The following is a 56614-nucleotide window of genomic DNA, read 5'->3' on the forward strand; positions in this document are numbered from 1 at the left end:
GTCTTGCTCGACGGTCGCCGGGCGACGTCCTGCCTGACCTTCGCCGTCGCCCAGGACGGCGCGGAGGTGGTCACTGCCGCCGGCCTTGCCCGGGACGGGCTCCATCCGGTGCAGCAGGCCTTCGTCGACAACGACGCCTTCCAGCGGCTTCTGCACACCCGGCCAGGTGTGCTCCGCGGTCGGGATGCTCGAAGAGCTCGAGCAGGGCAGCCCCAGCTATGTCACCGAGGACCTCACGAGCACCGCCTCCGCGGACGACGACGAGATCCGCGAGCGCATGAGCGGCAACCTCTGCCGCTGCGGGGCCTATGGCGGCATCCGCTCGGCCATCCGCGAGGTCTCGTCATGAAGCCTTTCGAGTACCGCCGCTCCGAGGACGTCGCGGGCGCGATCGCCCTCGCGACGTCCGGCCCGCAGGCGCGCTATCTCGCCGGCGGGACCAACCTCGTTGACCACATGCGTCTGGGCCTGGAGTCACCGCAGCTGCTCGTCGACGTCAGCCGGCTGCCGCTCGACGGCATCGAGGACCTCCCCGACGGTGGCCTGCGCATCGGCGCCACGGTGCGCAACAGCGACCTCGCGGCCGACCCCCGCGTCCGTGAGCGATACCCCGTCCTCTCTCGTGCCCTGCTCGCCGGGGCCTCGGGACAGCTGCGCAACCTCGCCACCACGGGCGGCAACCTGCTCCAGCGCACCCGCTGCCCGTACTTCCAGGACGTGACGACGCCGTGCAACAAGCGTGAGCCGGGCACCGGCTGCTCCGCGATCGGTGGCTACACCCGTGACCACGCCGTCGTCGGCGCCTCCAACGCCTGCGTCGCCGTCCACCCCTCCGACATGGCCGTCGCGATGCTCGCGCTCGACGCCATCGTTCGCGTCGAAGGACCGGACGGGCCGCGCGAGATCCCTCTCGACGACTTTCACCGCCTGCCCGGCGCGCACCCCGAGCGGGACACGGTCCTCGCCGCCGGTGAGCTCATCACCGGCGTCGACGTGCCGGCCACCCCCTTCGCCCGGCGCTCGGAGTACCGCAGGGTGCGCGACAGGGCCTCCTACGCCTTCGCCCTCGTCTCGGTCGCCGCGGCCGTCCACGTGGACGAAGGGAGGATCGCCGACCTGCGCATCGCCTGCGGCGGCATCGCCCACAAGCCGTGGCGGGCCCGCGCCGCTGAGGACGTGCTGCGCGGCCGGGCTCCGGACGCGGCGGCCTTTGCCCAGGCGGCCGAGGCGGAGCTCACCGACGCGACCCCGCTGCCCGACAACGGGTTCAAGATCCCGATGCTGCGCCGGACCATGGTCTCGGTCCTGCGCGACCTCACCGAGGAGGTCCGATGACCGACATGATCACGCCCCGCGCGATGGGCACCGACCGGGCCCGCCACGACGCCGTCGCCAAGGTCACCGGCACCGCGCCGTACGCCGCCGACCACGAGCAGGCCGAGCGGGTGCACCTCCACCCGGTGCAGGCCACCATCGCCCGCGGCCGCATCGCCAGCATCGACACCAGCGCCGCTGAGGCGCTGGACGGGGTGATCCTCACCCTGACGCACCTCGACGCCCCCCGGCTCGCGAGCTCCGACGACACCGAGATGCTCATCCTGCAGAGTGACGAGGTCGCCTTCCGCGGTCAGCTCATCGGTGCTGTCGTGGCGCGCACCAGCGAGACGGCCCGCGAGGCCGCCTCCCTCGTGAAGGTCACCTACGAGGAGCAGCCCGTCGACGCCACCCTGTCGGCCGAGCGCGACGACCTCTACGCACCCGACGAGGTCAACGCCGGCCACGAGACGGACACCGCGAGCGGTGACGTGGACGCTGCCTTCGAGGCGGCCGAGGTACGGCTCGAGCAGACGTACACGACGCCGATGGAGCACAACAACCCCATGGAGCCGCACACGACGGTGGCCCTGTGGCAGGAGGAGCACCTCACGCTGTGGGACTCCATCCAGGGCGCCCACACCGCGCGCTCCGCCCTCGCCCCCCTGCTCGGGCTCGAGCCGGAGCAGCTGCGGGTGCTCGCCCCCTTCGTCGGTGGTGGCTTCGGCTCCAAGGGCAAGCCGCACTCCCACGAGGTGCTCGCCGCGATGGCCGCCATGCGGCTGCCCGGCCTGTCGGTCTCCTTCTGCGTGACCCGCCAGCAGATGTTCACCCTCACGGGCTACCGGACCCCGACGATCTCCCGGGTGCGCCTCGGCAGCGACCGGCAGGGACGGCTGTCGGCGATCTCCCACGACGTCGTCGAGCAGAGCGCGACTGTACGAGTTCGCCGAGCAGACGGCCGCACCCACGCGCACGATGTACGCAGCGCCGCACCGCCGCACGACCCACCGGCTCGCGACGCTCGACGTGCCGGTCCCCTTCTGGATGCGCGCGCCCGGTGAGTGCCCGGGCATGCACGCTCTCGAGGTCGCGATGGATGAGCTGGCGATCGCCTGCGAGCTCGACCCCATCGAGCTGCGCGTGCGCAACGACACCGCGATCGACCCGGACACCGGCCTGCCCTTCACCCACCGCGACCTCGTTGGGTGCCTGCGCGAGGGAGCGCGGCGGTTCGGCTGGGCCGACCGCGACCCGCGACCGGGACGACGGGAGGGCGACTGGTTCGTCGGGACCGGCGTCGCCGCGTCGACCTACCCGGCACTGATGATGACGGGCAACGTGGCCCGCGTGACGTACGACGGCGATCGATACCGCGTGGAGATCGGGGCGACGGACATCGGCACCGGGACGTGGACCGCCCTCGCGCAGATCGCCGCCGACGCGCTCGAGTGCCCGGTCGAAGACGTCGATCTGCGGATCGGCGACAGCGACCTGCCGACGGGCAGCCTCGCGGGTGGCTCGACAGGTACCTCCTCCTGGGGCACGACCGTCGTCACCGCGGCGCGCGCCTTCCGCGAGGAGCACGGGCGCACGCCCGCCGCGGGGGCGACGACGCAGGCCGAGCAGCCGGAGAGCGATCTCACCGAGCGCTTCGCGCCGCACTCCTTCGGGGCGCAGTTCGCCGAGGTGCGGGTGCACGCCGAGACCGGCGAGGTGCGGGTGCCGCGCATGCTCGGCGTCTTTTCCGTCGGGCGGATCATCAACCCGCGCACCGCGCACTCCCAGCTGACCGGCGCGATGGTCATGGGCCTGTCGATGGCACTGCACGAGCACAGCGTGCTCGACGAACGCTGGGCTCACGTCGTCAATCACGACCTCGCCGGCTATCACGTCGCCGCGCACGCGGACGTCGCCGACATCGAGGCGGTGTGGCTCGACGAGACCGACGAGCACATCAACCCGATGGGCTCGCGCGGCGTCGGCGAGATCGGCATCGTGGGTGCCTCGGCAGCGGTGGCCAACGCGACCTATCACGCCACCGGTATCCGGGTGCGCGAACTTCCGCTGACGCCCGACCTCTTCCTCAGGGGCGACCCGCAGCGCGTGGCACGGTAGGCGGACCGACACTCAGGCGCTCTCCTCGACGCCCCGTCGCCGGGATCTCCTGTCGCGACGCGACTGCGGTGGGCACCGCATTGCCTGCGGCCATCGAGAGGGCCGCGACGGTGGACTCGCCCACGTCGACATCGGGCCGGGCCCGCCTGGTCGTGCGCGCGGCTGGGTCGGCGCTGGTCGGCGTCCGCCACCGGGGTAGCAGCCGGTCGCGCTGACTGCAGCACGACGACGGTGCTGCAGTCCGCTCCCTTCGCCTCAGGAGTCACCGTGGCCGCAGCTCATCGGGCCAGGCGCCCCATCGTCAGTCCCCCTGCTCGAGCCGCGTAACGTCAAAGTCGACGCCCGCCTCACCGGCCAGTACCGCGTCAACGGCGGCCAGTGGCAGGACATCGCCACCGTCGCCGACCTCCAGAACGAGCCCGTCGACACCCTCGAGGTCCTCGGCACCCGCACCCGCCTAACCTCCTGACCGGGCTGCCACCGAACCCGAAGTGAGCGGACACGGCGGAACAGCGACTGACCACGGCAACCGGATCTCGAGGCTTCGGCCGCGGACGGCCGCGCACCTCGATCAGCGTGTGGCGTCGGGAATTAGTTGCCGAGACAACCAGTTACACCGGTCATGCACGCCTTCGGATTCTTGAGCTTCGGGCACTACGGCCACGGCAGCGGGCCGGGTGACCCCGACGCCGGTCAGGCCCTGCGCGACGCCGTCGAGATCGGGGTCGGGGCTGACGAGATCGGCGTCAACGGCGCCTACTTCCGCGTCCACCACTTCGCCCGGCAGGCCGCCGCGCCCATGCCGGTCCTGTCGGCGATCGCCGCCCGCACCCGCCACATCGAGGTCGGCACCGGCGTCATCGACATGCGCTACGAGACCCCGCTTCAGCTGGCCGAGGAGGCCGCCGCCCTCGACCTGATCTCCGAAGGGAGGGTCGCGCTCGGCGTGAGCCGGGGGTCACCGGAGCCGGCCCTGCGCGGGTGGGAAGCCTTCGGCCACACCGGTGCCCGCGATCCGCGCGGCGCCGACATCGCCCGCGAGCACTTCGACACCTTCATGTCCGCGATCCGCGGGGACCAGGTCGTCGACGCCGACCCGACGCAGGGTCCCGCCGGCCGGCTGCGGGTCGAGCCGCACTCCCCCGGCCTCGACCGCCGCATCTGGTGGGGCGCCGGCAGCCGCGAGACGGCCGAGTGGACCGCCCGCCAGGGCGTCAACCTCATGAGCTCGACCCTGCTCACCGAGGCGACCGGCGCCTCCTTCGGCGAGCTGCAGCGCGAGCAGATCGAGCTCTACCGCGCCGCGTGGCGCGAGGCCGGCCACGACTGGGCGCCGCGGGTGTCGGTCTCGCGCAGCATCTTCCCCATCGTCAGCGACCTCGACCGGCACTTCTTCGGCCTGCAGGGCCAGGGCAGCAGCGACCAGGTCGGCGTCATCGACGGCTTCCGCTCGACCTTCGGCAAGACCTATGCCGCCGAGCCCGACGTCCTCGTCGAGCAGCTCAAGGCCGACCCGGCCATCGAGGCCGCCGACACGGTCATGCTCACCATCCCCAGCCAGCTCGGGGTCGACTACAACCTGCACATCCTCGACTCCTTCGCCCAGCACGTCGCCCCCGAGCTCGGGTGGCGCCGCAACAGCGACGGTCCCGTCGCAGCACTGCCGGCCTGACCCCCTTCGGGTCTCGAGGCTCCTCGCTGCGCTCGTCGCACCTCGACCACCGGATCCCAACAGATAGGAACACCATGAGCACCATCGTCATCTTCGGCGGCACCGGATACGCCGGCGGCAACATCGCCCGCGAAGCCGTCTCCCGCGGCCATCAGGTCATCTCCTACAGCCGCACCGCCCCGGCCGAGCAGGCCGACGGCGTCGAGTACCGCACCGGCTCGCTCACCGACGACGCCGTCCTCGCGCAGGCCGCGGCAGACGCCGACGACCTGGTCGTGGCCACGCACGGTGCCGACGTCGGCGGCTCCCCGCTCGTCGACCACGTCGGCCGCCTCACCTCGGCCGCGATCGAGCACGGCGCGCGCCTGTCCTTCGTCGGTGGCGCCGGTTCGCTCCACGTGGCGAAGGGGGGTCCCCGCCTCCTCGACACCCCCGACTTCCACGAGGACTGGAAGCCCGAGGCCCTCTCCCACGCCAAGGTCCTCGACGCCCTGCGCGAGGCGCCGCAGGAGCTGCGCTGGTTCTACGTCTCCCCCGCGGCCCTCTTCGGCTCCTTCGCCCCCGGCGAGACGACCGGTAGCTACCGGCTCGGTGGCGACGAGCTCGTGACCGACGCCGAGGGCAACTCGGAGATCTCCGGGACCGACTTCGCGCTGGCCTACGTCGACGAGATCGAGCAGGGCAAGCACCCGCGGCAGCGGTTCACCGTCGCCCACTGAGGCCGATGACCTTCGGCCCGGGCGGCGGACCGCCCGGGCCGAAGGTCAAGATCCGGTGACGACCTCGGCGACTCGCGGACAGACAGCGCAATGTGTGCTGCGCAGTGTCACGGTGGAGGGCATGAACCTCACGACTGGCCTCATGACAGGGGCGGCCATGATCTCGGTCGCCGGCCTCCCCTTCGTCATGGCCTGGGTCGAGCAGACCCTGATGACCAACACCCGCGTCAAGCCTCCGCGGAGCTGACCTACGCCACGAAGTCCGGCCACCCCGCGTCGAGGTAGTCGACGAAGCGGTCACTCACGCTCTCCGCGTGCAGGTGCTCCCGGGTCACGGGCAGCGCCTGCATGGCGAAGGCCCCGTCCGCCTCCACCCTCCGCGGGAAGTCGTGGTGGACGATCGCGGCGCGGCCGAGATCGACGAAGTCGGCTCCCTTCGCCAGGCACCACCGCGCCTGCTGAGCCGAGCGGATCTTGCCGGCGACACCCAGGCGGGTGTGGCCCCTATGGAGACCGGTGAAGGCGTCGATGAGCAGGTCGCCCTCCTCGTCGACGGTCATGAAGGCGTCCCACAGCGACATGTCGACGTAGTCGACGAGGCCGGAGTCGAGGACCCACTGGGCGACGGTGACGCCTTCATCGAGGACGATCCCGTTGCCCTGCGGCGTGAGGCGGATCCCCACCTGGAAGTCGGGGTCGGTCCGCTCCCGGATCCCACGCAGGACGTCGAAGAGCATCCGAGCACGGTCCTCGAGGGAGCCGCCGTAGCCGTCGGTGCGGTGGTTGTGCCGGCCGTCGAGGAACTGGCAGATGAGGTAGCCGTGGGCACCGTGCACCTCGACGCCGTCGAAGCCGGCGCGCTCCGCACGTTCGGCACCGACGACGAAGTCCTCGACCGCCTGCTGCACCTCGCCGGTGCTCAGGGCGCGGACCCCGCGCTCGGGGTCGGCCCACGGGGCGACGTTGTCGACACCGGTGACGGTCGGGTCGGAGCGGCGGCCGCCGTGGTGCAGCTGGACGGACGAGACGCTGCCGGCCGCGCGGATGCCGTCGGCCAGACGCGTCAGGCCCGCGAGGTGCCGGTCGTCGCTGATGCCGAGTTGCCCGCCCCACGCCTGCCCCGCCCGAGACACGTAGGTCGCGCAGGTCATCGTCAGGCCGAAGCCGCCTTCGGCACGGGCCACGAGCCATCGGTACTCGTCGTCGGAGAGGGTGCCGTCGGCGTGGCTCTGGGTGTTGGTGAGCGGGGCGAGGGCGAAGCGGTTGGCCCAGGCAGCGCCGTGCCCCAGCTCGAGGCGCTCGTGGAGAGTGGTCATGGCGCCATCCTCTCAACGCCCGGCCGGCCGCACGCTGGTCGAGGTGCGAAGCCAACGCTGGTCGAGGTGCGAAGGCCGCCAGGCCTGAGGTGCGAAGCCACCGCTGGTCGAGGTGCGAAGGCCGCCAGGCCTGAGGTGCGAAGCCAACGCTGGTCGAGGTGCGAAGGCCGCCAGGCCTGAGCCTCGAGACCCCAGATCCGACGCTACGCCGCTGCTCCGTACGACGGGTCAGATCCGGTGCCTGTGGATCGTCGAGATGCGATCAGCGGAGATCTCGCTACCGTGGATGCAGTTCGGGGGCGGGCTCTGCCCCACATGCGACGAAGGGGAGAACCCGTGCAGTCCACGCGAGGTGCAGCGATCCTTGCTGCCGTGGCGGTCCTGACCGGTGGCCTGGCGGCCTGCGGCGACGACAGCGAGCCGCAGGAGTCGACGACCACCGCCTCCCCGATCGACCGCAGCACCGACTCCCCCTCGTCGTCGGAGTCGAGCTCTTCGTCGGGGTCCGAGACCTCGTCCGCGTCGGGCGAAGGGAAGGTCGCCAAACTGCCCGAGGAGGCCCAGGCCAAGACGAAGGAAGGCGCGATTGCCTTCAACGAGTGGTACCTAACCCAGGTAGGCGAATCCCTGAAGACTGCGGACTCAACAACTGTTCGTGCCTACTCGAGCGACTGCGCCTTCTGCGACGAGATCGCCAAAACGGCGGACCAGTTCGCCAAGGACGGGATCACGGCAGACAAGAACCCCTATTCTCTCCAGGTCCAATCTGCCAAGGCTCGCACGGACTCTGGATACCGTGTCGAAGTATTGTTGAACATCTCGGAGTACCGAAAAGTTGCCTCGGATGGCAGGAGAGGCCCAGCAGTTAAGCCCTCCTCAATCACTCTCGTGACCAATACGAAACAGAGCGCCGAGGGCTGGCGGATCCATGAAGTGGTCCGAACCAAATGAGCAGCTTTAGGCGGACGTGCGCACTCACAGCAGCGGTTTTTGCCCTCGCAGCCTCACCAACGGCGGCCGCGACAGCCGAGCCGGTCACCCCAACTCCAACTCCCACTCCCACCCAGACGCAACTTCCAGAGATTTCGGGAGACGACGACACCCTCAGCGCGCTTGGAAACAGCGGCACGGATATGTCGGGTGGCCAGGGCCAGAAGCCTCCGCCTGGCGCCAACGGGCCGAGCGGGGCGTCTGGATCAGACGACGGCAAAGGCGCACCCAAGGTCAAGAACGCGCCCAAGGACGTCAAGGTCCAGGTCAACAGCGAACCATGCTCAAACTTCGGGGTCGAGCAGTGCTCCCAAGCCCGAGCCGCCTGCGACAGCGCCGCCGGTGGCAGCAACTACCAGCCACCCACCATCACCTGGGTCAAGGTCGATGACGGGCCCTGGACCTACAACGGCATGACGTGTGGTCCCCCGACCAGCATCAGCATCCCTGGTGTGGAGGGCGCCGTCCAGGTCCAGCCCCCGCCAGTGCCGACCATGGCCCAGATCCAGACCGCCTTCCGCGAGCTGCCCTTCAGCAAGCCCAGCGTCTCGGTCCAGCCCAAGGGCAACAAGACCCTCAAGGGCCTGAAGACCTTCTACGCCGCCACCTGGCCCGACGACTCCGGACTCCAGCCCGGCGAGACGAGCAAGCCGGTGAAGCTGCTGTCCTGGACCATCGACTTCCGGGTCGCCGCGCAGGACTACCGCTACGACTTCGGCGACGGCACCACCTCAGGGTGGACGACCAGCACCGGCGGCACCTACCCCGACGGGGACGTCACCCACACCTACAAGAACACCGGCGACAAGGACGTCAAGGTCGACGCCCGCCTCACCGGCCAGTACCGCGTCAACGGCGGCCAGTGGCAGGACATCGCCACCGTCGCCGACCTCCAGGACGAGCCCGTCGACACCCTCGAGGTCCTCGGCACCCGCACCCGCCTGACCTCCTACACCTACTGACCGGGCAGCGACGCCACGTTCCGCTCCGCATGATTCACAGCACGAGTCAGGGGCGTACCGGCCGATTCAGCCATGCCAACACGGTCACCAGGAGCGCGTGACCCACCAGCCGGAGCAACGGCGTAGCGTCCGATTCCCCCCCTTCATCCCCTCCCCGCTGCCCTCACCCAAGCGCGAGACTGGCCTCATGGCTCTCACCGACGCTGCCTACCAGTCCGACCCCGGCGGTCCCCTCGACGTCGACCACGAGCTCTACGACCGCATCGGGTCGATGACTCAGGGCCGGGAGCTCGTCGACTCCTTCACCATCCCGATCCGCAGCGGCCGGGCCTGGGAGGTCCCCGCCGGGCACGTCTGCCGCATCGTCACCATCGAGGGCCCGCAGGTCGCCGACCTCAACCTCTGGAACCTGCACGACCCCCGCGAGCGCCTCTGGGCCGCCCGCACCCGCCAGCTCCAGGCCGCCCACGTCTCGCTCCACGACCGGCTGTGGTCGACCCTGCCCTTCCTCCGCCCGCTCGTGACGATCACCGGCGACTCCCTCGCCGACTACGGCGTCGACGACGACGGGGGCCGCGTCCACGACCTGCTCGGCACCCGCTGCGACCCCTACGTCAACCAGATGCTCAACGACGCCCCCTTCGACTACCACTGCCACTCCAACCTCACCCGGGCCGTGCGGCCGTGGCATCTCACCGAGCTCGACGTCCACGACGTGCTCAACGTCTTCCAGTGCACCGGGCTCAACGACCGCGACGAGTACTTCATGAAGACCTGCCCCGCCAAGCAGGGCGACTACTTCGAGTTCTTCGCCGAGATCGACGTGCTCGCGGCTCTGTCCACGTGCCCGGGCGGCGACCTGTCGGTCCCGATGTTCGGCCCGGACGCGGGCGACGCCGAGTCCGTCTGCCGCCCGCTCGGCATCGAGGTCCACCGGGTCCCGGACGAGGCGCTCGAGGGCTGGTCCCCGCCGGCGCGCGCCGCCTACGCGCAGGACCACGGGCTGGCGGCCCGCCCCTGGAGGTGAGGGGCTCCCCCTTCGCCCGAGGTCACCGACGCCCCCGCCACCCGGAGTCGTTGTGGTCATTGCGCCCGCCGACCACGACCCAGGTCCGCGCCCCCTGCGGCGTGACGTGCAACGAGAGCCCACGGGGATAGAAGCCGGACGACCCGCTGGCGAAGACCCGGCCGGGTGGCATCGGTGCCGGCCTCACGCCCCGACCCCACGAACCGATCGGGGTCGCCATGACCTGCGGCCCCCACGGCACATCCGTGACGTCGTGCACGAGCGCTGGCGGGGCCCCGGCGAGGATCCGACTCACCCGCAGGTGCGTCCTGACCGCGCCCCAGACGACGCCGAGCCCGACGGCCCCGAGCACCGCGAGGAAGGCGACGAGCCCGAACTGCCACACCCCGGGCGACGAGGTGTGGGTGTCGTCGTCGGCCACCCACACCTGCATCTGGTCGCCGACCTGGTCGTGGCCGCCGCACTCCGTGACGGTGTCGACCCGGCTCCGTCCGTCCTGCTGCCACTCGAGCGTCAGGTGCTTCCGCGTGCCATAACTCCGACGGCCGGAGCGGCACCGCCCGTCGACCTCGATCTGGGTGATCGTCGCGGTGTACTCCTCGCTCTGCCACAGGACGTGCTGACGCGTCTCGCTGTCGACGGCGACCAGCCCGAGGCCGGCGACCGCCACCGCGAGCAGCGCCACGCACCAGGCGATCGCCTTCTTGATCGCAGACCGGACGTAGTGGTGGAGCAGGCGGATCTCGGAGGGCGGCACAGCCAGATGTCTACCAGCGGCGCCCTTGCCCGCGCCTGAGGCGAGGGGGGAGCACTCCCCTTGGCCACGGGCGGGGTCCGCATCAAGCTAGTGCCGCACCCCGCGCATCGCCCGACGGACCGCCTCGTCGAAGCCGACGAGACCCTGCGCCGGCAGACCCACGAGCTCGTCGAGGTCGTGCTCGCGACGCACGACCTCGTGCACGAGGCTGCCGACGAGGGGTTTGGCCACGGCGGCGTCGACCGGCGTGATGAGCCCGACCCAGTGGCTGGCGAGCCACGGCGTGAGCACCGGCAGCGTGAGCACCACCCGTCGCCGCAGCCCGGTCACTGCCGCGAAGCGCTGGATCATCTGCTTGTAGGTCAGCACCTCGGGACCGCCGATGTCGAAGGCTCGGTCGACCTCCGCGGGCAGGGAGGCCGCACCGACGAGGTAGTGCAGCGCGTCGTCGATCGCGATCGGCTGGATCCGGTTGCGCAACCACTGCGGGGCGACCATCACGGGTAGCCGCTCGGTGAGGTAGCGCAGCATGTCGAAGGAGACCGACCCGTTGCCGAGCACGACCGCTGCCTGGAGGACGGCCGTCGGCACCGGACCGTCGAGCAGGATCTGCCCGACCTCGACGCGCGAGGCGAGGTGCTCCGACAGGTCCGCACCCTCGGGGTGCAAGCCGCCGAGGTAGACGATGCGCTCCACGCCAGCCTCGCCCGCGGCCGCGGCGAAGCCCTCAGCGAGCTCTCGGTCGCGGCGCGCGAGATCCCCCCCGCCGTCCATCGAGTGCACGAGGTAGTAGGCGACGTCGGTCCCCGACAGCGCCCGGCGCAGGTCGGCCTCGGACGTCGCGTCGCCCTCGACGACCTCGACACGGTCGGCCCAGTCGCGGCCGCGCAGTCGCTCGCTCGAGCGCGTGAGGACCCGCACCTTCCAGCCGTCGTCGAGCAGTCGGGGCACGAGCAGCCCGCCGATGTAGCCGGTGGCGCCGGTGACGAGTGCGGTGCCGGGCTCTTCCGGCGCGGCGAAGGGGGTGGAAGCTTCGGTCATGGGTGGATCACCTCACGAGGTCGAGGACGGGGGGCAGGAGGAGGAGCATCGCGCTGGACCACACGACGTGGGTGATCGTCGGCGCGAGGACGCCACCGGTGACCCGGCGCTGGGCGCCGGTGATCAACCCGAGGACGAGGGCGGCGAGGGCGAGGGCGAAGTTGCCCGTGGCCGCGGTCGCCGCGACGTAGACGACGGTCGTCACCGCGATCGGGTGCCACCGCTCGACGGCGGCGTACAGCGCCCCGCGGAAGAAGAGCTCCTCGCCGACGCCGGTGACGACGGTGACGACCCAGATCGGGCCGAGCGACCCGTAGCGGGCGTGGTCGAGCACGTCGTCGATGCGCGCCGCCACCCACGGGACCCGACCGACGACGAGGGCACCCACGACGAAGATCGCCACGGCGAGCAGCGCGAGCGCCACCGGCTGGACGACCGGCCGGGTTAGCCCGGCATCGCGGGTGTGCGCCCACCCGACGTGCAGCCGGCCCGCCGCCAGCGCGCCGACGACCCACACGGCGGCGAGCGCGAGCGCGCCGAGGTAGAAGGACTCGTCCCCCGGCTCGATCCGCAGGGTCAGCCCCAGGACGACCGAGCCCACGACGAGGGTCACGGCGACGACGACCCGGCGCCGCCGCACCTGCGCCGGGCTCTCCGACCGTTCGACCGGCACCGGGGTGACCAGGGCGGCCCGGGTGAAGTCCCGCAGCTCACGCGCCGGGTTGATCACGAGTCCCTCGCTGCGTCGTAGCGCGCCAGCGCCTCGCGTCGCTCCTCCGCGTGGTCAACGACCCGCTGCGGGTAGCCGTGCGCGTACCCCTCGTCGTGGTCCCACGGGGTGTGCGCCGTCGCGCCCGGCAGGTGCGCGAGCTCGGGCACCCAGCGGCGCACGTAGGCGCCGTCGGGGTCGAAGCGCTCCCCCTGCCGCACGGGGTTGAAGACACGGAAGTACGGCGCCGCGTCCGTCCCGGTGCCGGCAACCCACTGCCAGCCGTGGGAGTTGGAGGCGAGGTCGCCGTCGACGAGGTGGTCGAGGAAGTGCCGCGCCCCGACCGGCCACCACACGTGCAGGTCCTTGGTGAGGAAGCTCGCGACGACCATCCGCACCCGGTTGTGCATCCAGCCCTGCGCCGCGAGCTGGCGCATCCCCGCGTCGACGAAGGGGTACCCGGTCCGCCCCTCGCGCCAGGCCGCGACGAGCCGGTCGGTCTCCGGACCCTCGTCGTAGGGCAGGCCGGCGAGCACGTCACGCAGGTCCTGCCAGGCCGAGCCGGGGTGGTGCCAGAGCACGTCGGCGTAGAACTCGCGCCAGGCGAGCTCGGTGACGAAGCGCTGCGCGCCCTCGCCGTCGCCGTCGGGGTGCGCGGCGAGGTCGGCGAGCAGCGTGCGCGGGTGGATCTCGCCGTGGGTGAGGTGCACCGAGATCCGGCTCGTCGCGTCGAGGTCGGGTCGGTCACGAGCGGTGTCGTAGTCGGCGAGGTCGTCGTCGAGGAAGGCCCGCCACCGCTCCCGGGCGTCGTCCTCCCCCGCTGGTCCGTCGACCGCCTCCTCGTCGGCGGCGGCCAGCACCGCCGGGAGCCCGTCGTCGCCGAGGCCGTCGAGCTGCTCGGCGTCGACACGGCTCCACTCGACGTCAGGCCTTCCCGCAGGCTCCGGCCAGCCGTGGTCGCGCCAGGCCCGGGCGAAGGGAGTGAACACCTTGTAGGGGGTGCCCTCACCCGTGCGGACCAGGCCCGGCCCGACGGCACAGGGACTGCCGGTCGTCACCAGCTCGCGACCCGCAGCGGTGAGCTCGTCGGCGACCGCCGCGTCACGCTCGCGGCCCTCCGGCGTCGTGTCCCGGGTGACGTGCACCCGGTCCGCGCCCACCGCCTCCGCCGCCCGCGCCACGAGGTCCACCGGGTCGCCGACGCGCACGACGAGGGCGCCCCCGGTCGCCCGGTGCAGTGCGGCGAGCGAGCGTCGCAACCGCTGCGCCGGCGGGCGCTCGTCGTCCACCTGACCCGGTTCGAGCACGACGAGGGGCAGGACCTCCCCTTCGTCATGGGCAGCGAGGAGCGCCGGGTGGTCGGCCAGGCGCAGGTCCCGGCGAAACCACAGCACGCTCGTCATGCTCTGCCCGCCAGTCGTGACGACAGCGCCGTCCATGCGCGCACCGGCAGGAGGCGGGCGAGTTTCATCGTCACCGCCATGGGCCACGGGAAGACGATCTCGGGTCGGCCCGACTCGAGGCCGTCGGCGATCTCGCGCGCCGCCTCGTCGGCGTCGATGATGAAGGGCATGGGGAAGGAGTTGCTCTCCGTCATCTCCGTCCGGACGAAGCCGGGGCAGACCGTCGTGACGCGGACTCCCTTCGCGGACAAAGACGCTCGCATGGACTCCAGGAGGGTGATCTGGGCCGACTTCGTCGCGGCATAGGCCTCGGCCCCGGAGAGGCCGCGGTATCCGGCGACCGAGGCGACGCCCACGAGGTGACCGCTGCGTCGGGCGACCATGTCGGGCACGGTCGCGTCGACGACGTGCCCGAGACCGAGAAGGTTGACCTCGACGTGCCGGGCGAACTCCTCGGCCTGCCAGTCGGTCGCGTCGAAGGTGTGCCAGTAGCCGGCACACCACACGACCGTGTCGATGGGCCCGATGGTCTCGCCCACCTGCCGTGCCCCCTCGAGCACCGCGGCGTGGTCGGTCACGTCGACCGGGACGGTCGCGAAGCGCCCCCGGGACAGCTCGTCGAGCCGATCCGCCCGGCGCGCGCTCACGGCGACGATCGCTCCGCGCTCGTGCAGCTCCTCGGCGAGAGCCGCGCCGATGCCGCTCGACGCCCCGACGAGCCAGACCCGCTGCCCCACCAGGCTGCTCACAACAGCACCTCGCGCTCGAGGCGGATCTGCGCCACGTCGAGGTAGCCGGCGGCGAAGCCGGCCTCGCAGTAGGCGAGGTAGAACTCCCACGTGCGCCGGAAGGTCTCGTCGAAGCCCGCCGCGGAGATCGTCGGCCACTGCTCCAGGAAGCGCTCGCGCCACCGGCGCAGCGTCACCGCGTAGTCCTGGCCGAAGTGGTGCGCGCTCGTCACCCGCAGCGAGGTGTGCCGCTCGGTCGTCTCCTCGATCGCCCGGGTCGAGGGGATGAGCCCGCCGGGGAAGATGTGCTTCTGGATCCAGCCGTAGGACCGCCGGGTCGCGAGGTAGCGATCGTGCGACATGAGGATCGACTGGATCGCGGCCACCCCACCGGGGGCGAGCAGGTCGTCGATCGTCCGGAAGTAGGTCGGCCAGTACTCCTCGCCGACCGCCTCGATCATCTCGACGCTGACGATCGCGTCGAACTGCCCGGTCACCTCGCGGTAGTCCTGCAGCCGCACCTCGACCCGGTCGGCGAGCCCGGGGTCGGAGGCGTCGGCCGCGGCGATGCGCTGTAGCGCCAGGTCCGCCTGCTCGCCCGACAGCGTGATCGTCGTGACGTGCGCCCCCCGGCGGGCGGCGGCGATCGCCAGCGACCCCCAGCCGGTCCCGATCTCGAGGACCCGGGCGCCGGCCCGCACGTCCGCGGCGTCGAGCACGGCCTCGATCTTGGCGCGCTGCGCTTCGGCGAGGGTCTGCTCGGCCACCGGTCGGCGGTCGTCGAAGAGGGCCGAGCTGTAGCTGAGCGTCTCGTCGAGGAAGGCGGCGAAGAGCTCGTTGCTCAGGTCGTAGTGCGCCTCGATGTTGGACCGCGACCCGGAGAGCGTGTTGCGGGTGGCGGCGGGGATGCTCCGGTCGACGACCCGGCGCAGGCGGCTCAGCCCGGCGGGGATCATCGTCGTCATCCGCTCCGCGAAGGGCACGAGCGCGTCGGCGAGGTCTGTGCCCGGCGCGGCGTCCCAGTCGCCGGCCATGTAGCCCTCGCCGATCCCGATCTTCGGGTGGTGCGCCATCCGCTCGTAGAGCGCCGTCGGGCGCAGCATCCGCAGGGTCGGCGCGGCGGGGTCGTCGGCCGCGCCGCCGAGCGCGCGACCGTCGGGCAGGGTGACCCGGACCGGGACCCGGCCGAGCACCGTGGCGAGGATCGGGCGGGCCAGATGTGCGCGCACGCACCACGGTCGCAGGGAGGGCCGGCGCAGGCACAGCGGTCGGTCGAGTGCGGGGGCAGTCATCTCAGGTCCTCCTGGTGGTGGGGGCTGCGGGGCTGGACCGGCAGGCGCCTGGCCCACAGCCGGATCCCGTGGAGACGGATCAGGGCGGTGACCCGCCAGGTCATGAGCAGGTGGCGGCCGGCGGTGCGCCAGATCGCGCCGGCGGTCGCTGGCGTCGGCACACCGGTCGTCGTCGCGGTGATCACCCGCGTGCTGGCGCGGTCCAGGCCGACGGTCACGGTGACCCGCGCAGGGTCCAGGCGCAGGCTCACCGCGTAGTCGCCCTCGGTGTCGTTGAAGGGCGAGACGTAGAACTCCTTGGCCGTCCCGGCTCGCCCGCTCGCGTCGACGTCGAGCAGGTAGGCGTGCCGCTCGCCGTAGGTGTTGTGAACCTCGAGCACGGTGGCCCGTAGGTGGCCATCGGGAGCGAGGCACCAGTAGACGGTGAGCGGGTCGAAGACGTGCCCGAGGACGCGCGCGTGGGCGAGCATGACGACCCGGTCGGTGGGATCGAGGTCGACGCCCCGACGAGCGAGGAAGCGCTCGAGGTCGCCACGGATCCCGCCTCCTGCCGCGCCACCCGAGAGGTGGTCGCGCGCCTCGATGCGGGTGAGCAGCCGCAGCGGCCACCGGTGCCGCGGCAGGTCGGCGAGGTCGACGAGCCACTGGTAGTGGCGGTGGGTGAAGGCGTGCTCGACCGGGGTGCGGCGTCGGTGGCTGACCGTCCCGACGACGAGGCTCGGCAGGGTCGGCAGCGTGGTGAGCGTGGGCGCGGTGGTCACCACGACACCCCGAGACGCTGCGCGGCCTCGACGCCCGAGCGGCACCCGTCCTCGTGGAATCCCCAGCCCAGGTGCGCCCCCGCGAAGGCGAGCCGGTCACCGCCCGCCGTGCGCAGGCGCGCGGCGGCAGCGACCGCCTCGCGGGTGAAGACCGGGTGCGCGTAGTCCATCCGGGCGACGACACTCCCTTCGGCGAAGTCATCGGCAGAGTTGAGCGAGACGAGCAACTGGTCACCGGTCTCGTCGAAGCCCTGCAAGCGGTTCATCCAGTAGGTGACGCGGGGCCGGTCGGCGCCACCGCACGTGGCGCTGCGGTAGTTCCACGAGGCACGGGCCCGCGGCGCCGTCGGGAGCAGGCTGGCATCGCGGTGCAGCACCGTCGCGTTGCGGGAGTAGCGGATCGCGGCGAGGTCCTCCCTCTCCTGCAGAGTCGCGTCGGCGAGCAGGGCGAGCGCCTGGTCGGCGTGGGTCGCGACGACCGCCCGGTCGAAGGACGTAACCCCGGCGGCGGTGCGCACGTCGACGCCGTCGGGGTGTCGCGTCACGGAGGTGACCGGAGCACTGGTGCGCACCTCGCCCAGCCGCGCGGCGAGCGCGTCGACGTAGGTGGCCGATCCGCCGACCACGGTCCGCCACGTGGGCGAGCCGGAGACGCTGAGCATGCCGTGGTGCTCGAGGAAGGCGAAGAGGTGCCGGGCGGGGTAGTCGAGCGAGTCATCGTCCCCGGACGACCAGACGCAGGAGACGAGCGGCAGCGCGAAGTGCGCCACGAAGTACGACGAGAATCCGCCCGAGGCGAGGAACTCGCCCCACGTCGGGTCGTCCGGGGACCTCCCTTCCCCCGGTCCGTGCAGGAGCGCCCGTGCGGCCCGGTGGAAGCGCGGGATCTCCCAGAGCATCCGCACGAAGCGGGGGTCGGCCACCCGCCGGGGCTGCGCGAGCACCGCTGCGGCGCCACGCCCCCCGGCCCACGACAGGCCGCACCCGTCGCAGGTGATGGACATGCTCATCTCGGTCGGCCGAGTCGCGATGTCGAGCTCGCGGAAGAGCCGCAGAAGGTGGGGGTAGGTGCGCTCGTTGTGGACGATGAAGCCAGAGTCGACCCGGACCTCACCGGCGGCGGTGTCCACAGTGTGCGTGTGGGCGTGTCCTCCGAGGCGCTCGTCCGCCTCGAAGAGGGTGACGTCGTAGGACCGGGCGAGGATGTGGGCGGCGGTCAGGCCGGAGACCCCGCCGCCGATGATGGCTGCGGTGGGTCGAGAGGCTCGATCTCGGGGCTCGGTCACGTCGTGCGCTCCAACGGGGGACGAAGGGGGGACCTCACGGGTTCGTCGCCGAAGGGCCGCAAGGATTGTTCAACCTTTGTCCAAAAGGTAGGGTGAGATCTGTCCACATGTCAAACCTTTGTCCAAGGATGGTTTCGTCGTGAAGATCACCCGCACGATCCCCGCCCCCGACACTCCCCCGAGCGCCGTCTTCGCCTACCTCAGCGACTTCACCACGAGCGAGGAGTGGGACCCCGGCACGCTCGAGACGACCCTCGTCGAGGGTGACGGTGGCGTCGGCAGCCGCTACCGCAACCGGTCGGTCTTCAACGGACGCAAGACAGAGCTGACCTACGTCACCGTCGACCTGCAGCCGGACCGGCTCGTCGTCATGCGCGGGGAGAACTCGAGCGTCGTCGTGCACGACCGGATGTCGATCCGCCCGGGTGCCGGCGGGAGGGGTAGCGCGCTCGTCTACGAGGCCGACTTCCGCTTCAAGGGACTCGCCCGGCTGGCCACGCCGCTGCTCCGGCGTCCGCTGACGCGCCTGGGTGACGACGCCGAGCAGGCGCTCGCGCGGGTGCTGCCACGACTGTGACGGAGCCGGAGGCCCCCTGATGTACACGATCAAGCGCGCCGCCGAGCTGACCGGCGTCCCCGCCGCCACGCTGCGGGCCTGGGAGCGCCGCTACGACGTGGTCGAGCCGCAGCGCACCGACGCCGGATACCGCCTCTACGACGACGAGACGCTGGCGCGGCTGCGCACGATGGCCGAGCTCGTCGCCGACGGCTGGACAGCGAGCAATGCTGCGGCAGAGGCGGGCCGACGCCACAGCGGCACGGGGTCACCCTCCCCCGCACCATCGGCGCCCCCCGGCCCGCCCGCCCCCTCGCGGGCGGACGGCCCCCACGTCGAGGCTCCTCCGTCGCACCTCAGCACACCGCCTTCGTCCGGCGACGAGGCGACCCGGCGTCTGCTCGACGCCGCCGCTGCGATGGACCCGGCCGGGGTCGCCGCAGTTCTCGACGAGCGATTCGCCACCGGCTCCTTCGAGGCGGTCGTCGACGACTGGCTGATGCCCGCCCTCGTCGAGCTCGGCGAGGCGTGGGCCGACGGCCGGGTCACGGTCGCCGGCGAGCACCTCGTCGCGCACACCGTGCTGCGGCGGCTGGCTGCCGCCTACGACGCAGCTGCCAGCCGGACCGGTGGACCACGCGTGATCGTCGGCCTGCCCGCCGGGGCGCACCACGAGCTGGGCGTCTTCGCCTTCGCCGTGGCCCTGCGTCGGCTGGGCGTCGACGTCGTCTACCTGGGCGCCGACCTGCCGACCGACGCCTGGACCGCGGCTCTGACGGCCCACACCGCGCGGTGCGTGGTCATCGGCGTGCCGCGGCGCCCGGACGCTCGCACGGCCAGCACGCTCGCCACGACCCTGGCCGACCACCACGGGGTGACCGTCTGCGTCGGCGGCAGCCACCAGGACGACGTCGAGGCGGCCACCCGGCTCGGGCACGCCGTCGGGCCCGCCGCCGCGGAAGTGAGCCGGCTCCTGCGGGGCGGCCGCCGGCGCCCGGCCCCTGCGTAGACTCCGCAGGCCATGAGCACCCTGCAGACCCTCGACCGCGGCCTCGAGGCGATGGACGTCGTCGCCCGCCGCACGGACGGCATCTCACCCGCCGCGCTCGCCGACGAGCTCGGGGTGCACCGCGCCGGCTCCTACCGCATCCTCGCGACCCTCGAGCAGCGTCACCTCGTGACGAAGGGGGCCGACGGCCGCTACCGCCTCGGCAGCGGCGCCCTTGCCTACGCCGGCCGGTTCATGAGCCAGTACCGCCTCGCTGCCCAGCCGATCGTGCAGGAGCTCGCCGACCAGAGCGGGTGCACCGCCTTCGTCTCCATCGCCGACGGCGACGAGTCCGTCGCCATCGCCGTGGCCGAGCCGAGCGTCCGCGGGGCCATCGGCATCAGCTACCAGATCGGGACCCGCCATCCCTTGAGCTCGGGTGCCGACGGCATCGCGATCCTGGCCCAGCGACCGCCGCGACCCGACGACCCCGAGGCCGTGCAGACCGCTCGCGCCGACGGACACGCCCTCTCCGACGGACAGATCCAGCCCGGCGCACTCGGCCTGGCCATTGGCACCGGCAGCATCGCCGACGACGTCGAAGGCGCCGTCGGCGTCATCCGCCTGGGCCGTCCCGGCGACCTCGACGTGGCAACCCTGCTCCCCTTCGTCCAGCACGCTCGCGAGGCCGTCACCCACCTCTGAGACCCCGATCGGCGGTGGTCACGCGGCACCCACACCCGCTAGCCTGTGCGCTGAGCGCACACTCTGATCCGCTCTCCGCACAACGACGTGAAGGACAGCCCATGGCCCACTACCGCCAGGTCGGACCCGTGCCGGGCAAGCGGCACACCCTCTTCAAGGACGCCGACGGCCGGATCCTCTCCGAGGAGCTCATGGGCGAGGAGGGCTTCAGCTCCGACAGCTCGCTGCTCTACCACCGGCACATCCCGTCGAGCATCGTCGGGGCGCGGCCGTGGGAGCTGCCCGACCAGACGCTCACGCCCAACGAGCCGCTGCTCCCCCGGCACCTCAAGCTGCACGACCTCTTCACCGACGAGCAGGCCGCGACCACCGATGCGGTGACCGGGCGCCGGCTCGTCCTCGGCAACGGCGACGTGCGCATCTCCTACGCCCACGTCGGCCTCACCTCGCCGCTCTACAAGAACGCCATCGGGGACGAGTGCGTCTACGTCGAGCGCGGGTCGGCGCTGCTCGAGACGCAGTTCGGCGCGCTCGAGGTGGCCGAGGGCGACTACGCGATCATCCCCCGCGCGACGATTCACCGGTGGGTGCTGCGCGAGGGCGAGACCGCGCGCCTCTACGCCATCGAGGCGAGCAGCCACATCGCCCCGCCGAAGCGCTATCTCTCGCGCTACGGCCAGCTGCTCGAGCACGCGCCCTACTGCGAGCGCGACCTGCGCGGCCCGACGCAGCCGCTGCTCGTCGACGAGCAGGACGTCGACGTGCACATCAAGCACCGCGGGCGCGGCCCGAGCGGCATCACCGGCACGATCCACACGGTGCCCGAGCACCCCTTCGACGTCGTGGGCTGGGACGGGTGCCTCTACCCCTATGTCTTCAACATCCGCGACTACATGCCGATCACGGGCAAGGTGCACCAGCCGCCGCCGGTCCACCAGGTCTTCGAGGGCCACAACTTCGTCATCTGCAACTTCGTGCCGCGCAAGGTCGACTACCACGAGCTCGCCGTGCCCGTGCCGTACTACCACTCCAACGTCGACAGCGACGAGGTCATGTTCTACGTCGACGGCGACTACGAGGCGCGCAAGGGCTCGGGCATCGGCAAGGGCTCGATCTCGGTGCACCCCGGCGGGCACGCGCACGGCCCGCAGCCGGGCGCCGTCGAGGCGTCGCTCGGCGCGGAGTACTTCGACGAGACGGCCGTCATGGTCGACACCTTCCGCCCGCTCGACCTCGGCGAGGGCGGCGTGGCCGTCGACGACGGCATCTACGCGCGATCGTGGACCGGAGGGCGATGGGTGGGCGACGCATGAGCGCCGTGCCCGAGCAGTTCGTCGAGTTCTTCGACGACGCGGCGACCTTCCCGCCCGGGCTGGCGCCCGTCGCGCAGGCCGTGACCGATCACGTCGCGCGCCGCTCGACGCTCCTCGAGGGTGCTGTGGGTCCGGCCGTGCTGTCGCTGGCGGACCTGCCGGAGGCACGCCGGGTCGCGGCCGGCCTCGACCTCTCCGGTGGTCCGGTCGAGGTCTCCGTGGTCACCCCGGCGGGCCGGCTCCACGAGGCGCTCGACGTGGCGAAGGGGGTGACCCCCGAGCTGCAGGTCGTGGCCGTGGAGCTCAAGACGGCCCCCGACGACCGGTCGGTGTGGGAGGCCCAGATCGCCGAGGCCGCAGCGGTGACCGACCTGCCGGTCTACGTGGAGCTGACGGCAGCCCAGGTCTCGCAGGGCGCCCTCGACCTGCTGGCGGGGACCCCCCTTCGGCTGAAGTACCGGACGGGCGGGATCGAGGCGCACCTCTTCCCCACCCCGCAGGAGCTCGGCGACGTGCTCGTCGCCGCGGTGACCGCCGGGCTGCCCTTCAAGCTCACGGCGGGGCTGCACGAGGCGGTGCGCTACACCAACGCCGACACGGGCTTCACCCACCACGGCTTCCTCAACATCGCGCTGGCCACGCAGGCCGCGCGCGCCGGCGAAGACCGCGGGGTCGTCGCCGGCTGGCTCGCCGAGACCCACCCGGTGCGACTCGGCGAGGCCGTGGCCGCCTCCGACGGCGCCTGGCGCGCCTCCTTCACCAGCTTCGGCACGTGCAGCGTCGGCGAGCCCGCCGAGAGCCTGCACCGACTCGACCTCTTCCCCGCCCTCTGACGACAGGACGCTCCATGACGACTGCGGCACAACGACTTGCGACCGAGGGCTTCGGCCCCGACAACCTGCCCTACGGCTCCTTCTCCCCCGCCGGCGGTGAGCCGCGGCTGGGCGTGCGCCTCGGTGACGTGGCGATCTCGCTGCGTGACCTCGTGCCGGCCGTGGCCGGCGCGGGTGGCCCCGCGCTGGCGCTCGAGGTGGGCGACGCGGCGTCGGCGGACGACCTCGACACGCTGCTCGCCGCCGGCCACACGGTGTGGCAGCCGCTGCGCGCCTGGCTGCAGGAGGTCGTCACGACCGACGGGCTCGACGGCATCGTCGCGGCGGTGTCGACGCCGGTGTCCGAGGTGACGATGCACATGCCCTTCACCGTCGCCGACTACGTCGACTACTACGCGTCGGAGCAGCACGCGAGCAACATCGGGCGCATGTTTCGCCCCGACCAGGCGCCGCTCCTGCCCAACTGGAAGCACCTGCCCGTCGGCTACCACGGCCGCGCCGGCACCGTCGTGCCGTCGGGGACCGACGTGCCGCGGCCCAAGGGGCTGCGGCCCGAGGAGGGCGGGACCCCGAGCTTCGGTCCGTCGCGCCGACTCGACATCGAGGCCGAGATGGGCTTCGTGGTCGGCGGGTCCGCACCCGACGGCGAGGTGTCCGTCGCGCGGGCCGCGGCCGAGCACCTCTTCGGTGTCGTGCTCTTCAACGACTGGTCGGCGCGCGACATCCAGGGCTTCGAGTACGTGCCGCTCGGCCCCTACCTCGGCAAGTCCTTCGCCTCGTCGATCTCGCTGTGGGTCGTGCCGTGGGACGCGCTGGCCGCCGCCCGAGTCGCCCCGCCGGCGCGTGAGCACGCCCTCGCGGAGTACCTCGACGACACGGGCCGGGACTGGGCCCTCGACATCACGATGGAGGTCGAGCTCGACGGCGAGGTCGTCTCGCACCCGCCCTACCGCACGATGTACTGGACCGCGCCGCAGATGGTCGCGCACATGAGCGTCAACGGCGCCTCGCTCCGGCCCGGTGACTTCTTCGGGTCCGGCACCGTCTCGGGTGACGAGCGCGACCAGCGCGGCTCCTTCATGGAGCTGTCGTGGGGCGGCAAGGAGCCGCTCGTGCTCGCCGACGGACGCGAGCAGCGCTTCCTCGAGGACGGTCAGACCGTCGTGCTGCGCGGCCACGCGCCCGGCGCCGACGGGTCGGTCATCGACCTCGGCGAGTGCGTGGGGACAATCCTGCCGGCGAGGTGACGGCGGGGGCGTCTAGATTGACGCGGTGACCACCACCGAGCGCCTGCACGTGCGTCTGATCAAGCGCGACCTCGAGGCCGAGGCCGAGCTGCCCGACGACGTGCAGCGCAACGTGCCGGGCAACACCCTTCGCCTGGTCGGGGCCAACGCCCTGCAGTCCTCCGGCGACCAGATGGTCAACGCCTCGACGGTCCTGCCATGGCTCTTCCACGCCATCGGTGTGCCGGCGGCGCTCACCGGCGCCCTCGTGCCGATCCGCGAGTCCGGATCGATGCTCCCCCAGGCCTTCCTCACCCCCCTCGTCATCAAGGTCCGCCAGCGCAAGCTCGTCACGCTCGTCGGCGCCCTCGTCCAGGCCCTGTCCGTCGCCGTCATGGCCGTCACCGCCGCGATCGGCAGCGGGCTCGCCGCGGGCCTGACGATCATCGTCGCGCTCGCGGTGTTCTCCCTCGGCCGCTGCCTCACGTCGATCGCCTCCAAGGACGTGCAGGCCAGGACGGTGCCGAAGGGAGAGCGCGGCCAGATCAACGGCCTCGCCACGACCGCCTCCGGTCTCGTCGCCATCACCCTCGGCCTCGCCGTTCGCGCCCTCGGCGAAGGCCTCGACGCGCAGACGCTCGCCGCGATCCTCGGCATCGGGTCGGTGCTGTGGGTGCTCGTGGCGCTCGTGTGGTGGAGCGTGCACGAGCCGGTGGATGCCCCTTCGGGACGGTCGCAGAGCGACCTCCTCAGGGACCGGGGCGAGGGTGAAGAGGAGCAGGACAACTGGTTCGCGCAGACGCTCACCCTGCTGCGCGAGGACGCGACCTTCCGCTCCTTCGTCACGGTCCGCAGCTTCCTGCTCGTCTCCTCGCTCAGCCCGCCCTTCATCGTCACCCTCGCGGTGCAGGCGGGGGCGCCGGCGCTCACCGGCCTTGGTGGCTTCATCATCGCCTCGGGTCTGGCCGCGCTCCTCGGCGGACGAATCTTCGGACGCATGGCCGACCGCTCGAGCAAGCGCCTGATGACGACCGGCGCTGCTCTGGCCTCCCTCGTGCTGCTCGTCCTCGTGCTGCTCGACACGTTCCTCGACCTCGACGGCGACAGCCTGGCGACCTATGCGATCTTCGTCGCCGCCTACTTCCTCGTGACGATGCTGCACACCGGCGTGCGCGTCGGGCGCAAGACCTATGTCGTCGACATGGCCGAAGGTGACCAGCGCACGACCTATGTCGCCGTCTCCAATTCCGCGATGGGCGTCGTCCTGCTACTCGTCGGCGCGATCAGCTCGGCCATCGCCGGCTTCGGCGTCATCTGGGCACTGCTCTTCCTCGCGGGTCTCGGCGTCCTGGGTGTCGTCACCTCCCGCCGCCTGCCCGAGGTCGAAGGCCTGGCGTGACGTCCCCCGGCGGCGTGCGCATGGCCTCCCCGCAGGGCCGCCTGCTGCTGGTGATGACGATCCTCGGGTCCGGCATGGCGGGTATCGACGCGACGATCGTGGGCGTCGCCCTGCCGCAGATCGGGCGCTCCTTCGACTCCCCCTTCGCCACCCTGCAGTGGGTCGTGACCGGCTATGCGCTCACCCTGGCGGCCTTCATCCTCCTCGGCGGCTTGCTCGGTGACCGGCTCGGCCGCCAGCGGGTCTTCGTGCTGGGCGTCGCATGGTTCACCGCTGCCTCGCTCGCATGCGGGCTCGCGCCCACCGCCTGGACTCTCGTCGCCTCTCGGGTCGTGCAGGGCGTCGGCGGCGCCCTGCTCACGCCCGCGAGCCTCGCGCTCCTCCAGTCGATGATCGTCCGCGAGGACCGGGCACGAGCCATCGGTGCGTGGGCTGGTCTGGGCGGCGTCGCGATGGCGGTCGGGCCCTTCGTCGGTGGCTGGCTCGTCGACGTCGCGTCGTGGCGCTGGGTCTTCCTCATCAATCTGCCGATCGCTGCGGTCACGCTGGCCATCGCGGCACGCCTGCCGAGGCCCGCACCGACGGACCGGTCGCAGCAGGCCCCCCTCGACATCATCGGCGCGGGGCTGGGTGTCGTCGCGCTCGCCGGCACGACCTATGCCCTCACCGCTGCAGGCGAAGGGGGACTTCCCCCCTTCGCCGTCGTGGCCGCGGTGGTCGGGGTCGTCGCCGCGGTCGCCTTCGTCGCCCACGAGCACCGCACGGCGGCGCCGATGCTGCCGCTCGGGATCTTCCGGTCACGCACCTTCTCCACCGTCACCGTCGTGACCTTCCTCGTCTACGGCGGGATGGGCGTGGTCTTCCTGCTGCTCGTCGTGCAGCTGCAGGTCGTCGCCGGCTGGTCACCGCTCGCGTCCGGCGTCGCCGCGCTGCCCACAACCCTGCTCATGATGGTCGGCTCGAGCCGCGCGGGCGCCCTCGGCGAGCGCATCGGGCCGCGCCTGCCGATGTCCGTCGGGCCGATCGTCATGGCCCTCGGGATCGTCCTGCTGCTGCGCACCGGGCCGACCACCGACTACGTGCTCGACGTGCTGCCGGGGGTCGTCGTCTTCGGTCTCGGCCTGACCCTGATGGTCGCGCCGCTCACCGCCACGGCCCTGTCGAGCGCGCCCGACGAGCACGCCGGTCTCGCGTCCGGCATCAACAACGCCGTCGCCCGCGCCGGGGGTCTGCTCGGCGTCGCGGCAGTGCCACCGCTGGCCGGGCTCACCGGACGTGTCGTCGAGGACCCGGCCGCCTTCGACGCCGGATTTCGCACCGCGATGCTCGCCTGCGCCGTCGTCATCGCCGGCGGCGGGTTGCTCGCCGGAGCCGCCCTGCGGGACCGTACCGTGGAGCGGTGACTGGTAACACGCGCGACATCGAGGCCGGCGTCCACCGCGACTTCCGGGAGGAGATGTCCTACGGTTCCTACCTGGCACTCGACACCCTGCTCGACGCCCAGCGGCCGATGAGCGAGCACCACGACGAGATGCTCTTCATCGTCCAGCACCAGACGTCGGAGCTGTGGCTCAAGCTCGTGCTGCACGAGACGCGTTCTGCCATGGCGCTGCTCGCCGCCGACGAGATGCGCATGGCGCTCAAGCGGATCGCGCGGGTCAAGCACATCCAGCGCACGCTCACCGACCAGTGGTCGGTGCTCGCGACCCTCACGCCGACGGAGTACCAGGAGTTCCGGCCCTTCCTCGGGCACGCGTCGGGCTTCCAGTCCTGGCAGTACCGCGCGGTCGAGTTCGCCCTCGGCAACAAGCACGCCGGCATGCTTCCGGTCCATGCCAGCGACCCCGAGGCGCACGCCGTGCTCAGCGAGCTGCTCGAGGCGCCGAGCCTCTACGACGAGTTCCTCCGCCACCTCTCCCGCCGCGGCTACCCGATCCCCCAGCGGGTCCTCGAGCGGGACGTCACCACGGCCCACGAGCTGGACCCCGAGCTCACCGCGGTGCTCACCGACATCTACCGCGACGCCGAGCAGCACTGGGACGTCTACGAAGCCTGCGAGGAGCTCGTCGACCTCGAGGACAACTTCCAGCTGTGGCGCTTCCGCCACCTCAAGACGGTGCAGCGCACCATCGGCATGAAGACGGGCACCGGCGGCTCCTCCGGCGTCGGGTTCCTCCAGCGAGCGCTCGACCTGACCTTCTTCCCCGAGCTCTTCGCCGTGCGGACGGAGATCGGGGCATGAGCGGCGCGGCAGCGGCGCTGCGGGACACGGCGACTCGGCTCGACGCGGCGGACCCCCTTCGCCACACGCGGGACCTCTACCTCCCTTCGCCAGGGCTCGTCGCCTATCTCGACGGCAACTCGCTGGGGCGCCCCCTTCGCGCCACCGCGGAACGGATCGCCGACCTCGTCGCCGGTGCCTGGGGCACCCGGCTCATCCGGTCGTGGGACGAGCAGTGGATGGACCTGCCGCTGCGGCTCGGCGACCGCATCGGCGAGGTCTGCCTCGGCGCGGCGCCCGGCCAGACCGCCGTCGGCGACTCCACGACGGTGATGCTCTACAAGCTGTTGCGCGCGGCCGTGGCCGCGGCCGGGCCGCAGCGTCCCGAGGTCGTCCTCGACACCGAGAACTTCCCGACCGATCGCTATGTGGCAGAAGGCATCGCGGCCGAGACCGGCGCCGAGCTCGTGTGGCTCGAGCCGGACCCGGCGAAGGGGGTCACCCCCGACCTCGTCGCCGGCGCCCTGACCGGTCGCACCGGTGTCGTCCTGCTCTCCCACGTCGCCTACAAGTCCGCGTGGATCGCCGACCTGCCGGAGATCACCCGGCTCGCCCACGAGGCCGGTGCCCTCGTGCTCTGGGACCTGTGCCACTCCGTCGGCGTCGTCCCCAGCGACCTCGATGCGCACGCGGTCGACCTCGCCGTGGGGTGCACCTACAAGTTCCTCGGTGGTGGGCCGGGGGCACCCGCCTTCGGATACGTCGCGGCACACCACCAGGAGCGGCTGCGGCAGCCGATCCAGGGGTGGATGGGCCACGCCGAGCCCTTTGCCATGGGACCGGGCTACGCGCCGGGCGCCGGCATGCGCGGCTTCATCTCCGGCACTCCCCCGGTGCTCGGCATGGTCGGCATCGAGGACACCGTCGACCTCATCGAGTCGGTGGGGCTGGATGCGGTGCGGGACAAAGCCGCTCGGCTAGGGCGCTTCGTCATCGAGTCGGTCGACGGGCTGCTCGGCGACCACGGCGTGCGGGTGGCCTCCCCACTCGACGACGAGCTGCGGGGCGGGCACGTGACATTGGCCCACCCGCGCTTCCGCGAGGTCTACCGCGTGCTGTGGGACCGCGATGTGGTGCCGGACTTCCGCGAACCCGACGGGATCCGGCTCGGCCTGTCGCCGCTCAGCACGAGCTACGGCGAGACGGCCGAGGCGCTCGTCATGGTCGACGAGGTGCTGCGCGCCGGGTGATCGCGGCGAGCACCGACGGCCAGTGCGGCGAGCGCGGGTCGACGACGTCGAAGTGGTCCGCTCCGGGGAGCACGCTGCGCTCCCACCCCGCCGACTGGCGGAGGGGGACGGTCGCGTCGGCGTCCCCGTGCAGGATCGTGATGCCCTGTGCCGCAGCGTCATTGTTGCTTTGTGGAGGCATTGCCTCCCGCAGGCGAAGGGGGTCGAGGCGGGCGTAGAGCTCGGGAGCCTGCGCAGGCGTGGCGCCGATCCAGTCGCGCACGGCGTCGGTGCCGAGGCGGTCGTCGACGGCCGCGTCGAGGTCGGCGACGGGGGCCAGGGCGACGACGGGGACCGGGGGCAGCGTGGGCGTGAGCGCGCGCCACAGCACCAGGGTGCCGCCGGCGCTGTGGCCGATCCAGGCGGCGACGTCGTGGCCGTCGCCTCGCAGGAGCGCGTCGAGGGCGGCCAGGTCGGCGGTCGTCGCCTCGGGATCGCCCGGCACGCGGCGGTACTCGGCCAGGGCCACGCGCCAGCCGGCTGCCACGAGCGCGCGCGCCATGGGTCGGGCGTGGGTGCGGTCGACGCCGGGGCGGAAGTAGCCGCCGTGGACGACGACGAGGGTGCGGGAGGCGGCGTGTGAAGCGCCGTCTGGGGCGGTGCCGTCGGGGGCGGTGCCCGTCGGCGGCTCGTGGATCTCGACCACCTGGTCCGGCAGGTCGCCGTAGGCGAGCAGGGGCACCGGTTCGACGGGGTGAGGCGGGCCCCCTTCGCCTTGGAGGCGGGTGAGGGTCGCGTCCTCGGTCTCGTCGTCGACAGCCACGGCCTCACCCTCCCACGCGGCGCTCGGGTCGTGGAGGGGATTGTCGGTGGTGGCACGTACGGTCATGGATCAGGGGAACGGCAGGTGTGGGATGGCCGCCGGACGAGATGCCGAAGGGGGTTGAACTCTCGAACACATGTTCGATAGAGTGGGGTCATGGGACAAGCATCGACGCTTGAGACGCGACTGGCGGACCACGTGTCCGCGATCGACCTCATGCGTCTTCGTCGCCCCATCGAGATGCCCCCTCCGTCGCTGGACACCCTGATGCGACAGGCCCAGCACCAGGTGGGCCAGATGATGCAGGCGCTCGTCGAGCGACCCGATGACCTGACCGACCTGCGCGGGCACATCGGTGAGGTCGAGCGGCTCTCCCGCCGGGTCGATGCGCTCAAGCTGAGGCTGACCGCGCGGGCCGCGAGCACCGGTGCGACCGGTGTGGCCGGGCACACCGACACGGGGTCGTGGTTGGCCGGCGCGACCGGCAGCGACCGCACCACGTCGGCCAGCGACGCGATGCTGGCCGAGGCGATGGGTGATGCCGAGCGCGCTGCTGCCGACGACGCAGGAGACGCAGCGGGTGGCTCGGGAGACGCCGGGGGCGGTCCGGGCGCAGCCGGCGACCCGGGAGACCCGGGAGACGCGGGAGACGCGGGAGACGCAGCGAAGGATCGCAGCCGCGCCGGACGTGGGCCGCGCCTGACCCTCACGGCTGCCGCTCTCGACGCGGGCACGATCAGCGCCGCCCACGCCAAGGTCATCCTGCGCGGCCTCGACGACCTGCCCGAGGGGGTCACGACCGACCAGCGCCGGTCCTGCGAGGCCGAGCTGCTGCGGCTGGCGGCCAACCGCTCCCCGAGTCAGTTGCGACGTGCGGCGCGTCGGGTGCTCGAGACCTACGAGCCTGACGAGGCCGTCGTCGACCAGCACGAGGACGACCTCGTGGCCCGCGAGGAGGAGGCGGCCCGCGAGCGCGCCGCCTTCTGGGTCAAGGACAACCGCGACGGCACGATGACCGGGCAGTTCACCGTGCCCTGGGTCTCCGGGATGATGCTCAAGAAGGTCATCGATGCCATGACCGCACCGCGCCGCCGAGCGACCGACGGGCCGGGCGATGCCGACGAGTCGGGCGGTGCCGATGGGTCGGGCGGCGTTGGCGGGTCTAACAGAGCTGCGGAGCAGCTCTCCCCCACCGACCGCAGCCTCGACTGGCAGCACCGACGAGGCCTGGCCTTCGCCGACCTGCTGATGCGCATCCCCACCGACCACCTCCACTCCAAGGTGTCGGCGACCATGCTCATCACGACCCGGGTCGACGACCTGCTCGCCGGCCTGCTCGACGAGGGGCTCGTCCCCGCGGGCACCCGAGTCGGCTCGACCGATGTCCACGACGTCATCAGCGCCGGCACGGCGCGACGACTCGCCTGCGGCGCGGGCCTGCTGCCGACGGTTCTCGACGGCGACTCGATCCCGATCGACCTGGGGCGGCAGCGCCGCCTCTTCACCGACAACCAGCGGATGGCCCTGGCCACTCGCTACGACGAGTGCGCCGCCGAGGGCTGCGACCGGCCCTTCGCGTGGACCGAGATCCACCACCTCCGGCCGTGGGAGGCCGGCGGGCTCACCGACCTCGACAATGCCGCACCCCTGTGCGGCACCCATCACCACATGATCGACAGCGCGCTGTGGCGCCATGTCGTCACACGACTGGGCAACGGCACCGTCTCGCTCGCCTTCCACCGGAGGACGTAGACGCTCCTGCACCGCCCGGCCGATCCGAGGTCGTCCCGACCGTGACTGCGCACTCGACCCGACCGCCGTACTGTGGTCCCATGCCGCACGTGGTGCCGGTCGTGGTCCGGCTCGGGTACTTCCTCGCCCACGCTTCGGTCCTGTTCGTGCTCGGGTACACCGTGATCGACCGGGCCGGGGTCCCGGCGCTCGTGGGAGTGCTCGGCCTCGTGCTCGGGTCCGGGGCAGCCTTCGTCTGGGCTGCGCTCGATGCCTGGTGGGGCCAGTCGCTCCGTGTCGCCCTGGCCCGCTGGGCGGTGGTCTCGTGCACCTACGGCCTGGTGCTCTTCGCCCTCCCCGTGACGATCGGGTACGCCCTGGGCGGCGTGGAAGCCAAGATCTGGAGCTCGCCGACCTCGGGCATCACCCTCTTCGGCGTCATGGCGTTCGGGCTCACGCTCATGCTCCTCGCCGTCCCTGCCGGCTTGGGCATCGCTGCCGGAGGGATCGTCCGGGCGCTCGGCGCGGACTCGACCGCACAGCCGCGCACGACCGCGGGCTGATCCCCTCGCCCCCGCACTCACGCTCACGGCGCGGCTCAGCCGGGGGCGACCTCGTCACCCACGCGGATCTCCCCTTCGCCCATCGGGACCAGTCGGGTACCGAACCACGTCTTGCCGTCCCACCGGCGGTGCTGCGACAGCGTCCGGATGGGTTCCTTGCCCGTCGCGAGCGTCACGGGGTCGATGGTCGTCATGACACAGCGATCGCACACCTCAGCGGTCCGGAAGCCGAGGTCACCGATGCGCACCGTGGGCCAGCCGTCCTCCGCGAAGGGCTCGTCACCGTCGATGACGACATTGGGTCGGAAGCGCACCATGCTCAGCGGCTCCGGTGGCGCGTCGTCCTGCTCGGCCATCCACTCCTGGAGCCGGGCCAGCGACACCTCGGTGGTCATGAGGAGCGGCCCGGCATCGGCCAGCGACAGCGTGTCGCCCTCGAGCCCGCCGTGGGCGCCCGAGACGCGGCGCACCGACGGGTCCTCCTGCCACACCAGACGCAGCGGTCGACCGATGTGGTCGCTGATCCACTCGCTGACATCTTGGTCGGCGGGCACCGCGAAGCCCTGACGCGAATGGCTCACCGGCACGGGCGGCAGCCCCAGGGGGATATCGACGAGGATCGACTCCTCGCCGTCGTGGATGCGGATCGTCTCCTCGTCGACCTGCTCGGCGCGCAGTCGCAGCAGCGAGTGCTCGTCCCGGGCGGTGACCTTCTCGCCGCTCGGGTCGACCAGACCCCACCGACGGTCGCCCTCGATCCCCCAGGGCTCGACCCGTGCTGACTCGACGTCCGAGCCGCCGAGGGACTTGACCGGGTAGAGCCGCAGCTGGGTGACGCGCATGCCCCCGATCGTACGAGCCCCGAGCTCACGCCCGGCGGGCGTGCTCCGCGGCCAGCAGGTCGAAGAGCTCCGTCGGCGAGGCGGCGATCGTCGGCGAGAGGGTGCGGGTCTCCCCGGAGGTCAGGCGCAGCGTCACCGCGGGACGCGAGGCGACCTCGTCGCGCTCGACGGCGGCGATCTCCTGCCACCCGATCCAGGCCGACCCCGCGTCACGCAGCCACACGCCGCGCGTGCCGCTCACCCGCAGCTCGAGCGCGGGCCGGATCAGCCGCCACACGGCCACCGGGATCCCCACTGCGCCGAAGAAGACGAGCAGGGCCACACCGAGCATGCGCAGCAGTCCCTGACCGCCACCCACGAGGCACTGGCCGATGACTGCGAAGCCCACGCAGAACATCAGCACGAAGACCATGCCCGTGCGCACGGTCCGGAACTCCAGCTCGTCGCCGCGGGACAATCGTGAGGCGTGGTCGGTGCTCATGGGGGACATCGTCCCCCACGTGTGTCAGGCCCCGATCGGCACGTCGTCTGTGCTGATCTCCTCGGCCCCGGGCACGCCGTCCGGCAGGTGGGTGTCGCCGGCGCGCCGAAGCGCGAACCAGCCGCCGAAGAAGGCCGCGAACATCCCCCCGTCGGCATCCTTGACCTCGATCTGGACGCAGTGACCCGACTGGACGCGGAAGGCGACGGCCCCCGACGTCGTCAGCCCGTCCTTGAGGTAGAGCACGTGCTTGCCGGACGGGATGTCGAACTGCACCGACGAAGCGCTCCCGTCGAGGACTCCCAGCTCGACGCCGCCGAGCATGACCCGCTTGCCCGCCAGGTGCTCCGGACTGATCGTGCCGGTCCTGATCTCGACTGCTGCGCCCATGGGGGACCTCCTGGTGTCGGTGGGACCCGGTCGGGCAACCAGGCCCTCTGCCCCCATGATGCTCCGGCCGCCTGTGAGATGTCTGCACCATGACACCTGTCATTACGTACTCGTGACATCAGGGGATGGTGGCCGGTACCCGCTGCCCGGGAATGTTGAGCCATGACCACGACGACGAGCCCGACGACGGGCGCCACCACCTCCACCGCCGAGGGTGTGCGCCTCGAGGGCGTGACCAAGAGCTTCCGCTCCCGCGGCGAGACCGTACGCGCCGTGGCCGGTGTCGACCTGGCGGTCTCGCCCGGTGAGGTCGTCGCCGTGCTGGGGCCCAACGGGGCCGGCAAGACGACGACCCTCGACATGGTGCTCGGGCTGACCGAGCCGACGACCGGCCGGATCACCTCCTTCGGCTCCTCCCCGCGCCGCGCCGTGCACGAAGGGAGGGTCTCGGCCGTGCTGCAGACCGGCGGCCTGCTGCGCGACCTCACCGCCCGCGAGACGGTGCGCTACGTCGCCTCGACCTTCGCCCGGCACGAGCCGGTCGAGGAGGTCCTCGAGCGGGCCGGGCTGGCGGACAAGGCGAACCGACGGGTCTCGAAGCTGTCCGGCGGCGAGCAGCAGCGGCTGCGCTTCGCCCTGGCCCTGCTGCCCGACCCCGACCTGCTGATCCTCGACGAGCCCACGGCAGGAATGGACGTCGGTGCCCGACGGGACTTCTGGCGCACCATGCACGAGGACGCCGGGCACGGGCGCACGATCCTCTTCGCCACGCACTACCTCGAGGAGGCCGACAACTTCGCCGACCGCATCGTGATGATGGCCGGCGGACGGGTGGTCGCCGACGGCACCACCGAGGAGATCCGGGCCCGCGCGAGCGGTCGTACGGTGAGCGCCGACGTCCGCAGGGGTGACGTCGACGCCACCGTCGATCGCTTGCGCGGGCTGCCGGGGGTCAGCTCGGTCACCACGGCGGGAGCCCGCATCACGGCGGTCGGCGAGGACTCCGACGCGCTGGCTCGGCTGCTGCTGACGGATCTCGGGGGCAGCAACCTCGAGGTCACGACCGCCTCGCTCGACGCGGCCTTCCTCGCGATCACGGGCGATGCCTTCGACGAGACCACCGACACCCAGGACGACACCGAGGAGACCCGATGAACCCCACGATCATCAGCCTGGAGCTCAAGCGCCTGGCGCGCGACTATGTCGGACTGTTCTTCATCGCGGTCCTTCCGGCCTTCATGTACGTCGTCTTCGGCGCGGCCCAGACCTTCGCCCAGGAGGACATCGGGCGCGGCAACGTGGCGCTGTACATCATGATCTCGATGGCGGTCTACGGCGCCGTCACCGCGACGGTCTCCGTCGGCGGGTCCTCGGCGGTCGAGCGCATGCAGGGCTGGGGGCGACAGCTGGGGCTGACCCCCCTTCGCGATGCGTCGTACGTCGGGGCCAAGGCACTCGTCGCCATGGTCGTCGCGTGCATCCCGATCGGCCTGATCTACGCCATCGGCTCCGCCACCGGCGCGAAGGGAGATGCCTGGGTCTGGTTGGCGACCGCCGGCATCACTCTCTTCGGCGCGTGCCTCTTCGCGCTCTACGGGCTGGTCTTCGGGCTCGCCTTCAAGTCGGAGTCGGCCGTCGGTGCGGCGAGCGGGTCGCTGGTGATCTTCGCCTTCCTCGGCAACATCTTCATCCCGCTGTCGGGGGTCATGCTGACCATCGCGAAGTTCACCCCGCTCTACGGCATCGTCTCGCTGGCCCGGTACCCGCTGACCGAGGGTTACTCGGTCGACATGGACGGCAACCTCTCCCACGAGGCCCTCTGGGTGCCGCTCGTTAACGTGGGCGTGTGGACGCTGATCCTCGCTCTCCTGACGGTCTACCTCGTGCGCCGAGGTCGGGACCGGCAGTGACCGACACCTCCGGCGCCGGCCACCTCGCGGACGACCTGTCCGCCGAGGTGGTCGACCCGTGGGCCCGCCACGGGTGGCTGCTGGCGGCCGTGTGGCTGGTCTTCCTGCTCTTCCCGGCCAACGAGGTCGCGCAGGTGACCGCCGACCGCCCGCTCCTGCGGGTGGCCGGCTGGGGCCTGCTCGTCCTCTTCGCCGCGGTCTACATCACGGCCTTCATCCACGCCCAGATGGGCGTGCACGGCTGCTGGACCCGGGTCCGGCGCTGGTGGGCCTTCGGGGGCTTCGCCGCGATGGTGGCCTGCATGGGCTTGCTGTCCCTGATCATCGGGCTCGAGGTCTTCGGGATGAGCGCCTTCCTCGCGAGCCTGGCCGCCTTCGGCTGGCCGCGGCGATGGGCGGCGCCCGGGGTGCTCGCCGTCGGGCTGGGGACGATCCTCGTCCTGCTCTTCACCAACGACCTGCGCGAGCTGTGGCCCCTCCTCTTCATCCCGATGCTCATCGGCGGGTTCGGGCTGCTCCTGCGGCGGATGATGGAGGGGGACGAGCGCAGGGAGGAGATGCAGCGGACCCTGGCGGTCGCTGCCGAGCGCGACCGGGTGGCCCGCGACGTCCACGACGTCCTCGGCCACTCGCTCACCGTCGTCTCGCTCAAGGCGGACCTGGCCGAGCGACTCGTCGACCGCGACCCCGAGCGCGCCAAGGCCGAGATCGCAGCGATCCGCTCCCTGACCCGGCAGTCCCTCGCCGAGATCCGCGCGACCGTCGCCGGTCTGCGGGTGACCCGTCTGGCGGACGAGCGCGACACCGCCGTCGAGGCCCTGCGCGACGCGGGGATCGAGGCCTCCGTCCCGGCCGACGTCGACGTCGTCGACCCGGCCCACCGCATCACGGTGGCGTGGGCCCTGCGGGAGACCACGACCAATGTCATCCGCCACAGCGGGGCCCGGCGCGCCGACATCGCCTGGGGGCCGACCTGGCTCGAGGTCGTCGACGACGGACGCGGTCTGCGAGGGCGCCGCGAGGGCAACGGACTGACCGGGCTGCGCGAGCGGCTCGCCCGCGTCGGGGGGACCCTCGACGTCACCGAAGGCATCCCGGGCCCGCACGGCCCGGGCACGAGAGTGAGAGTGGAACTGCCGTGATCACCCTGCTGCTGGCCGACGACCAGGCCCTCGTGCGTGGCGCCATGGCCGCACTGCTCGGGCTCGAGGAGGACCTCGAGGTGGTCGCGGAGGTCGGCTCGGGCGACGAGGTGCTCGCGGCTGCCCGCCGGACCCGCCCCGACGTCGCCGTCCTCGACGTGGAGATGCCCGGTCTCGACGGCATCTCCGCCGCGGCGCAGCTGACGAGCGAGCTCCCCGGCACGCGGGTGCTCATCGTCACGACCTTCGGGCGGCCGGGCTACCTGCGGCGGGCCCTGGAGGCCGGCGCCAGCGGCTTCGTCGTCAAGGACACCCCGTCTGACGAGCTGGCCGAAGCGGTGCGCACCGTGGCGAAGGGAGGTCGCGTCGTCGACCCCTCCCTCGCCACCGAGGTCGTCGTCGGCGGGCCCAACCCGCTCACCGACCGCGAGCGCGAGGTGCTCGCCGTCGCCCTCGACGGGCGCTCGGCCGCTGACATCGCGGCCCGGGTCCACCTCTCCCCCGGCACCGTGCGCAACCACCTGTCCTCCGCCATCGGCAAGACGGGCACGAGCAACCGGGTCGAAGCCGCCCGCCGCGCCCAGGACCTCGGCTGGCTCTGAGCCGGCCCGCCCGCACGGTCTACCCGTGGGTCACAATGGCCGGGGCGTCCCCCTTCGCCGGGAGCACCGCCCGCCGTCCGCACCAGCCGTCCAACCGTCCAACCGTCCGCACCGTCCGCACCGTCCGCCAGGAGCACCGCATGCGACGCACCCGCGTGGCCGCGGCCCTCGCCGCGCTCGTCGTGGGCACCGGCCTGCTCGCGGCGTGCGGCGACGACTCGACGACGCAGGCCTGCGATGCCCTCGGTGCCGAGCTCGACTGGGCGACTCCGAGCCGTGACGACGACGAGCGCTTCGAGCTCACCGGCCCCGGGTGGATCGCCGGTGACTCGACCTACTCCGTCCGCCTGCCCGACGAGCGGACCCTGTGGCTCTTCAGCGACTCCTTCATCGGCGAGGTGACCGCCGGTGGTCGCCCGCAGCCCGGGATGGCGATGGTGCACAACGCCCTCGTCGCCGAGGACGAGAGCGGCCGGCTGAGCACCCGCACGGCCGAGGGCCCGGAGTCCTTCTTCCCCGACCCCGACGACGAGACCTACTACTGGGTCCAGGACGCGGCGGTCGAGGGTGACGAGCTGGTCGTCTTCCTGTCGCGGACGCGGCAGGTGGGCGAGCAGGGCTTCGAGTGGAGCCACAACGCCGTCGCCCGGGTCTCGCTGCCCGATCTCAAGGTCACGGAGATCATCGATCCCGGGCCCAGCACCGACCACGTCGCGTGGGGCGCAGGCGTGCTGACGACGAGCACGACGAGCTACGTCTACGGCATCGAGGACCTCGGCGACACCAAGCACCTGCACCTCGCGCGCGTGCCCGCGGGCAACCTCACCGACCGCAGTCGCTGGGAGTACCGCGCCGATGACGGTTGGACGAGCGACCCCACGCGCAGTGCGCGCCTCACCGACGGGGTGGCCAACGAGCTGAGCGTCAGCCGCTTCCGCGACGGCTACCTGATGATCTCGTCGGACACGTCGCAGCCCTTCAGCCCGCGGATCAACGCCTGGACCGCGTGCACGCCCGAGGGTCCGTGGCGGGACCCGCAGACGATCTACGAGACGCCGGAGTCCGGGGTCGGCCGGCACTTCACGTACAACGCGCACGGCCACCCGGAGATCTCCGACGAGGGCGAGCTGCTGATCTCCTACAACGTCAACACCTTCGACTTCGCCGAACTGACCCGCGACCCGACGCTCTACCGGCCGAAGTTCGTCACGCTGGACCTCGAATGAGTCACCGGCGCTCGGTGGCGCCGATCCGATCGAGCACCCACGCCCACTCCCACGCGGTCTGCTCCCAGGCGTCGTAACGACCGGAGCGGCCGCCGTGACCGGCGCTCATCTCGGTGCGCAGCAGGATCGGTCGCTCGCTGTCGTGGCGGGTGACCTCGCGCAGCCGGGCCACCCACTTGGCCGGCTCGGTGAAGTAGACCCGTGTGTCGTGCAGCGACGTCGTGGCGAGGATCGCCGGGTACTCGACCGGCGCGACGTTTTCGTAGGGCGTGTAGCCGCGCATGTAGGCATAGACCTCGGGGTCCTCGAGCGGGTTGCCCCACTCCTCCCACTCACCGACGGTCAGCGGGAGGTCCGGCCGCAGGATCGTCGTCAGGGCATCGACGAAGGGCACCGCCGCGAGCACCGCCGCGAAGCGCTCGGGGGCGAGGTTGGTCGCCGCACCGACGAGCAGGCCGCCGGCCGAGCCGCCTTCGATCGCCAGGCGGTCGCGCGCCACCCAGCCGGTCTCGTGGAGGTGCTCGGCCGCCGCGACGAAGTCGGTGAAGGTGTTGCGCTTGGCGAGCATCTTGCCGTCGTCGTACCAGTGCCGACCGAGCTCGCCGCCGCCGCGGACGTGGGCGACGGCCCAGACGACACCACGATCAAGGAGCGAGAGCCGGGCGATGGAGAAGTACGGGTCGAAGCTCATCTCGTAGCTGCCGTAGCCGTAGAGCAGCCCGGGGTTGGTCCCATCCGGACTCGTGCCGCGGCGCATGACGAGGGAGACCGGGACCCGGGTGCCATCGGGGGCGGTGGCCCAGGTGCGCTGCTGCTCGTAGTCGGCGAGGTCGACGCCGACGACCGGCTGACGCTTGAGGACGGTCTCCTCACCCGTCGTGACGACGACGTCGAGGACGGTGCGCGGGCTGACCCACGACTCGTGGACGACGCGAATGCGATCGGTGTCGGGGTCGGCGACCGGGCCGAGCGCCACACTGGCCAGGTCGGCGTCGATGCCGAGCGGCCTCGGCTCGCCATAGTCCCCACCGACGAAGGGGGCGGACCTCGCCACCCGCGGAAGCAGCCGCAGGGTCGGCAGGCCGTCGGCCCGCAGGCTGAGCACGGCGAAGTCGTCGAAGGCGTCCACCCCGACGAAGCGCTCCCCCTCGGCGCGGTCGAGGAGCGGCTGCCACTGCTCGTGGCTCGTCGCGTCGAGCGGTGCCCAGGCGAGGTCGCCCTCGGGCTGGCGCTCGTTGTGGACGATGAGCAGGTGGTCGGCCGCGGGCTCGACGTCGTACTCGACGCCCTCGCGGCGTGGGGCGACGCAGCGCATCGGAGCGGTCGGGTCGTCGGCGTCGAGGAGATGCACCTCGGAGGTGGTTTTGCTGCCGAGGCCGAGCACGATCCAGCGCTCGTCGCGGCTCGTGCCCAGCCCCATCCAGAAGCGCTCGTCGTCCTCGCGGTGCACGAGGACGTCGGCCTCGCGGGCGGTACCGACCTCGTGGCGCCACACCTCGTGCGGGCGCCACGCGTCGTCGACCGCGACGTGGAAGAGGTGGCGGGCATCGCGGGAGAAGGCCAGCCCGTAGCCGGCACCGGTGATCGCCTCGTCGAGGACCTCCCGGGTAGCGATGTCCATGACCACGACGTCGAAGCGCTCGTCGCCGGTCACGTCGACGGCGTAGGCCATCCGGGAGTGGTCGGCGCTGACCTCGAAGCCCCCGAGCGAGAAGAACTCGTGACCCTCGGCGAGCTCGTTGCCATCGAGGAGGACGACTTCGCCGGGTAGCGGCCGCGAGGGGTCGAGCTCGGGGACCGCGGTGTGATCGGTGAGCGGCGCCCGGCACTGGATCGCGTACTGGCTGCCCTCGACGGTGCGCGAGTAGTACCACCAGTCGCCGGAGGCGACGGGCACGCTGAGATCGGTCTCGAGGGTCCGGCCCTTGATCTCGTCGAAGATCGCCTGCCGAAGCGGGGCCAGGTGCGCCGTGGTCTGCTCGGCGTAGGTGTTTTCGGCCTCGAGGTGGGCGATCACCGCGGGGTCCTCACCGTCACGCAGCCATTCGTAGGGGTCGGCGACGTCGTCGCCGTGGTGGCTGCGCGTCCACGGCCGCTGCGCCGCGACAGGTGGCCTCATGCCCTCACTCATGCCGACACCGCCCGCGCCCCGAGGATCACCTTGAGGTCGCCGATGAGCGCCTCGGTCGGTTCGACCCGGTAGGCCGCGTCGACCGACATCGTCACCGCCCGACCGGGCTGGACCAGCTTGATCTGAACGTCGGTGCTGCCGGGGTGCTGCGAGAGGACCTGCTTGACCTCCTCGATCCGCCCGGTCGTGGCGCGGGCGTAGTCGAGGGTGAGCACGACGGGGCCACGTGGCCCGTCGGTGAGCTCGGGGATCGTCAGGTCCTCGGCGTAGATCGAGACTGAGTCGTCGCGGGCGTTCACCCGACCGCGCACCACGGCGACGATGTCCTGGGTGAGCATCGTCTGGACCGTGAGATAGGTCTTGGGGAAGAAGAGGCACTCGATGGCGCCCTCGAGGTCCTCGATCGTGGCGATCGCCCAGAGGTCGCCCTTCTTGGTGCGCTTGACGCTCAGCCCGGTGACCAGGCCGGCGATGGTGACATTGCTGTTCTCCTTGACCCCCGAGTCGGCCTGGGTGAGCGTCGCGATCGAGGTGTCGGCGGCGCGCTGCAGCACGTGCTCGACGCCGAAGAGCGGGTGGTCGGAGACGTAGAGACCGAGCATCTCGCGCTCGTTGGCGAGCTTGGTGCGCTTGTCCCACTCGATGTCGGGGACCGGGCGCAGACCCATGCCCTCGATGCCCGCGCCGGGCGCGTCGGCGTCGTCTTCGCCACCGCCGAACATGTCCCACAGCGAGTCCTGCCCCACGGCCTCCTGGCGCTTGACCCCGACGAAGGCGTCGACGTACTCCTCGTGCACCATGACCAGTCCCTGGCGCGGGTGCTCGAGGTCGTCGAAGGCACCGCCCATGATGAGCGACTCGATGGTGCGCTTGTTGCACACGACGGCGGGGCACTTGGCGAGGAAGTCGTCGAAGGAGGTGAAGGCTCCCTTTTCCTCACGCGCGGAGATGATCCCGTCGACGACATTGCGGCCGACATTGCGGATGGCGTTGAGGCCGAAGCGGATGTCGGACCCGACGGCGGAGAAGGGGCCCTGCGAGTCGTTGACCGAGGGCGGCAGCACCTTGATGCCCATGCGGCGGCACTCGTTGAGGTAGAGCGCCGACTTGTCCTTGTCATCACCGACCGAGGTGAGCAGCGCGGCCATGTACTCGGCCGGGTAGTTGGCCTTGAGGTAGGCGGTCCAGTAGGAGACGAGGCCGTAGGCGGCGGTGTGCGCCTTGTTGAAGGCGTAGTCGGAGAAGGGGACGAGCACGCCCCACAGCGCGGCGATCGACTCCTCGTTGTAGCCATTGGCCTTCATGCCCTCGGAGAAGGGGATGTACTCGGCGTCGAGCACCTCCTTCTTCTTCTTGCCCATGGCGCGGCGCAGCAGGTCGGCGTTGCCGAGGGTGTAGCCCGCGAGCTTCTGCGCGATCTCCATGACCTGCTCCTGGTAGATGCACAGGCCGTAGGTCGTCCCGAGGATCGGGCCGAGGGCCTCCTCCATCTGCGGCTGGAGCTTGCCCTTGAGCTGCGGGTCGAGCGGCACGACCTCCTGGCGGCCGTTCTTGCGCAGGGCGAAGTTGGTGTGGGCGTTGACACCCATCGGGCCGGGTCGGTAGAGCGCGAGGGCGGCGGAGATGTCCTCGAAGTTGTCCGGCTGCATCAGCCGCAGCAGGGTGCGCATGCCGCCACCGTCGAGCTGGAAGACGCCGAGCGTGTCGCCGCGGGAGAGCAGGCGGTAGGTCGCCTTGTCGGTCATGTCCTTGGACAGGGCGTCGAGGTCGATCTCCTCGTCGCGGTTCTGCCGGATGTTGACCAGGGCGTCGTCGAGGATCGTCAGGTTGCGCAGGCCGAGGAAGTCCATCTTGACCAGGCCGAGCGTCTCGCACGTCGGGTAGTCGAACTGCGTGAGGACCTGACCGTCCTGGAGCCGGCGCATGATCGGGATGACGTCGATGAGCGGCTCGCTGCTCATGATGACGCCGGCGGCGTGCACGCCCCACTGGCGCTTCAGGCCCTCGAGCCCCCGGGCCAGGTCGACGACCTCGCCCAGGTGCTTCTCCGACTCGACGAGCTGGCGGAACTCCTGTCCCTCACCGAATCGGTCGTGGTCCTTGTCCCACATCTTCGCCAGCGGCACGCCCTTGCCCATGACGTCGGCGGGCATGGCCTTGGTCAGCTGCTCGCCGACGTTGAAGGGGTGGCCCATGACGCGGGCGGCGTCCTTGACCGCCTGCTTGGCCTTGATGGTGCCGTAGGTGGCGATCATCGCCACCCGCTCGTCGCCGTACTTGTCGGAGACGTAGCGGATGACCTCGGAGCGCCGACGCTCGTCGAAGTCGACGTCGAAGTCCGGCATCGACTTGCGCTCGGGGTTGAGGAAGCGCTCGAAGATCAGGCCGTGCGGGATCGGGTCGAGGTCGGTGATGCCCATCGCGTAGGCGCACATCGACCCGGCACCGGAGCCACGCCCCGGCCCCACACGGATGCCGTTGTCCTTGGCCCAGTTGATGAAGTCGGCGACGACGAGGAAGTAGCCCGGGTAGCCCTTGCCGACGATGACGTCGATCTCGTAGTCGGCCTGGCGCTGGGCGTACTCGGGGATGCCGTCGGGGAAGCGACGGTGCAGCCCGGTCTGGACCTCCTTGATGAACCACGAGGTCTCGTCCTCGCCCGGCGGGCAGTCGAAGCGCGGCATGTACCGCCCTTCGCCCTCGGTGAAGGAGACCTCGCACATGTCGGCGACGAGCAGGGTGTTGTCGCAGGCCTCGGGCAGCTCGCGCCACAGCTGACGCATCTCGGCGGGCGACTTGAGGTAGTAGCCCTCACCGTCGAACTTGAAGCGGTCGGGGTCGTGGAGCTTGGAGCCGGAGTTGATGCACAGCAGGGCGTCCTGCGCGATCGCGTCCTCCTGCTTGACGTAGTGCAGGTCGTTGGTCGCCAGGAGCGGCAGCTGCAGGTCCTTGGCCAGGCGCATGAGGTCTTCGCGCACCCGACGCTCGATCTGGTTGCCGTGGTCCATGAGCTCGAGGAAGTAGTGCTCGCGGCCGAAGATGTCGCGGAACTCCGAGGCCGCCTCGACCGCCTTGTCGTACTGCCCCAGCCGCAGGCGGGTCTGGATCTCGCCGGACGGGCAGCCGGTCGTGGCGACCAGGCCCTCGCCGTACTGCGAGAGCAGCTCGCGGTCCAGGCGCGGCCACTTGGCGAAGACCGAGTCGAGCGAGGCCCGGCTGCCCATGGTGAAGAGGTTGTGCATGCCGGTGTTGTTGCGGGCGAGCAGCGTCATGTGGGTGTAGGCGCCACCACCGGAGACGTCGTCGCCGCGCGGGGTGCGGTCGTCGCCCCACTTGACCTTGACCTTGTCGGTGCGGTGCGTGCCGGGCGCCACGTAGGCCTCGAGCCCGATGATCGGCTTGACGTCGTAGGACTGCGCCGTCTTCCAGAACTCGTGGGCGCCGAAGAGGTAGCCGTGGTCGGTCATCGCGATCGCCGGCATGCCCATCTCCTGGGCCGTGGCGAACATGTCCTTGATCCGCGCGGCACCATCGAGCATCGAGTACTCGGTGTGGTTGTGCAGGTGGACGAAGTTCTCGGAACGCGGCAGCTCGGACATCGACCCGAGTCTAGATCGCTCCACCGACACCCCGGCACGCCGCCTGTCGCCCCCAGCACGCCGCTCGGCGCGCCGACTCCGGGGACCCACCGTCACCCCGGACGAAGGGGGATAACGTCGCCTCGACAGCGTCGTCCACACCATGGAGGAACTTCCGGATGTTCGTGCCCATGTCCGTCAACGACTTCATCGACCGCGCTGCGGCCGTCTACGGCGAGCGCATCGCGGTCGTCGACGAGCCGGACCAGCCGGCGCCCCCGCTGCAGGACGTCACCTATGCCCGCATGCGGCAGCTCGCCAACGCCCAGGCGGCCCACCTCGACTCCCTCGGCATCGAGGTCGGCGACCGCGTCGCCGTCGTCTCGCACAACTCCGCGCGGCTGCTCACGAGCTTCTTCGGCGTCGCCGGCTCCGGCCGGGTCCTTGTGCCGATCAACTTCCGCCTCGCTCCCGAGGAGGTGAAGTTCATCGTCGAGCACTCCGGCGCCCGCGTGCTCTACATCGACCCGGAGCTCACCTCGCTCATCGACGAGGTCTCCGCCGAGCACACCTTCGTCCTCGGCGAGGACGAGCACCTCTTCGGCGCGGGTACCGACGGCACCCCGGCCGAGCCCCGTGCTTGGGAGCCGGACGAAGGCGCCGTCGCGACGATCAACTACACCTCCGGCACGACCGCGCGCCCCAAGGGGGTGCGGATCACCCACCGCAACATCTGGACCAATGCGGTGACCTTCGGGCTGCACGCCGGCCTCACCGACCGTGACGTCTATCTGCACACGCTGCCGATGTTCCACGCCAACGGGTGGGGCATGCCCTTCGCCATGACCGGTGTCGGCGCCCAGCACGTCGTCATCCGCAAGATCGACGGCGCCGAGATCCTGCGCCGGGTCGATCGTCACGGGGTCACGGTCATGTGCGCCGCGCCGGCGGTGGTCAACTCCGTCCTCGCCGCGGCGCAGGAGTGGGAGGGCGAGATCCCCGGCCGCGACCGCGTGCGGATCATCGTCGCCGGCGCTCCCCCGCCGACGCAGACGATCGCCCGCGTCGAGACGGAGCTGGGCTGGGAGTTCATCCAGATCTACGGCCTCACCGAGACCTCTCCCCTGCTGACGATCAACCGGTCGCGCGCCGAGTGGGACGAGCTGAGCCCCGAGGAGCGTGCCGGCAAGCTCGTGCGGGCGGGCTCCCCCGCCATCGGCTGCCGGATGAAGCTCGACGAGGAGACCGGCGAGGTGCTCGCCCGGTCCAACGTCATCATGGAGGGCTACCACGACCTGCCCGACGAGACCGAGCGCACCTTCGAGGGCGGGTGGTTCCACACCGGTGACGGCGGAACGATCGGCGACGACGGCTACGTGACGATCAGAGACCGCAAGAAGGACGTCATCATCACCGGTGGTGAAAATGTCTCGTCGATCGAGGTCGAGGACGTCCTCTTCTCCCACCCCGACGTCACCGAGGTCGCGGTCATCGGGGTGCCCGACGACACGTGGGGCGAGACGATCAAGGCCCTCGTCGTCGTCAGCGAGGGCTCGAGCGCGACCGAGGCCGACCTCATCGCGTGGTGCAAGTCCAAGGCCGCCGGCTACAAGGCACCGACGTCGATCGAGTTCCGCGACGAGCTGGCGCGCACCGCGACCGGCAAGCTGCAGAAGTTCAAGCTGCGGGCTCCCTACTGGGAGGGCCGCGACCGCCAGGTCAACTGACCCTCTGGGCCGGCTCGCCTCAGGACATGTCGGCGAGCCGGTCCAGTGCCGTCTGCAGGTCCTGCGGGTAGGTGCTCTCGAAGTGCACGTAGTCGCCGGTGCCGGGGTGGATGAAGCCCAGACCCATGGCGTGCAGCCACTGCCGCTCCAGACCGACCTTGCGGGCCAGTGTCGGGTCGGCGCCGTAGGTCGGGTCGCCGACGCACGGATGGCGAAGGGCGGCCATGTGCACCCGGATCTGGTGCGTGCGTCCGGTCTCGAGCTTGATCTCGAGCAGCGACGCGTGGCGGAAGGCCTCGAGGAGCTCGTAGTGGGTCACGGCATGCTTGCCGGAGTCCATGACGGCGAACTTGTAGTCACCGCCGGGGTGGCGACCGATCGGCGCGTCGATCGTACCGACGTGCGGGTCCGGCAGACCCTGGACGAGCGCGTGGTAGGTCTTGTCGACCGTGCGCTGCTTGAAGGCACGCTTGAGCACCGAGTAGGCGTACTCGCTCTTGCACACGACCATCAGGCCCGAGGTGCCGACGTCGAGCCGCGAGACGATGCCCTGCCGCTCGCTCGCGCCGCTCGTGCTGATCCGGTAGCCCGCGGCGGCGAGCCCGCCGAGCACGTCGGGGCCGGACCAGCCGACGCTCGGGTGGGCGGCGACGCCGATCGGCTTGTCGACCACGACGATGTCGTCGTCGTCGTGGACGATCCGCATTCCGGGGACCGGCTCGGCGACGACGGCCAGCGTCGGGCTCTCGTCGACGGCGGGCAGGGTGACCTCGATGCGGTCGCCGGCGCTCACCCGTGCGGACTTGGCCACCGTGGCGCCCTCGAGGAGGACCTTGCCCTCGGCGGCGAGGTCGGCCACCCGCGTGCGCGAGAGGCCGAAGAGTCGCGAGACGGCGGCGTCGACCCGCTCGCCCTCGAGGCCGTCGGGCACGAGCACGTTGCGGACATCACTCATCGGCCTGCTCCTCGTCGTCGTGGCGGCCGGCGGCGTGCTGCGGGCGGGACCCGTCGAGGCCGATGTTGGCGAAGGTCAACCACACGAGCACCGCTGCCCCGCCGACGATCGCGATGTCGGCGATGTTGCCGACGAAGAGGCCGCCGTAGTCGATGAAGTCGACGACGTGGCCGTGCAGCGGCGCCGGGTCACGGAAGAAGCGGTCGTAGAGGTTGCCGAGGGACCCGCCGAGGAGCAGGCCGAGGGACAGCGCCCAGCGACCCGACCCCACGCGCAGCGCGGCCCACAGGATCGCGAGCGTGACGCCGACGGCGACGAGGGTCATCACCCAGGTCATGTCGTCACCGATCGAGAAGGCCGCGCCGGAGTTGCGGATCAGGCGAAGGGAGAGCAGGTCACCGACGAGCGGCACGACCCGACCGTCGGTCAGGGCGCCGAGCGCCCACACCTTGGTGGCCTGGTCGAGCACGAGCGTGACGACGGCGGCGATGACATACCAACGAAGCACCCCGGGGCGCGATCGGCTCGCCGGGGTGTCGTGGTCGGGTGGGGTGTCCGGGGCGCTCAGCGCCGCTCCTGTCGACTCTTGCATGACATGCACAGGGTCGCACGAGGATAGGCCTGGAGTCGAAGCTTGCCGATCGGGTTGCCGCAGGACTCGCAGATGCCGTAGGTCCCCTCGTCGATCCGCTCGAGCGCGTGGCGGTTCTGCTCGAGGCCGGTGCGGGCCCCAGCGACGAGGCTCAGCTCGTGCTCCCGCTCGAAGGACTTCGCCCCGGCGTCGGCCTGGTCGTCGCCGGCACCGTCGATCGGCTCCTTGAGGAACTCGTTGAGGTCGGTCTCGGCGGACGCGATCTCGGCGGTGAGTCGCTCGATCTCGGTCTCGAGCTCGGAGCGGACCTCCTTGAGCTCCTTGGCGGTCCAGGGGCTCTCGTCCTCACGGACGACGAGCCGCTCGGGCGCCGCCTTCTTCGTCGCGCCCTTCTTGGTGGCCGTCTTCTTCGAGGCCGTCTTCTTCGAGGCAGCCGCCTTCGTGGTCGCGGCCTTCTTCGCCGGCGCCTTCTTCGCTGCGGTCTTCGTCGCTGCGGTCTTCTTCGCAGCGGTCGTGGTCGTGGTGCTCGTCTTCTTCGCCGCGGACGTCTTCTTCGTCCCGCTCGTGGCCGCGGGCGTGGTGCCCGCCGTCTTCTTGGCCTTCGAGGCGTCCGACCTCTTGGTCGTCGCCTTCGTGGCCGTCTTCTTCGCCGCCATGACCGTCCTCACTCGGAGATGGTCCGTGCCCCTGCACGGACCAGAGTCAACGAAGGGTACGACGTTTCGGCGTCGTGAGCGCGCTCACCGCGCCGTGTTCTTCGTTTGCTCACCCGACGGGTGCGCCGGGAGACGACGACGCGGCGTCACCCGCGTGGGGTGACGCCGCGTCGTGGTCGCGCAGGTCAGTGCTTGGCGCTGGCCTCGGGGGCGACGCTCGCCTGGGTGTCCAGGTCCTTGAGCTGGCCGGAGATGAAGTCCTTGAGCTTGCGGCGGTAGTCGCGCTCGTAGGTCGTCAGCTCGGCGATCTGGCCCTCGATCTTCGACTTCTGGGCGTTGAGGTCGTCGAGAATCTTCTTGCGCTGGGCCTCGGCCTCGCTGACCATCGTGGTGGCCTTGGTCTGGGCCTCGGAGACCAGCTTGTCGCGCTGGGTCGTGCCCTCGCCGATGAACTGGTCGCGCTTGCTCTGACCCGTCGAGAGCAGCTCGTCGTGCTTGCTCTGACCCGTCGAGAGCAGCTCGTCGTGCTTGCTCTGGCCGGTCGAGACGAGCTCGTCGTGGCGGCGCTGCGCCTCGGCGATGAGCTTGTCGCGCTGGGTCTGCCCCTCGGCGACGTGCTCGTCGTGCAGGCGCTGGGCGAGGGCGATGAGGCCGGAGGCCCCGGCACCGCCACCGGCGGCGGCAGCCATCTGGCCGGCCCCCGCGTCGTCGCTCGCGGGCGCAGCCGCGGCCACGGGGGCCTTGGCGGCCTCGTCCTGACGCGCCTTGGCCTCGGCCTCGGCCTTCTCGGCTGCGGCGTTGGCGGCCTTGATGCGCTCCTGCGCGGCGGCCTCGGCCTCCTCGGCGCGGGCGTTGACGGTCGCGATGCGCTCGTCGGCACTCTGCTGGGCCTTGGAGAGGTTGGCGGCGTCGCCCTTGGTGCGCTCGTCGTCGGCGCGCGCGCTCTGCTCGAGGTCGCTCGCGCGCTTCTCGGCGGCGGCGCGGGCAGCGGTCTCCTTGTCGAAGCGCGAGCGCAGGTCCTCCAGACGCGCGCGCAGGTCGCGGTTCTCCCGGGTCAGCGCCTCGTCGGCCTTGCCGGAGTCGGTCGCGGCAGCAGCCACGGGCGTGGCCGCCGTGCGGGAGCCGGATCCGTCCTGGGCGCGAGCCCGCAGGTCCTCTGAGTCCTTGACCATGCGACGCATCTCGGCGACGACCTCGTCGAGGAAGTCGTCGACCTCGCGCTCGTCGTAACCACGACGGAACTGGGTCTGGGTGAAGGTCTTGTTGAGGACGTCCTCGGGCGTGAGCGCCATTGTTCCTCCGTATGCGTTCGGGCAGGGTGCTTGCTCGTGGCGCCATTGCGCGCACGGGCATCGAGGCCAGCCTAGACGATGCGCAGGAGCAGTGAGACCACGATGATCAGCACGAGGAAGGCGAGGTCGAGGGCGACCCCACCGATGCGCACGGGCTTGATGACCTTGCGGATCGCGCGCAGGGGTGGATCGGTGAGGGTGTAGATCGCCTCGGCGACGACGAGGATGACGCCCCTGGGCCGCCACTGGCGGGCGAAGACCTGGATCCAGTCGAGGACGAGACGCCCGATGAGGATGAGGAAGTAGACGTACAGCACGAGGTGGAGCACGTCACGGACGATCGACATGGAACCAGCCTAGGTCGGGGGTCTGGACCCCACCTGTGAGGTCGTGCGGAAGCTCAGCTCTGGTTGAACAGGGCGCGCGGCTGCGGCGCCTCGCCACCCTCGGCGTCGACCTCGATGTGCTCAGGCGAGAGCAGGAAGACCTTGTTGGTCACCCGCTCGATCGACCCGTGCAGACCGAAGACCAGACCCGCGGCGAAGTCGACGAGCCGCTTGGCGTCGGAGTCGTCCATGTCGCTGAGGTTCATGATGACGGGAGTGTTGTTGCGGAAGCTCTCGCCGATGGCCCGGGCGTCGTTGTAGGTGCTCGGGTGGATCGTCGTGATGCGGTTCATCGGGGTGACCTCCACCTCGCGGACGGCCGGCGTCGTCGGGACGCGACGCAGGGGGGTGACCTCCGCGGCGGCGTGCTCCTCCTCGAGGACCTCGTGGCCCGCGTCGTACTCGTCGACGTAGTCGTCGTACTCGTCGTAGCGCTTGTCGTCCTCGGCGAGCCCGAGGTAGACCATCGCGTTGCGCAGTGCCGTCATGTCCTCAAATCCTTTGTCGTACCGGTTGCCTCGTCGGTGTCACCGAAGTTACCGGTGTGACGGACGATCTCCGAGGATTGCCGTCCCGACACGCAGGTGTGTCGCGCCGTGGCGCACCGCGGCCTCGAGGTCACCGCTCATCCCGGCCGAGATCCAGCTCGCCTCGGGATGGTCGGCCCGCAGTGCCTCGGCCAGCGCGGCCAGCCGGGCAAAGGCGGGCTCCGGGTCGACCCCGAGTGGCGCCACGGTCATGAGCCCACCCAGGCGAAGGGGGCTGCTCGCGATGGCGTCGGCCAGGGCGGGCACGTCGGCGGGCGCAGCTCCCCCACGCCCGGTGCCCCCGGCGGGATCGAGGTCGACCTGCACGAGGGCGGTGACCTCGCGGCCGGCGTCCTCGGCGCCGCGCGCGAGCGCACCGACCAGCTTGGGCCGGTCGACCGACTGCACGACGTCCGCCCACCGGGTCACGGCGCCGGCCTTGTTGGACTGCAGCTGCCCGATGAAGTGGGTGCGCACGCCCGACGGCGGCCCCCCGTCGGCCAGCTTGGCGGCGGCCTCCTGCTCCCGGTTCTCCCCGAGGTCACGCATGCCGAGCTCGGCCAGCAGGTCGACGTCGCTGCGGGGGAAGAACTTCGTCACGACGATCAGCTGGACCTCGTCACGGCTGCGGCCGGCGGCCTCGCAGGCCGCGGCGACCCTCCCTTCGACGGCGGCGAGGCGCTCGGCCAGCTCCTCCCGGCGGCTCATGCGGGACGCCCGACGATGCCGACGTAGCGGCCGGTGCGGCCGTCGCGGCGGTAGGAGTAGAGCGCGGCGTCCTCGCGGGCGCATCCGGGGATCCATTCGACGGACGCGCCCTCCGCCTGCAGCTGGTCGACGACTCCGGTGGCGACGTCGATGGCCGGCGTCCCGGTCCAGGTGAGTGCGGCCGAGGCGGGCGAGACCGCCATGGCCGCCGCGCGCATGTCGGCCGGCACCTGGTAGCAGCGCCCGCACACCGACGGCCCGACGGTGGCCCGCAGGTCGCTCGCGCCGAGGTCCCGCATCGCCTCGACAAGCCGGAGCACGACCCCCCCGACCATGCCCGGACGGCCGGCGTGGGCGGCGCCGACGAGCGGCCCGGCCATGTCGTGGAGCAGGACGGGGGTGCAGTCGGCGACGAGGACGCCCAGGGCGGTGCCGGGCAGGTCGGTGACGAGGGCATCGCCCTCGGCGACGGCGCCGGTGGCCGAGCGCGGCCCGTCGAGCAGCTCACGGGTCACGTGGACGACGTCGGTGCCGTGCACCTGGTCGGCGAGCACGAGCGGCATGCCGACGGCCTGCTCGACGGCCGCCCGGTTGGTGCGGACCGCGTCGAGGTCGTCGCCGACGTGGGCGCCGAGGTTGAGCCCGGCGAAGGGAGCGACGCTCACCCCGTCGTGGCGGTCGGTGAAGGCTCGCACGAGCCCCGGCGCGTCATCTCTCCAGGCGAACACGCCTGCAACCTATCGCCCGGGCACCCCCGGACGACGCAGGGCCCCGACCGGATCGGTCGGGGCCCTGCGGGGGCGTCTGCTCAGCTCACTTGAGGAAGTCGGGGACGTCGAGGTCGTCGCCGTCGTCGAAGGTCACCTGCCGCGGCGGCGTGGCCTGACGCGGCTGCTGGGCGGGCGCAGGCTGCTGCTGCGGCTGACCCTGGGCGGGCTGCTGGGCGGGCGCCGACTGCTGGGCCGGGGCCTGCTGCGGCGCGGCCGGAGCCTGCTGCTGCGTGGGCGCCGGCTGCTGGGCCGGGACCTGCTGCGGCGCCGACTGCGCGGGACGCTGCTGCTGGGCCGGCGCCTGCTGCTGCGGCTGACCCTGCGCCGGGCGGCCCTGACCGCCGGACTGGACCTGGCCGAGGGCCCGGTCGTCGGGCCGCTGCTGCGGGGCACCACCGTCGAAGCCGGCGGCGATGACGGTGACCCGCACCTCGTCGCCGAGGGCGTCGTCGATGACCGCACCGAAGATGATGTTGGCCTCGGGGTGGGCGGCCTCCTGCACCAGGCGGGCGGCCTCGTTGATCTCGAAGAGACCGAGGTCGCTGCCACCCTGGATCGACAGCAGGACACCGTGCGCACCGTCGATGCTCGCCTCGAGCAGCGGCGACGAGATCGCCAGCTCGGCGGCCTGGACGGCGCGGTCCTCGCCCCGGGCCGAGCCGATGCCCATGAGGGCGGAGCCGGCCCCCTGCATGACGGACTTGACGTCGGCGAAGTCGAGGTTGATCAGACCGGGCGTGGTGATCAGGTCGGTGATGCCCTGGACACCGGAGAGAAGGACCTGGTCGGCGCTGCGGAAGGCGTCGAGCATGCTCACGGCACGGTCGCTGATCGACAGCAGCCGGTCGTTGGGGATGACGATGAGCGTATCGACCTCGTCGCGCAGGGCACCGATGCCGGACTCGGCCTGGTTGGCCCGACGACGACCCTCGAAGGTGAAGGGGCGGGTCACGACACCGATGGTGAGCGCACCGAGGCTCTTGGCGATCTTGGCCACGACCGGGGCGCCACCCGTGCCGGTGCCACCGCCCTCACCAGCGGTCACGAAGACCATGTCGGCCCCCTTGAGGACCTCCTCGATCTCCTCGGCGTGGTCCTCGGCGGCCTTCTTGCCGACCTCGGGGTCCGCTCCGGCGCCCAGACCGCGGGTCAGCTCACGGCCGACGTCGAGCTTGACGTCGGCGTCGGACATCAGGAGCGCCTGGGCATCGGTGTTGATCGCGATGAACTCGACGCCCTTGAGGCCGACCTCGATCATCCGGTTGATGGCGTTGACGCCACCGCCGCCGATGCCGACGACCTTGATAACGGCCAGATAGTTCTGGGCTGATGCCACGGGGACTCCTGTTGCTGCTGCTCGGTGGTGCCTCAACCCCAAAACTCAAGGTGAACTTCAGGGTTACATTTTGGTCACGCTCGGTGTGCGGGTGACGTTATGCGGCCCGGGCCGCAGGGGCAAACGCCACGCCCGCGTGTCGTCAGCCTATCCCGTGGTGACCGGCGTGTCCGGTGCGGAGACGTCGATGGTCTTCGGCTTCTTGTCGAGGAGGATCTTGATGACCCTCACCTTGAGATCGGGACTGCTGCCGTCGCCCCACACGACCTCGGTCCGCCCGAGGGTGAAGGTGATCTGGTCGGCCGAGTCGACCGCGACGTCATCGACCTGCTCGCGCAGGTCGTCGGGGAGGGCCGCGAGCATCCCCTGGGCAGCTCGCACGCCGTGCCCCGAGACCTCGGCGCCGCCGTCGGCGGTCACCGTCGGCACGTCCTGGGGCGCCGAGCCGACGGTGCGGATCGCCACGCCGTCGAGGTCGAGCAGGCGGAAGCGGTCACCCTCGAGCCGCACGGCCAGGGCCGGAACCCTCGAGGTCACCTTGACCTTCAGGGTGTGCGGCCAGCCCCGCTCGACGCTGGCGTGGGCGGCGCCCGGCACCTGCGCGGTGATCGTGCGCGAGACGCCGTCGCCGTCGACCCGGGCCAGCGGGGTGCCGACCTGCTCCTCGGCGATCTGCTCGATCTCGTCCCGGTCGGCCGGGTCGGCCCCGGTGACCTCGACGTCACGGGTGGCCAGCACGGAGGAGAACCCGACGAGCCAGCCGAGCCCGATGACGAGCGCGACGACGAGGAGGAGCACCAGCCACCGACGAGCCCGCTGCCCGCGCACCCGGGCGGCACGCTGGGCGAAGCGCTCCTCGGTCGCCTCGCGGGTCCCGCTCCCCCGGCTCATCGGTCCAGTGCCTCGAGCAGTCTCGGCCCGAGGTGGGTGACGTCGCCGGCACCGACGGTGAGCACGAGGTCGCCGTCAGCGGCGCCCTGCGCCACCGCCGCGATCGCCTCGTCGAGGGAGACGACCCGTGCCGAACGCCCCTGTGCCACGAGCGGCTCGCTGATGAGGTGCGAACCGACGCCGGTCACCGGGTCCTCGCGGGCGCCGTAGACGTCGAGCAGCAGTACCTCGTCGGCCGGTACCAGCCCGGCGGCGAAGCCGGTCGCGAAGTCACGGGTGCGGGAGTACAGGTGCGGCTGGAAGATCACCCACAGGCGGTGCTCGCCGGCGATCTCCTTGGCGGTGCGCACGACCGCCTCCACCTTGCCGGGGTTGTGCGCGTAGTCGTCGACGACGGTGACGCCGCGCGCCACCCCCTTCGTCTCGAAGCGCCGTCGGGTCCCGCCGTAGGCCGCGAGCCCGTCGAGGACCGCCTGGGCATCCGTGCCGACGCCGTGGGCAGCGGCCGCGTAGGCCGCAGCGGCGTTGAGGAGGTTGTGCCGCCCCGGGACGCTGATCGACAGCTCCCGGCGGGCGTCGGCCTCGACGAGGGTGGCGCTCGCACTGGTGCCGTCGAGGACGGAGTCGACGAGCCGCACGTCCGCAGCCTCGCCGAAGCCGTAGCGCAGCACCCTCACGCCGGCAGCCTCGGCCCGGACGGCCAGCCGCTCGGACCCGGGGTCGTCGGCGCAGGCGACGAGCAGCCCACCCTCGGTGACCGTCTCGGCGAACTCGAGGTAGGCCGCCTCGACCGTCGCGAAGTCGCCGTAGAAGTCGAGGTGGTCGGGCTGGACGTTGGTGACGATCGCGACCTGCGGCGCGTAGGCGAGGAAGGACCCGTCGGACTCGTCGGCCTCGGCGACGAAGGGGGTGCCCTCACCGAGCGCGGCGTTGACCCCCTGCGTGGCCAGCTCGCCACCGAGGGCGAAGGAGGGCTGCGTCCCCGCCTCGAGCAGGGCGACGGTGAGCATCGAGCTCGTCGTCGTCTTGCCGTTGGCTCCGGCGACCGCAATGCGGGTCTGCTCCCCCATCGCCGAGGCGAGCGCCTGGCTGCGGTGCAGGACGCGCAGACCGGCGGCCCGCGCGGCCGCCAGCTCGGGGTTGTCCTCGCGGATCGCCGACGAGACGACGACGGTGTCGGCGCCCTCGAGGTGGGCCGGGTCGTGCCCCACCCAGATCGTCGCGCCGCGCTCGCGCAGCCGCTCGAGCAGCGGCGAGTCGTGGGCATCGCTGCCGCGCACCTCGACGCCCGCGTCGAGCAGCAGGCGCACGATGGCCGACATGCCGGCACCACCGGCAGCGAGCACGTGGACGACTCCGAGCTCGGCCAGTGGCACCCGTGGTGCCAGGACGTCGAAGCGGGGGTTGCGCGGGACCTCGGGCAGCGCGTCAGCCACGACGGCCACCTTGTGCCCAGGCGTCGGCGACCATGTCGGCGAGCGTCTCGTCGGCGTCGCGGTGCCCCACGGACTCCGCGGCCTGCGACATCGAGCGCAGTCGCGCACCGTCGCCCAGCAACGGCACGATCTCGCGGGCCACCCAGGCCGGGTCGACGTCGGCGTCCTCGACGAGCAGGCCACCGCCCGCCTCCACGACGCCCGCAGCATTGAGCCGCTGCTCGCCGTTGCCGATGGGCAGTGGGACGTAGACACCCGGCAGCCCGACCGCGGTCAGCTCGCACACGGTGTTGGCCCCGGCGCGGCAGACGACGGCATCGGCGGCGGCATAGGCCAGGTCCATCCGGTCGACGTAGGGCAGGACGACGTAGGGAACCGACGGGTCACCACCCGTCGCGACGAAGTCCTTGCCCGCGCCGGTCGCGTGCAGCACCTGCACCCCGGCGTCGCGCAGCGTCGCGACGCTGGCCTCGAAGGCGTCGTTGAGCCGCTTGGCTCCGAGGGAGCCGCCCGTGACGAGCAGCACCGGCAGGTCCTCGCGCAGCCCCAGCCCGGAGCGCGCCTGCGCTCGGGTCGCCGCGCGGTCGAGGGCGACGATCTCGGGGCGCAGCGGCATGCCGATGACCCGGCCGCCGGCCAGCTTGGTGCCGGGGAAGGTCACCCCGATGTGGTCGCTGAAGCGGGCCCCCACCTTGTTGGCGACGCCGGCCCGCGCATTCTGCTCGTGGATGACGATCGGGACGCCGGCCTTGCGGGCGGCGAGGTAGGCCGGCGTCGAGACGTATCCGCCGAAGCCGACGACGACCTGGGCGTCGACCTGCTCGATCGCCCGCCCGGCGGCCGCGACGGCCCGCCGCAGGTTGACCGGCAGGCGCACGAGGTCGCCGGAGGGCTTGCGGGGCAGCGCGACCTTGGGGATGGTCGCGAAGTCGTAGCCACGCTCGGGGACGAGCCGGGACTCCAGGCCCTCGCTCGTGCCCAGGGCGAGGATCTCGACACCGGGGTCGCGGCGGCGCAGGCAGTCGGCGAGGGCGAGCAGCGGGGACACGTGCCCTGCGGTGCCACCCCCCGCCAGCAGGATGCGTGAGGGGCGGGTGGGCGTCATCGCGACGATGTCCTCCTGCTCGGGATGCGGGCGAGCAGGGCGCGCGCCCGCGAGGGCTTGGCGGCGATCATCTCAGAGCACCCCGGCTCGCTTCGAGCGAAGCTCAGCAGGATGCCGACGGCGAGCATCGCGGTCACGAGCGATGACCCGCCGGAGGAGACGAAAGGCAGCGGGACGCCGATGACCGGGAGCATCCCGATGACGGCGCCGATGTTGATCGTCGCCTGCACGAGCACCCAGGTGCAGATG

General features: G+C 71.6%; 55 protein-coding genes and 1 pseudogene (2 of these 56 only partly in view). 28 read left to right on the forward strand and 28 right to left on the reverse strand.

Annotated features, from left to right (window positions below; genetic code table 11):
• From B9B60_RS07495 to B9B60_RS17690, 7 genes and pseudogenes are all read left to right on the forward strand, one after another.
• Positions 1-349, forward strand: a pseudogene (locus B9B60_RS07495) (2Fe-2S iron-sulfur cluster-binding protein); it begins 150 nt to the left of the window's first position.
• Positions 346-1335 carry an FAD binding domain-containing protein gene (locus B9B60_RS07500; RefSeq protein ID WP_084450579.1) on the forward strand — a complete coding sequence of 330 codons (990 nt, stop codon included), beginning with the start codon at positions 346-348 and terminating at the stop codon, positions 1333-1335. Before B9B60_RS07495 ends, B9B60_RS07500 begins: the two are co-directional and overlap by 4 nt.
• A complete protein-coding gene (locus B9B60_RS07505) occupies positions 1332-2378 on the forward strand; it encodes a xanthine dehydrogenase family protein molybdopterin-binding subunit (RefSeq protein ID WP_268766703.1) in 1047 nt (348 codons plus the stop codon). The genes B9B60_RS07500 and B9B60_RS07505 overlap by 4 nt, the downstream gene beginning before the upstream one ends.
• Complete coding sequence (locus B9B60_RS17685; protein WP_268766705.1) at positions 2293-3432, forward strand: xanthine dehydrogenase family protein molybdopterin-binding subunit; 1140 nt, start codon at positions 2293-2295, stop codon at positions 3430-3432. Before B9B60_RS07505 ends, B9B60_RS17685 begins: the two co-directional genes overlap by 86 nt.
• A gap of 622 nt (positions 3433-4054) precedes the next feature.
• Positions 4055-5104 carry an LLM class flavin-dependent oxidoreductase gene (locus tag B9B60_RS07510; RefSeq protein WP_084450580.1) on the forward strand — a complete coding sequence of 350 codons (1050 nt, stop codon included), beginning with the start codon at positions 4055-4057 and terminating at the stop codon, positions 5102-5104.
• 74 nt (positions 5105-5178) lie between these two features.
• Complete coding sequence (locus B9B60_RS07515; RefSeq protein WP_084450582.1) at positions 5179-5823, forward strand: NAD(P)-dependent oxidoreductase; 645 nt, start codon at positions 5179-5181, stop codon at positions 5821-5823.
• A 121-nt stretch (positions 5824-5944) separates the two neighbouring features.
• Entirely contained in the window at positions 5945-6070 is a 126-nt protein-coding gene (locus B9B60_RS17690) for a hypothetical protein (protein ID WP_255494286.1), read from the forward strand.
• Between the two features lies 1 nt (position 6071).
• Here B9B60_RS17690 and B9B60_RS07520 read toward each other — a convergent pair whose 3' ends face one another.
• Positions 6072-7139 carry an NADH:flavin oxidoreductase gene (locus B9B60_RS07520; RefSeq protein WP_084450584.1) on the reverse strand — a complete coding sequence of 356 codons (1068 nt, stop codon included), beginning with the start codon at positions 7137-7139 and terminating at the stop codon, positions 6072-6074.
• A gap of 372 nt (positions 7140-7511) precedes the next feature.
• Between B9B60_RS07520 and B9B60_RS07525 the strand changes: the two genes are divergently transcribed.
• From B9B60_RS07525 to B9B60_RS07535, 3 genes are all read left to right on the forward strand, one after another.
• Complete coding sequence (locus B9B60_RS07525; RefSeq protein ID WP_084450585.1) at positions 7512-8090, forward strand: DUF6318 family protein; 579 nt, start codon at positions 7512-7514, stop codon at positions 8088-8090.
• A 533-nt stretch (positions 8091-8623) separates the two neighbouring features.
• A complete protein-coding gene (locus tag B9B60_RS07530; RefSeq protein ID WP_234993783.1) occupies positions 8624-9091 on the forward strand; it encodes a hypothetical protein in 468 nt (155 codons plus the stop codon).
• Between the two features lie 187 nt (positions 9092-9278).
• A complete protein-coding gene (locus tag B9B60_RS07535) occupies positions 9279-10118 on the forward strand; it encodes an urea carboxylase-associated family protein (RefSeq protein ID WP_084450587.1) in 840 nt (279 codons plus the stop codon).
• 22 nt (positions 10119-10140) lie between these two features.
• Here the strand turns inward: B9B60_RS07535 and B9B60_RS07540 are convergent, their stop codons facing one another.
• The 8 genes from B9B60_RS07540 to B9B60_RS07575 form a co-directional block, all read right to left on the reverse strand.
• A complete protein-coding gene (locus tag B9B60_RS07540; RefSeq protein WP_084450588.1) occupies positions 10141-10875 on the reverse strand; it encodes a hypothetical protein in 735 nt (244 codons plus the stop codon).
• A gap of 87 nt (positions 10876-10962) precedes the next feature.
• On the reverse strand, positions 10963-11916 hold the full coding sequence (locus B9B60_RS07545) for an NAD(P)H-binding protein (RefSeq protein ID WP_084450590.1): 954 nt from the start codon (positions 11914-11916) through the stop codon (positions 10963-10965).
• Between the two features lie 7 nt (positions 11917-11923).
• Positions 11924-12646 carry a CPBP family glutamic-type intramembrane protease gene (locus B9B60_RS07550; RefSeq protein WP_084450592.1) on the reverse strand — a complete coding sequence of 241 codons (723 nt, stop codon included), beginning with the start codon at positions 12644-12646 and terminating at the stop codon, positions 11924-11926.
• A complete protein-coding gene (locus tag B9B60_RS07555; RefSeq protein ID WP_084450756.1) occupies positions 12643-14028 on the reverse strand; it encodes a cryptochrome/photolyase family protein in 1386 nt (461 codons plus the stop codon). Before B9B60_RS07555 ends, B9B60_RS07550 begins: the two co-directional genes overlap by 4 nt.
• Positions 14025-14777 carry an SDR family NAD(P)-dependent oxidoreductase gene (locus B9B60_RS07560; RefSeq protein ID WP_084450593.1) on the reverse strand — a complete coding sequence of 251 codons (753 nt, stop codon included), beginning with the start codon at positions 14775-14777 and terminating at the stop codon, positions 14025-14027. Before B9B60_RS07560 ends, B9B60_RS07555 begins: the two co-directional genes overlap by 4 nt.
• Positions 14774-16048, reverse strand: a complete 1275-nt coding sequence (locus B9B60_RS07565) for an SAM-dependent methyltransferase (RefSeq protein ID WP_084450595.1) — start codon at positions 16046-16048, stop codon at positions 14774-14776. Before B9B60_RS07565 ends, B9B60_RS07560 begins: the two co-directional genes overlap by 4 nt.
• Positions 16045-16809, reverse strand: a complete 765-nt coding sequence (locus B9B60_RS07570; RefSeq protein WP_234993784.1) for a DUF1365 domain-containing protein — start codon at positions 16807-16809, stop codon at positions 16045-16047. Before B9B60_RS07570 ends, B9B60_RS07565 begins: the two co-directional genes overlap by 4 nt.
• Positions 16806-18095, reverse strand: a complete 1290-nt coding sequence (locus tag B9B60_RS07575; RefSeq protein WP_200811182.1) for an NAD(P)/FAD-dependent oxidoreductase — start codon at positions 18093-18095, stop codon at positions 16806-16808. The genes B9B60_RS07570 and B9B60_RS07575 overlap by 4 nt, the downstream gene beginning before the upstream one ends.
• Positions 18096-18234: 139 nt before the next feature.
• On the opposite strand from B9B60_RS07575, the gene B9B60_RS07580 reads away from it, so the two are divergent.
• The 10 genes from B9B60_RS07580 (at position 18235) to B9B60_RS07625 (ending at position 28586) form a co-directional block, all read left to right on the forward strand.
• Entirely contained in the window at positions 18235-18672 is a 438-nt protein-coding gene (locus B9B60_RS07580) for an SRPBCC family protein (RefSeq protein WP_084450599.1), read from the forward strand.
• 19 nt (positions 18673-18691) lie between these two features.
• A complete protein-coding gene (locus B9B60_RS07585) occupies positions 18692-19660 on the forward strand; it encodes a MerR family transcriptional regulator (RefSeq protein WP_084450601.1) in 969 nt (322 codons plus the stop codon).
• A 12-nt stretch (positions 19661-19672) separates the two neighbouring features.
• On the forward strand, positions 19673-20344 hold the full coding sequence (locus B9B60_RS07590) for an IclR family transcriptional regulator (protein ID WP_084450603.1): 672 nt from the start codon (positions 19673-19675) through the stop codon (positions 20342-20344).
• Between the two features lie 101 nt (positions 20345-20445).
• On the forward strand, positions 20446-21657 hold the full coding sequence (locus tag B9B60_RS07595; RefSeq protein ID WP_084450605.1) for a homogentisate 1,2-dioxygenase: 1212 nt from the start codon (positions 20446-20448) through the stop codon (positions 21655-21657).
• A complete protein-coding gene (locus B9B60_RS07600) occupies positions 21654-22490 on the forward strand; it encodes a hypothetical protein (RefSeq protein ID WP_234993785.1) in 837 nt (278 codons plus the stop codon). The genes B9B60_RS07595 and B9B60_RS07600 overlap by 4 nt, the downstream gene beginning before the upstream one ends.
• Before the next feature lie 14 nt (positions 22491-22504).
• Positions 22505-23737 (forward strand): fumarylacetoacetase, encoded by a 1233-nt coding sequence (gene fahA, locus B9B60_RS07605; protein WP_084450608.1) that lies wholly within the window; start codon positions 22505-22507, stop codon positions 23735-23737.
• A 25-nt stretch (positions 23738-23762) separates the two neighbouring features.
• Positions 23763-25115: an MFS transporter gene (locus B9B60_RS07610; RefSeq protein ID WP_084450609.1), complete on the forward strand. Its 1353-nt coding sequence runs from the start codon at positions 23763-23765 to the stop codon at positions 25113-25115.
• Positions 25112-26518 (forward strand): MFS transporter, encoded by a 1407-nt coding sequence (locus B9B60_RS07615; RefSeq protein WP_084450610.1) that lies wholly within the window; start codon positions 25112-25114, stop codon positions 26516-26518. Before B9B60_RS07610 ends, B9B60_RS07615 begins: the two co-directional genes overlap by 4 nt.
• Complete coding sequence (gene kynA, locus B9B60_RS07620) at positions 26515-27357, forward strand: tryptophan 2,3-dioxygenase (RefSeq protein WP_084450611.1); 843 nt, start codon at positions 26515-26517, stop codon at positions 27355-27357. Before B9B60_RS07615 ends, kynA begins: the two co-directional genes overlap by 4 nt.
• Positions 27354-28586, forward strand: coding sequence for a kynureninase (locus B9B60_RS07625; protein WP_084450612.1), 1233 nt, complete (start codon positions 27354-27356; stop codon positions 28584-28586). The genes kynA and B9B60_RS07625 overlap by 4 nt, the downstream gene beginning before the upstream one ends.
• On the opposite strand, the gene B9B60_RS07630 is transcribed toward B9B60_RS07625, so the two are convergent.
• Positions 28555-29454: an alpha/beta hydrolase family protein gene (locus tag B9B60_RS07630; protein ID WP_084450614.1), complete on the reverse strand. Its 900-nt coding sequence runs from the start codon at positions 29452-29454 to the stop codon at positions 28555-28557. The genes B9B60_RS07625 and B9B60_RS07630 overlap by 32 nt on opposite strands.
• 90 nt (positions 29455-29544) lie before the next feature.
• On the opposite strand from B9B60_RS07630, the gene B9B60_RS07635 reads away from it, so the two are divergent.
• A complete protein-coding gene (locus B9B60_RS07635; protein ID WP_084450616.1) occupies positions 29545-31140 on the forward strand; it encodes an HNH endonuclease signature motif containing protein in 1596 nt (531 codons plus the stop codon).
• A gap of 80 nt (positions 31141-31220) precedes the next feature.
• Positions 31221-31682 (forward strand): hypothetical protein, encoded by a 462-nt coding sequence (locus tag B9B60_RS07640; protein WP_084450618.1) that lies wholly within the window; start codon positions 31221-31223, stop codon positions 31680-31682.
• 35 nt (positions 31683-31717) lie between these two features.
• Here B9B60_RS07640 and B9B60_RS07645 read toward each other — a convergent pair whose 3' ends face one another.
• Genes B9B60_RS07645 through B9B60_RS07655 form a run of 3 tightly spaced genes read right to left on the reverse strand, consistent with a single transcriptional unit; the run spans position 31718 to position 33395 of the window.
• Positions 31718-32524 carry an MOSC domain-containing protein gene (locus B9B60_RS07645; protein WP_084450620.1) on the reverse strand — a complete coding sequence of 269 codons (807 nt, stop codon included), beginning with the start codon at positions 32522-32524 and terminating at the stop codon, positions 31718-31720.
• 25 nt (positions 32525-32549) lie between these two features.
• A complete protein-coding gene (locus tag B9B60_RS07650; protein WP_084450621.1) occupies positions 32550-33005 on the reverse strand; it encodes a hypothetical protein in 456 nt (151 codons plus the stop codon).
• Positions 33006-33029: 24 nt separating this feature from the next.
• Positions 33030-33395 (reverse strand): hypothetical protein, encoded by a 366-nt coding sequence (locus tag B9B60_RS07655; RefSeq protein ID WP_084450623.1) that lies wholly within the window; start codon positions 33393-33395, stop codon positions 33030-33032.
• 162 nt (positions 33396-33557) lie between these two features.
• Here B9B60_RS07655 and B9B60_RS07660 point away from each other — a divergent pair, with 162 nt between their 5' ends.
• From B9B60_RS07660 to B9B60_RS07680, 5 genes are all read left to right on the forward strand, one after another.
• Complete coding sequence (locus B9B60_RS07660) at positions 33558-34550, forward strand: ABC transporter ATP-binding protein (RefSeq protein WP_084450625.1); 993 nt, start codon at positions 33558-33560, stop codon at positions 34548-34550.
• On the forward strand, positions 34547-35305 hold the full coding sequence (locus B9B60_RS07665; RefSeq protein ID WP_084450627.1) for an ABC transporter permease: 759 nt from the start codon (positions 34547-34549) through the stop codon (positions 35303-35305). Before B9B60_RS07660 ends, B9B60_RS07665 begins: the two co-directional genes overlap by 4 nt.
• Complete coding sequence (locus B9B60_RS07670; protein ID WP_084450629.1) at positions 35302-36447, forward strand: sensor histidine kinase; 1146 nt, start codon at positions 35302-35304, stop codon at positions 36445-36447. The genes B9B60_RS07665 and B9B60_RS07670 overlap by 4 nt, the downstream gene beginning before the upstream one ends.
• A complete protein-coding gene (locus B9B60_RS07675; RefSeq protein WP_084450630.1) occupies positions 36444-37049 on the forward strand; it encodes a response regulator transcription factor in 606 nt (201 codons plus the stop codon). The genes B9B60_RS07670 and B9B60_RS07675 overlap by 4 nt, the downstream gene beginning before the upstream one ends.
• A gap of 140 nt (positions 37050-37189) precedes the next feature.
• Positions 37190-38275 (forward strand): DUF4185 domain-containing protein, encoded by a 1086-nt coding sequence (locus B9B60_RS07680; RefSeq protein WP_143445489.1) that lies wholly within the window; start codon positions 37190-37192, stop codon positions 38273-38275.
• A gap of 1 nt (position 38276) precedes the next feature.
• Here B9B60_RS07680 and B9B60_RS07685 read toward each other — a convergent pair whose 3' ends face one another.
• Both B9B60_RS07685 and dnaE read right to left on the reverse strand, forming a co-directional pair.
• Positions 38277-40394: a S9 family peptidase gene (locus tag B9B60_RS07685; protein ID WP_234993786.1), complete on the reverse strand. Its 2118-nt coding sequence runs from the start codon at positions 40392-40394 to the stop codon at positions 38277-38279.
• A gap of 8 nt (positions 40395-40402) precedes the next feature.
• Complete coding sequence (gene dnaE / locus B9B60_RS07690) at positions 40403-44005, reverse strand: DNA polymerase III subunit alpha (RefSeq protein WP_084450636.1); 3603 nt, start codon at positions 44003-44005, stop codon at positions 40403-40405.
• 170 nt (positions 44006-44175) lie between these two features.
• Here dnaE and B9B60_RS07695 point away from each other — a divergent pair, with 170 nt between their 5' ends.
• Complete coding sequence (locus B9B60_RS07695; protein WP_234993787.1) at positions 44176-45711, forward strand: AMP-binding protein; 1536 nt, start codon at positions 44176-44178, stop codon at positions 45709-45711.
• A gap of 19 nt (positions 45712-45730) precedes the next feature.
• Here B9B60_RS07695 and B9B60_RS07700 read toward each other — a convergent pair whose 3' ends face one another.
• From B9B60_RS07700 to ftsW, 13 genes are all read right to left on the reverse strand, one after another.
• Positions 45731-46666 (reverse strand): RluA family pseudouridine synthase, encoded by a 936-nt coding sequence (locus B9B60_RS07700; protein ID WP_084450639.1) that lies wholly within the window; start codon positions 46664-46666, stop codon positions 45731-45733.
• Entirely contained in the window at positions 46659-47258 is a 600-nt protein-coding gene (lspA, locus tag B9B60_RS07705; RefSeq protein ID WP_223277799.1) for a signal peptidase II, read from the reverse strand. The genes B9B60_RS07700 and lspA overlap by 8 nt, the downstream gene beginning before the upstream one ends.
• On the reverse strand, positions 47231-47926 hold the full coding sequence (locus B9B60_RS07710) for a TraR/DksA family transcriptional regulator (RefSeq protein ID WP_226283064.1): 696 nt from the start codon (positions 47924-47926) through the stop codon (positions 47231-47233). Before B9B60_RS07710 ends, lspA begins: the two co-directional genes overlap by 28 nt.
• 173 nt (positions 47927-48099) lie before the next feature.
• Positions 48100-49206, reverse strand: a complete 1107-nt coding sequence (locus B9B60_RS17695; protein ID WP_084450643.1) for a DivIVA domain-containing protein — start codon at positions 49204-49206, stop codon at positions 48100-48102.
• Positions 49207-49277: 71 nt separating this feature from the next.
• Entirely contained in the window at positions 49278-49553 is a 276-nt protein-coding gene (locus tag B9B60_RS07720) for a YggT family protein (protein ID WP_084450645.1), read from the reverse strand.
• A 53-nt stretch (positions 49554-49606) separates the two neighbouring features.
• Positions 49607-50080 (reverse strand): cell division protein SepF, encoded by a 474-nt coding sequence (locus B9B60_RS07725; protein WP_084450647.1) that lies wholly within the window; start codon positions 50078-50080, stop codon positions 49607-49609.
• 48 nt (positions 50081-50128) lie between these two features.
• Positions 50129-50827, reverse strand: a complete 699-nt coding sequence (locus B9B60_RS07730; protein WP_084450648.1) for a YggS family pyridoxal phosphate-dependent enzyme — start codon at positions 50825-50827, stop codon at positions 50129-50131.
• On the reverse strand, positions 50824-51555 hold the full coding sequence (locus B9B60_RS07735) for a purine nucleoside phosphorylase YfiH/LACC1 family protein (RefSeq protein ID WP_234993788.1): 732 nt from the start codon (positions 51553-51555) through the stop codon (positions 50824-50826). The genes B9B60_RS07730 and B9B60_RS07735 overlap by 4 nt, the downstream gene beginning before the upstream one ends.
• A gap of 85 nt (positions 51556-51640) precedes the next feature.
• Positions 51641-52933: a cell division protein FtsZ gene (ftsZ, locus tag B9B60_RS07740; RefSeq protein ID WP_084450652.1), complete on the reverse strand. Its 1293-nt coding sequence runs from the start codon at positions 52931-52933 to the stop codon at positions 51641-51643.
• A gap of 147 nt (positions 52934-53080) precedes the next feature.
• Complete coding sequence (locus tag B9B60_RS07745; RefSeq protein WP_084450654.1) at positions 53081-53824, reverse strand: cell division protein FtsQ/DivIB; 744 nt, start codon at positions 53822-53824, stop codon at positions 53081-53083.
• Complete coding sequence (gene murC / locus B9B60_RS07750) at positions 53821-55260, reverse strand: UDP-N-acetylmuramate--L-alanine ligase (RefSeq protein ID WP_234993789.1); 1440 nt, start codon at positions 55258-55260, stop codon at positions 53821-53823. Before murC ends, B9B60_RS07745 begins: the two co-directional genes overlap by 4 nt.
• Positions 55253-56365 carry an undecaprenyldiphospho-muramoylpentapeptide beta-N-acetylglucosaminyltransferase gene (gene murG / locus B9B60_RS07755; protein WP_084450656.1) on the reverse strand — a complete coding sequence of 371 codons (1113 nt, stop codon included), beginning with the start codon at positions 56363-56365 and terminating at the stop codon, positions 55253-55255. Before murG ends, murC begins: the two co-directional genes overlap by 8 nt.
• On the reverse strand, positions 56362-56614 hold the 3' end of the coding sequence (ftsW, locus tag B9B60_RS07760) for a putative lipid II flippase FtsW (protein WP_084450658.1). Its footprint extends 1028 nt past the window's final position; the window shows 253 of its 1281 coding nt (coding positions 1029-1281); its start codon lies off the right edge, out of view — the gene reads right to left on this strand; its stop codon occupies positions 56362-56364. Before ftsW ends, murG begins: the two co-directional genes overlap by 4 nt.

It is taken from the genome of Janibacter indicus (assembly GCF_900176385.1).
GTDB lineage: Bacteria > Actinomycetota > Actinomycetes > Actinomycetales > Dermatophilaceae > Janibacter > Janibacter indicus.

Coding starts and splice junctions, on each gene's coding strand:
- B9B60_RS07695 (WP_234993787.1), top strand. CDS start 44,176: ATGTCCGTCAACGACTTCATCGACCGCGCTGCGGCCGTCTACGGCGAG.
- B9B60_RS07645 (WP_084450620.1), bottom strand. CDS start 32,524: ATGCGCGTCACCCAGCTGCGGCTCTACCCGGTCAAGTCCCTCGGCGGC.
- lspA (WP_223277799.1), bottom strand. CDS start 47,258: ATGCAAGAGTCGACAGGAGCGGCGCTGAGCGCCCCGGACACCCCACCC.
- B9B60_RS07640 (WP_084450618.1), top strand. CDS start 31,221: ATGCCGCACGTGGTGCCGGTCGTGGTCCGGCTCGGGTACTTCCTCGCC.
- B9B60_RS07730 (WP_084450648.1), bottom strand. CDS start 50,827: ATGAGCCGCCGGGAGGAGCTGGCCGAGCGCCTCGCCGCCGTCGAAGGG.
- B9B60_RS07680 (WP_143445489.1), top strand. CDS start 37,190: ATGCGACGCACCCGCGTGGCCGCGGCCCTCGCCGCGCTCGTCGTGGGC.
- B9B60_RS07530 (WP_234993783.1), top strand. CDS start 8,624: ATGGCCCAGATCCAGACCGCCTTCCGCGAGCTGCCCTTCAGCAAGCCC.
- B9B60_RS07720 (WP_084450645.1), bottom strand. CDS start 49,553: ATGTCGATCGTCCGTGACGTGCTCCACCTCGTGCTGTACGTCTACTTC.
- B9B60_RS07700 (WP_084450639.1), bottom strand. CDS start 46,666: ATGAGTGATGTCCGCAACGTGCTCGTGCCCGACGGCCTCGAGGGCGAG.
- B9B60_RS17690 (WP_255494286.1), top strand. CDS start 5,945: ATGAACCTCACGACTGGCCTCATGACAGGGGCGGCCATGATCTCGGTC.
- B9B60_RS07510 (WP_084450580.1), top strand. CDS start 4,055: ATGCACGCCTTCGGATTCTTGAGCTTCGGGCACTACGGCCACGGCAGC.
- B9B60_RS07665 (WP_084450627.1), top strand. CDS start 34,547: ATGAACCCCACGATCATCAGCCTGGAGCTCAAGCGCCTGGCGCGCGAC.
- B9B60_RS07590 (WP_084450603.1), top strand. CDS start 19,673: ATGAGCACCCTGCAGACCCTCGACCGCGGCCTCGAGGCGATGGACGTC.
- B9B60_RS07535 (WP_084450587.1), top strand. CDS start 9,279: ATGGCTCTCACCGACGCTGCCTACCAGTCCGACCCCGGCGGTCCCCTC.
- B9B60_RS17685 (WP_268766705.1), top strand. CDS start 2,293: ATGTACGCAGCGCCGCACCGCCGCACGACCCACCGGCTCGCGACGCTC.
- B9B60_RS07745 (WP_084450654.1), bottom strand. CDS start 53,824: ATGAGCCGGGGGAGCGGGACCCGCGAGGCGACCGAGGAGCGCTTCGCC.
- B9B60_RS07655 (WP_084450623.1), bottom strand. CDS start 33,395: ATGGGCGCAGCAGTCGAGATCAGGACCGGCACGATCAGTCCGGAGCAC.
- B9B60_RS07595 (WP_084450605.1), top strand. CDS start 20,446: ATGGCCCACTACCGCCAGGTCGGACCCGTGCCGGGCAAGCGGCACACC.
- B9B60_RS07600 (WP_234993785.1), top strand. CDS start 21,654: ATGAGCGCCGTGCCCGAGCAGTTCGTCGAGTTCTTCGACGACGCGGCG.
- B9B60_RS07660 (WP_084450625.1), top strand. CDS start 33,558: ATGACCACGACGACGAGCCCGACGACGGGCGCCACCACCTCCACCGCC.
- B9B60_RS07505 (WP_268766703.1), top strand. CDS start 1,332: ATGACCGACATGATCACGCCCCGCGCGATGGGCACCGACCGGGCCCGC.
- B9B60_RS07500 (WP_084450579.1), top strand. CDS start 346: ATGAAGCCTTTCGAGTACCGCCGCTCCGAGGACGTCGCGGGCGCGATC.
- B9B60_RS07545 (WP_084450590.1), bottom strand. CDS start 11,916: ATGACCGAAGCTTCCACCCCCTTCGCCGCGCCGGAAGAGCCCGGCACC.
- murG (WP_084450656.1), bottom strand. CDS start 56,365: ATGACGCCCACCCGCCCCTCACGCATCCTGCTGGCGGGGGGTGGCACC.
- B9B60_RS07635 (WP_084450616.1), top strand. CDS start 29,545: ATGGGACAAGCATCGACGCTTGAGACGCGACTGGCGGACCACGTGTCC.
- fahA (WP_084450608.1), top strand. CDS start 22,505: ATGACGACTGCGGCACAACGACTTGCGACCGAGGGCTTCGGCCCCGAC.
- B9B60_RS07565 (WP_084450595.1), bottom strand. CDS start 16,048: ATGACTGCCCCCGCACTCGACCGACCGCTGTGCCTGCGCCGGCCCTCC.
- B9B60_RS07630 (WP_084450614.1), bottom strand. CDS start 29,454: ATGACCGTACGTGCCACCACCGACAATCCCCTCCACGACCCGAGCGCC.
- B9B60_RS17695 (WP_084450643.1), bottom strand. CDS start 49,206: ATGGCGCTCACGCCCGAGGACGTCCTCAACAAGACCTTCACCCAGACC.
- B9B60_RS07555 (WP_084450756.1), bottom strand. CDS start 14,028: ATGACGAGCGTGCTGTGGTTTCGCCGGGACCTGCGCCTGGCCGACCAC.
- B9B60_RS07515 (WP_084450582.1), top strand. CDS start 5,179: ATGAGCACCATCGTCATCTTCGGCGGCACCGGATACGCCGGCGGCAAC.
- B9B60_RS07625 (WP_084450612.1), top strand. CDS start 27,354: ATGAGCGGCGCGGCAGCGGCGCTGCGGGACACGGCGACTCGGCTCGAC.
- B9B60_RS07650 (WP_084450621.1), bottom strand. CDS start 33,005: ATGAGCACCGACCACGCCTCACGATTGTCCCGCGGCGACGAGCTGGAG.
- B9B60_RS07685 (WP_234993786.1), bottom strand. CDS start 40,394: ATGAGGCCACCTGTCGCGGCGCAGCGGCCGTGGACGCGCAGCCACCAC.
- B9B60_RS07585 (WP_084450601.1), top strand. CDS start 18,692: ATGTACACGATCAAGCGCGCCGCCGAGCTGACCGGCGTCCCCGCCGCC.
- B9B60_RS07725 (WP_084450647.1), bottom strand. CDS start 50,080: ATGACGGCACTGCGCAACGCGATGGTCTACCTCGGGCTCGCCGAGGAC.
- dnaE (WP_084450636.1), bottom strand. CDS start 44,005: ATGTCCGAGCTGCCGCGTTCCGAGAACTTCGTCCACCTGCACAACCAC.
- B9B60_RS07520 (WP_084450584.1), bottom strand. CDS start 7,139: ATGACCACTCTCCACGAGCGCCTCGAGCTGGGGCACGGCGCTGCCTGG.